This is a genomic window from Pseudonocardia sediminis, from assembly GCF_004217185.1.
Taxonomy (GTDB): domain Bacteria; phylum Actinomycetota; class Actinomycetes; order Mycobacteriales; family Pseudonocardiaceae; genus Pseudonocardia; species Pseudonocardia sediminis.
Genome location: NZ_SHKL01000001.1, coordinates 1,740,687 through 1,797,011, shown reverse-complemented (window position 1 = coordinate 1,797,011; position 56,325 = coordinate 1,740,687). Strand labels below are relative to the sequence as shown.

53 protein-coding genes (2 of these 53 running past the window's edge) are annotated in these 56,325 nt (G+C 73.0%); 20 read left to right on the top strand and 33 right to left on the bottom strand.

Translation table 11 applies throughout. The features are described 5' to 3' along the window. Positions 1 to 545 carry the 5' portion of a tRNA (N6-isopentenyl adenosine(37)-C2)-methylthiotransferase MiaB gene (miaB, locus tag EV383_RS08550; RefSeq protein ID WP_207223467.1) on the bottom strand. It extends 991 nt beyond the left edge of the window, so 545 of the gene's 1,536 nt are visible here — the first part of the coding sequence; the start codon lies at positions 543 to 545; the stop codon falls past the left edge of the window. Positions 546 to 644: 99 nt separating this feature from the next. On the opposite strand from miaB, the gene EV383_RS08545 reads away from it, so the two are divergent. Beyond that, on the top strand, positions 645 to 1,628 hold the full coding sequence (locus tag EV383_RS08545) for a TAXI family TRAP transporter solute-binding subunit (RefSeq protein WP_130289413.1): 984 nt from the start codon (positions 645 to 647) through the stop codon (positions 1,626 to 1,628). On the opposite strand, the gene EV383_RS08540 is transcribed toward EV383_RS08545, so the two are convergent. Further along, the gene (locus tag EV383_RS08540; RefSeq protein ID WP_130289412.1) at positions 1,622 to 3,022 is read right to left on the bottom strand and encodes a sensor histidine kinase; all 1,401 of its coding nucleotides are present in this window, start codon (positions 3,020 to 3,022) and stop codon (positions 1,622 to 1,624) included. The two genes, EV383_RS08545 and EV383_RS08540, sit on opposite strands and share 7 nt — an antisense overlap. Before the next feature lie 7 nt (positions 3,023 to 3,029). Then, positions 3,030 to 3,710 (bottom strand): response regulator transcription factor, encoded by a 681-nt coding sequence (locus tag EV383_RS08535; protein ID WP_130289411.1) that lies wholly within the window; start codon positions 3,708 to 3,710, stop codon positions 3,030 to 3,032. A 176-nt stretch (positions 3,711 to 3,886) separates the two neighbouring features. Between EV383_RS08535 and EV383_RS08530 the strand changes: the two genes are divergently transcribed. The 4 genes from EV383_RS08530 (at position 3,887) to EV383_RS08515 (ending at position 7,146) form a co-directional block, all read left to right on the top strand. Then, complete coding sequence (locus EV383_RS08530) at positions 3,887 to 4,615, top strand: amino acid ABC transporter ATP-binding protein (protein ID WP_130294107.1); 729 nt, start codon at positions 3,887 to 3,889, stop codon at positions 4,613 to 4,615. A gap of 37 nt (positions 4,616 to 4,652) precedes the next feature. Further along, a complete protein-coding gene (locus EV383_RS08525; RefSeq protein ID WP_130289410.1) occupies positions 4,653 to 5,555 on the top strand; it encodes a glutamate ABC transporter substrate-binding protein in 903 nt (300 codons plus the stop codon). Positions 5,556 to 5,632: 77 nt separating this feature from the next. Continuing rightward, a complete protein-coding gene (locus tag EV383_RS08520) occupies positions 5,633 to 6,280 on the top strand; it encodes an amino acid ABC transporter permease (RefSeq protein WP_130289409.1) in 648 nt (215 codons plus the stop codon). Further along, positions 6,277 to 7,146 (top strand): amino acid ABC transporter permease, encoded by an 870-nt coding sequence (locus EV383_RS08515; protein ID WP_130289408.1) that lies wholly within the window; start codon positions 6,277 to 6,279, stop codon positions 7,144 to 7,146. The genes EV383_RS08520 and EV383_RS08515 overlap by 4 nt, the downstream gene beginning before the upstream one ends. Positions 7,147 to 7,243: 97 nt before the next feature. Here EV383_RS08515 and EV383_RS08510 read toward each other — a convergent pair whose 3' ends face one another. The 8 genes from EV383_RS08510 to EV383_RS08480 form a co-directional block, all read right to left on the bottom strand. Next, positions 7,244 to 9,226, bottom strand: a complete 1,983-nt coding sequence (locus tag EV383_RS08510; protein ID WP_242622971.1) for a dipeptidyl-peptidase 5 — start codon at positions 9,224 to 9,226, stop codon at positions 7,244 to 7,246. 115 nt (positions 9,227 to 9,341) lie between these two features. Next, a complete protein-coding gene (locus tag EV383_RS08505; protein ID WP_130289406.1) occupies positions 9,342 to 9,677 on the bottom strand; it encodes a hypothetical protein in 336 nt (111 codons plus the stop codon). Between the two features lie 233 nt (positions 9,678 to 9,910). Continuing rightward, positions 9,911 to 10,372, bottom strand: coding sequence for a hypothetical protein (locus tag EV383_RS08500; RefSeq protein ID WP_130289405.1), 462 nt, complete (start codon positions 10,370 to 10,372; stop codon positions 9,911 to 9,913). A gap of 105 nt (positions 10,373 to 10,477) precedes the next feature. Then, the gene (locus EV383_RS08495) at positions 10,478 to 10,684 is read right to left on the bottom strand and encodes a hypothetical protein (protein WP_130289404.1); all 207 of its coding nucleotides are present in this window, start codon (positions 10,682 to 10,684) and stop codon (positions 10,478 to 10,480) included. Beyond that, positions 10,684 to 11,238 (bottom strand): hypothetical protein, encoded by a 555-nt coding sequence (locus EV383_RS08490; RefSeq protein ID WP_130289403.1) that lies wholly within the window; start codon positions 11,236 to 11,238, stop codon positions 10,684 to 10,686. Before EV383_RS08490 ends, EV383_RS08495 begins: the two co-directional genes overlap by 1 nt. Further along, positions 11,235 to 11,753: a hypothetical protein gene (locus EV383_RS08485; protein WP_130289402.1), complete on the bottom strand. Its 519-nt coding sequence runs from the start codon at positions 11,751 to 11,753 to the stop codon at positions 11,235 to 11,237. Before EV383_RS08485 ends, EV383_RS08490 begins: the two co-directional genes overlap by 4 nt. A gap of 7 nt (positions 11,754 to 11,760) precedes the next feature. Then, positions 11,761 to 12,522: a hypothetical protein gene (locus EV383_RS31090; RefSeq protein ID WP_165438279.1), complete on the bottom strand. Its 762-nt coding sequence runs from the start codon at positions 12,520 to 12,522 to the stop codon at positions 11,761 to 11,763. Between the two features lie 186 nt (positions 12,523 to 12,708). After that, positions 12,709 to 13,404, bottom strand: a complete 696-nt coding sequence (locus tag EV383_RS08480; RefSeq protein ID WP_130289401.1) for an alpha/beta fold hydrolase — start codon at positions 13,402 to 13,404, stop codon at positions 12,709 to 12,711. A gap of 88 nt (positions 13,405 to 13,492) precedes the next feature. On the opposite strand from EV383_RS08480, the gene EV383_RS08475 reads away from it, so the two are divergent. Beyond that, the gene (locus EV383_RS08475; protein WP_130289400.1) at positions 13,493 to 13,822 is read left to right on the top strand and encodes a hypothetical protein; all 330 of its coding nucleotides are present in this window, start codon (positions 13,493 to 13,495) and stop codon (positions 13,820 to 13,822) included. 94 nt (positions 13,823 to 13,916) lie between these two features. Here EV383_RS08475 and EV383_RS08470 read toward each other — a convergent pair whose 3' ends face one another. The 9 genes from EV383_RS08470 to EV383_RS08430 form a co-directional block, all read right to left on the bottom strand. After that, complete coding sequence (locus tag EV383_RS08470; RefSeq protein ID WP_130289399.1) at positions 13,917 to 14,687, bottom strand: succinate dehydrogenase/fumarate reductase iron-sulfur subunit; 771 nt, start codon at positions 14,685 to 14,687, stop codon at positions 13,917 to 13,919. Next, the gene (locus EV383_RS08465) at positions 14,687 to 16,654 is read right to left on the bottom strand and encodes a fumarate reductase/succinate dehydrogenase flavoprotein subunit (protein ID WP_130289398.1); all 1,968 of its coding nucleotides are present in this window, start codon (positions 16,652 to 16,654) and stop codon (positions 14,687 to 14,689) included. The genes EV383_RS08470 and EV383_RS08465 overlap by 1 nt, the downstream gene beginning before the upstream one ends. A 5-nt stretch (positions 16,655 to 16,659) precedes the next feature. Beyond that, on the bottom strand, positions 16,660 to 17,460 hold the full coding sequence (locus EV383_RS08460) for a hypothetical protein (RefSeq protein WP_130289397.1): 801 nt from the start codon (positions 17,458 to 17,460) through the stop codon (positions 16,660 to 16,662). A 195-nt stretch (positions 17,461 to 17,655) separates the two neighbouring features. Then, positions 17,656 to 18,318 carry an alpha-ketoglutarate-dependent dioxygenase AlkB family protein gene (locus EV383_RS08455; RefSeq protein WP_130289396.1) on the bottom strand — a complete coding sequence of 221 codons (663 nt, stop codon included), beginning with the start codon at positions 18,316 to 18,318 and terminating at the stop codon, positions 17,656 to 17,658. Between the two features lie 236 nt (positions 18,319 to 18,554). Further along, the gene (locus tag EV383_RS08450) at positions 18,555 to 19,430 is read right to left on the bottom strand and encodes a methylated-DNA--[protein]-cysteine S-methyltransferase (protein WP_242622970.1); all 876 of its coding nucleotides are present in this window, start codon (positions 19,428 to 19,430) and stop codon (positions 18,555 to 18,557) included. Next, entirely contained in the window at positions 19,427 to 20,095 is a 669-nt protein-coding gene (locus tag EV383_RS08445; protein ID WP_242622969.1) for an RNA polymerase sigma factor, read from the bottom strand. The genes EV383_RS08450 and EV383_RS08445 overlap by 4 nt, the downstream gene beginning before the upstream one ends. Before the next feature lie 248 nt (positions 20,096 to 20,343). After that, positions 20,344 to 21,099 carry a succinate dehydrogenase/fumarate reductase iron-sulfur subunit gene (locus EV383_RS08440; RefSeq protein WP_130289394.1) on the bottom strand — a complete coding sequence of 252 codons (756 nt, stop codon included), beginning with the start codon at positions 21,097 to 21,099 and terminating at the stop codon, positions 20,344 to 20,346. A gap of 37 nt (positions 21,100 to 21,136) precedes the next feature. Beyond that, positions 21,137 to 23,107, bottom strand: coding sequence for a fumarate reductase/succinate dehydrogenase flavoprotein subunit (locus tag EV383_RS08435; protein ID WP_130289393.1), 1,971 nt, complete (start codon positions 23,105 to 23,107; stop codon positions 21,137 to 21,139). A gap of 4 nt (positions 23,108 to 23,111) precedes the next feature. Beyond that, positions 23,112 to 23,762, bottom strand: a complete 651-nt coding sequence (locus EV383_RS08430; protein WP_341273710.1) for a succinate dehydrogenase cytochrome b subunit — start codon at positions 23,760 to 23,762, stop codon at positions 23,112 to 23,114. A 161-nt stretch (positions 23,763 to 23,923) separates the two neighbouring features. On the opposite strand from EV383_RS08430, the gene EV383_RS08425 reads away from it, so the two are divergent. Next, positions 23,924 to 24,880, top strand: a complete 957-nt coding sequence (locus tag EV383_RS08425) for a LysR family transcriptional regulator (RefSeq protein ID WP_130289392.1) — start codon at positions 23,924 to 23,926, stop codon at positions 24,878 to 24,880. 8 nt (positions 24,881 to 24,888) lie between these two features. Here EV383_RS08425 and EV383_RS08420 read toward each other — a convergent pair whose 3' ends face one another. Next, positions 24,889 to 25,641: a hypothetical protein gene (locus tag EV383_RS08420; RefSeq protein ID WP_130289391.1), complete on the bottom strand. Its 753-nt coding sequence runs from the start codon at positions 25,639 to 25,641 to the stop codon at positions 24,889 to 24,891. 98 nt (positions 25,642 to 25,739) lie between these two features. On the opposite strand from EV383_RS08420, the gene EV383_RS08415 reads away from it, so the two are divergent. Continuing rightward, positions 25,740 to 26,462 (top strand): mycothiol-dependent nitroreductase Rv2466c family protein, encoded by a 723-nt coding sequence (locus EV383_RS08415; RefSeq protein WP_130289390.1) that lies wholly within the window; start codon positions 25,740 to 25,742, stop codon positions 26,460 to 26,462. A 6-nt stretch (positions 26,463 to 26,468) separates the two neighbouring features. Here the strand turns inward: EV383_RS08415 and EV383_RS08410 are convergent, their stop codons facing one another. Beyond that, positions 26,469 to 27,053 (bottom strand): helix-turn-helix domain-containing protein, encoded by a 585-nt coding sequence (locus EV383_RS08410; RefSeq protein ID WP_130289389.1) that lies wholly within the window; start codon positions 27,051 to 27,053, stop codon positions 26,469 to 26,471. 113 nt (positions 27,054 to 27,166) lie between these two features. Here EV383_RS08410 and EV383_RS08405 point away from each other — a divergent pair, with 113 nt between their 5' ends. Continuing rightward, entirely contained in the window at positions 27,167 to 27,802 is a 636-nt protein-coding gene (locus tag EV383_RS08405) for an SAM-dependent methyltransferase (RefSeq protein ID WP_130289388.1), read from the top strand. 30 nt (positions 27,803 to 27,832) lie between these two features. Then, positions 27,833 to 28,342 (top strand): DinB family protein, encoded by a 510-nt coding sequence (locus tag EV383_RS08400; protein WP_130289387.1) that lies wholly within the window; start codon positions 27,833 to 27,835, stop codon positions 28,340 to 28,342. 43 nt (positions 28,343 to 28,385) lie between these two features. Here the strand turns inward: EV383_RS08400 and EV383_RS32860 are convergent, their stop codons facing one another. From EV383_RS32860 to EV383_RS31085, 3 genes are all read right to left on the bottom strand, one after another. Continuing rightward, a complete protein-coding gene (locus EV383_RS32860; RefSeq protein ID WP_130289386.1) occupies positions 28,386 to 29,672 on the bottom strand; it encodes a RecX family transcriptional regulator in 1,287 nt (428 codons plus the stop codon). A gap of 2 nt (positions 29,673 to 29,674) precedes the next feature. After that, positions 29,675 to 30,739, bottom strand: coding sequence for a recombinase RecA (recA, locus tag EV383_RS08390; protein ID WP_130289385.1), 1,065 nt, complete (start codon positions 30,737 to 30,739; stop codon positions 29,675 to 29,677). 292 nt (positions 30,740 to 31,031) lie between these two features. Continuing rightward, the gene (locus EV383_RS31085) at positions 31,032 to 31,226 is read right to left on the bottom strand and encodes a DUF3046 domain-containing protein (protein ID WP_165438278.1); all 195 of its coding nucleotides are present in this window, start codon (positions 31,224 to 31,226) and stop codon (positions 31,032 to 31,034) included. A gap of 45 nt (positions 31,227 to 31,271) precedes the next feature. Between EV383_RS31085 and EV383_RS08385 the strand changes: the two genes are divergently transcribed. The 4 genes from EV383_RS08385 (at position 31,272) to EV383_RS08375 (ending at position 38,378) form a co-directional block, all read left to right on the top strand. Continuing rightward, the gene (locus EV383_RS08385; protein ID WP_165438277.1) at positions 31,272 to 32,624 is read left to right on the top strand and encodes a CoA transferase; all 1,353 of its coding nucleotides are present in this window, start codon (positions 31,272 to 31,274) and stop codon (positions 32,622 to 32,624) included. Between the two features lie 10 nt (positions 32,625 to 32,634). Then, positions 32,635 to 32,772, top strand: a complete 138-nt coding sequence (locus EV383_RS31080) for a hypothetical protein (RefSeq protein ID WP_165438276.1) — start codon at positions 32,635 to 32,637, stop codon at positions 32,770 to 32,772. A gap of 54 nt (positions 32,773 to 32,826) precedes the next feature. Further along, positions 32,827 to 33,327 (top strand): hypothetical protein, encoded by a 501-nt coding sequence (locus tag EV383_RS08380; protein WP_130289383.1) that lies wholly within the window; start codon positions 32,827 to 32,829, stop codon positions 33,325 to 33,327. A gap of 65 nt (positions 33,328 to 33,392) precedes the next feature. Continuing rightward, positions 33,393 to 38,378 carry an ATP-dependent helicase gene (locus tag EV383_RS08375; protein ID WP_242623427.1) on the top strand — a complete coding sequence of 1,662 codons (4,986 nt, stop codon included), beginning with the start codon at positions 33,393 to 33,395 and terminating at the stop codon, positions 38,376 to 38,378. Positions 38,379 to 39,225: 847 nt separating this feature from the next. Here the strand turns inward: EV383_RS08375 and EV383_RS08370 are convergent. From EV383_RS08370 to EV383_RS08355, 4 genes are all read right to left on the bottom strand, one after another. After that, entirely contained in the window at positions 39,226 to 39,963 is a 738-nt protein-coding gene (locus tag EV383_RS08370; protein ID WP_130294100.1) for an ankyrin repeat domain-containing protein, read from the bottom strand. A 44-nt stretch (positions 39,964 to 40,007) separates the two neighbouring features. Continuing rightward, a complete protein-coding gene (locus EV383_RS08365; RefSeq protein ID WP_278044817.1) occupies positions 40,008 to 40,658 on the bottom strand; it encodes a TetR/AcrR family transcriptional regulator in 651 nt (216 codons plus the stop codon). Between the two features lie 69 nt (positions 40,659 to 40,727). Then, the gene (locus EV383_RS08360) at positions 40,728 to 42,356 is read right to left on the bottom strand and encodes a class I adenylate-forming enzyme family protein (protein ID WP_130289381.1); all 1,629 of its coding nucleotides are present in this window, start codon (positions 42,354 to 42,356) and stop codon (positions 40,728 to 40,730) included. 2 nt (positions 42,357 to 42,358) lie between these two features. Then, positions 42,359 to 43,027, bottom strand: a complete 669-nt coding sequence (locus tag EV383_RS08355) for a nitroreductase family protein (protein ID WP_130289380.1) — start codon at positions 43,025 to 43,027, stop codon at positions 42,359 to 42,361. A 130-nt stretch (positions 43,028 to 43,157) separates the two neighbouring features. Between EV383_RS08355 and EV383_RS08350 the strand changes: the two genes are divergently transcribed. Beyond that, positions 43,158 to 45,035, top strand: a complete 1,878-nt coding sequence (locus EV383_RS08350; protein ID WP_130289379.1) for a flavin-containing monooxygenase — start codon at positions 43,158 to 43,160, stop codon at positions 45,033 to 45,035. 27 nt (positions 45,036 to 45,062) lie between these two features. Here the strand turns inward: EV383_RS08350 and EV383_RS08345 are convergent, their stop codons facing one another. Then, the gene (locus EV383_RS08345; protein ID WP_242622968.1) at positions 45,063 to 46,175 is read right to left on the bottom strand and encodes a cytochrome P450; all 1,113 of its coding nucleotides are present in this window, start codon (positions 46,173 to 46,175) and stop codon (positions 45,063 to 45,065) included. Positions 46,176 to 46,315: 140 nt separating this feature from the next. Here EV383_RS08345 and EV383_RS08340 point away from each other — a divergent pair, with 140 nt between their 5' ends. From EV383_RS08340 to EV383_RS08330, 3 genes are read left to right on the top strand one after another with little or no spacing between them, the layout of a single operon-like run. Beyond that, positions 46,316 to 46,771, top strand: coding sequence for a MarR family winged helix-turn-helix transcriptional regulator (locus EV383_RS08340; protein ID WP_242622967.1), 456 nt, complete (start codon positions 46,316 to 46,318; stop codon positions 46,769 to 46,771). A gap of 47 nt (positions 46,772 to 46,818) precedes the next feature. Further along, a complete protein-coding gene (locus EV383_RS08335) occupies positions 46,819 to 47,232 on the top strand; it encodes a DoxX family protein (RefSeq protein WP_130289378.1) in 414 nt (137 codons plus the stop codon). Positions 47,233 to 47,271: 39 nt separating this feature from the next. Then, entirely contained in the window at positions 47,272 to 50,454 is a 3,183-nt protein-coding gene (locus EV383_RS08330; protein ID WP_130289377.1) for an ATP-binding protein, read from the top strand. Positions 50,455 to 50,585: 131 nt separating this feature from the next. Here the strand turns inward: EV383_RS08330 and EV383_RS08325 are convergent, their stop codons facing one another. From EV383_RS08325 to EV383_RS08315, 3 genes are all read right to left on the bottom strand, one after another. After that, positions 50,586 to 51,413 carry an ABC transporter permease gene (locus EV383_RS08325; RefSeq protein ID WP_130289376.1) on the bottom strand — a complete coding sequence of 276 codons (828 nt, stop codon included), beginning with the start codon at positions 51,411 to 51,413 and terminating at the stop codon, positions 50,586 to 50,588. Continuing rightward, positions 51,413 to 52,360, bottom strand: coding sequence for an ATP-binding cassette domain-containing protein (locus tag EV383_RS08320; protein WP_130289375.1), 948 nt, complete (start codon positions 52,358 to 52,360; stop codon positions 51,413 to 51,415). The genes EV383_RS08325 and EV383_RS08320 overlap by 1 nt, the downstream gene beginning before the upstream one ends. Positions 52,361 to 52,479: 119 nt before the next feature. Beyond that, a complete protein-coding gene (locus tag EV383_RS08315; protein WP_130289374.1) occupies positions 52,480 to 53,691 on the bottom strand; it encodes a L,D-transpeptidase in 1,212 nt (403 codons plus the stop codon). Between the two features lie 216 nt (positions 53,692 to 53,907). Here EV383_RS08315 and EV383_RS08310 point away from each other — a divergent pair, with 216 nt between their 5' ends. Together EV383_RS08310 and EV383_RS08305 are read left to right on the top strand one after the other, a co-directional pair. After that, positions 53,908 to 55,887, top strand: coding sequence for an acetoacetate--CoA ligase (locus tag EV383_RS08310; RefSeq protein WP_130289373.1), 1,980 nt, complete (start codon positions 53,908 to 53,910; stop codon positions 55,885 to 55,887). A gap of 144 nt (positions 55,888 to 56,031) precedes the next feature. Then, a protein-coding gene (locus tag EV383_RS08305; protein ID WP_130289372.1) for a glycosyltransferase family 39 protein crosses the window boundary here: on the top strand, positions 56,032 to 56,325 show its 5' portion. The gene runs 1,167 nt beyond the window's last position; 294 of the gene's 1,461 nt are visible here — the first part of the coding sequence; its start codon is at positions 56,032 to 56,034; its stop codon lies off the right edge, out of view.

Sequence of the window (56,325 nt, the reverse complement as noted above, 5' to 3'; positions counted from 1 at the left end):
GCCAGCACGTCGCCGGGACGGCGGTCCTTCTCCTTGCCGCGCAGCGCGGGCACGATGCAGAACGTGCAGGTGTTGTTGCAGCCCACCGAGATCGACACCCAGCCGGCGTAGGCGGACTCGCGCCGCGCGGGCAGCGTCGAGGGGAACACCTCGAGCGACTCGACGATCTCGACCTCGGCGCGGGCGTTGTGCCGGGCGCGTTCGAGCAGCACCGGCAGCGCGTGCACGTTGTGCGTGCCGAACACGACGTCCACCCACGGTGCACGCTTCACGATCGTGTCGCGGTCCTTCTGGGCCAGGCACCCGCCGACCGCGATCTGCATGTCCGGGCGCTCGCGCTTGATCGGCGCCAGGTGGCTGAGGTTGCCGTAGAGCTTGTTGTCCGCGTTCTCGCGCACCGCGCACGTGTTGAACACGACGACGTCGGCGGAGTCGGGCTCGCCCGCCCGGGAGTACCCGGCGGCCTCGAGCAGCCCGGCCATCCGCTCGGAGTCGTGCACGTTCATCTGGCACCCGTAGGTGCGCACGGCGTAACTGCGGCTCACAGCCACCGAGGGTAGGCGCCGGGACTGCCGGCCCGTCGCACCACCCGTGTCCCTGCTCCGGACTCGACCGCGAGGGGCCCGCACCGCCACAATGCGCGCGTGCAGCCGGGGGGATCACCGCAGCTACGACGGCGCGTCGTGCTGCGCGCCGCCGGCGTCGCCGGGCTGGGCCTCGCCCTGCCCGGTGTCGCGGCCTGCACCGGCTCCGCACCGGCGCGGGAGCTGGTGTTCGCCGGCGGGGTCCGGCCCGGCGTCTACCTGAGCCTGGCCCAGACCTTGGCCGGCATCTGGGCCCGGCGCCTCGAGCTCGACCCCGCCCCGCGGGTGCTGTCCACGGCCGGGTCCGGGCAGAACATGGAGCTCCTCGGCGACGGCACCGCGCAGGTCGCGATCAGCCAGATCGACGTGGCCGAGGTGTTCGCGAACCGGATCGACGCCGCGGCGCCGCTCGCCCCGCGGGCGCTGGCCCGGCTCTACGACGACGCCACGCACGTCGTCGTCCGCCGCGAGTCGCGCCTCACCCGTCTCACCGACCTGCGCGACGCCCGGGTGTCGATCGGGCCGTCGGGCAGCGGCTACCAGCCGATCGCGATCCGGCTGCTCGACGTCGCCGGCATCGGGGTCGCCGGACTCGGCACGCGCGCCGAGCTGGGCCTGGCCGACGCGACGGCCGCCCTGCGGGAGGGCCGGATCGACGCGTTCTTCTGGTCCGGCGGCATCCCCACCGAGGGCATCCAGGCACTCGCGCGGGAGCTGCCGATCCGGCTGCTCGACCTCGGGGACGTACTCCCCCGGCTGCGCGAGCGCTTCCCGGTCTACTCGGTGGGCACCGTCCCGGCCGACACGTACGGCCTGCCCGGTCCGATCAGCACGCTGACCGTGCGCAACGCCCTGCTCGTCACCGCGTCGATGGGCATCGAGGAGGCGCGGAACCTGATCGACGCGGCGTTCCGGGAGCAGCCACTCCTGGCCGCGGCGAGCCCCGCCGCGGTCACCGTCGACTCCCGCTCCGCGATCGGCACCCAGCCGATCCCGCTGCACCCGGGGGCGCAGGAGTTCTACCGGTCGACGAAGGGCTACTGACCCGTCGCCCGCAGCAGCGCGGTCACCACGAGCCCACCGCCCGCATCGGACCCGAGCCGGAACTCCCCGCCCGCGAGCTCGACCGTGCGCTCGGCGATGGCCAGCCCCAGCCCGCTGCCCTCCACATTGGTCTGCCCCGGGGCCCGCCAGAACCGGTCGGTCGCCCGCGCCATCGCCTCGGCGTCCATCCCCGGACCGCCGTCGGCCACCGCGACGCCGACCCGGTCGCCGGCGCGCAGGGTCCGGACCCGGATCTCGGCGCCGGAGGGCGTGTACTTCAACGCGTTGTCCAGCACGGCGTCCAGGACGGTCTCGATCCCGCCGGGCGCGATCCGCGCGCGCAGCCCGCGCGGCCCGGTCCGGCGCAGCGTCACCCCCTGGTGCTCGGCGAGCGGGCGCCACGCCTCCAGCCGGTCGTCGACGGCGGCATCCACATCGGACTCCCCGTCGCCGTCGGGGACGCGTTCGGCACGCGCCAGGGCGAGCAGGCCGTCCAGCACGCGGGACAGGCGTTCGGCCTCCTCCAGCGCGGCGACGTGGTCGTCCGCGGCGTCCGGGTCCACCTGGCCATCGAGATTGGACAGACGCAGGTGCAGGGCGGTCAGCGGGTTGCGCAGCTGGTGGCTGGCGTCGGCGACGAACGCACGCTGGGTGGTCATGGCCTGGGTGACGGTCTCGGTCATCCGGTCGAACGACGTCGAGAGCCGCCGCAGCTCCGGCGGCCCGGCGCGCTCGGCGACCGGCTCGGCGTCGCCCCCGGCCAGCACCGACGACGCGACCCGCCCCATCCCCTCGTCGAGGCGACGGACCGGGCGCAGGATCCAGGCCACCACCGGCAGCGCCACCAGGACGCCGAGCAGCAGCGCCAGCAGCACTGCGCCGGCCACCACGCCCCAGGTGCGCAGCTCGCCGTCGCGCAGGGCGTCGGTCGGCGAGACGGTGACCGCCGCCCCGACCACCTCGCCGTCGACGAGCACCGGCTCGGCCAGGACGATCGGGCGGTCGTCCCAGGGCATCAGCAGGTCGTAGGCCGTGGAGCGCCGCCCGGCCAGCGCCACCCGCAGGCGCTGCTGCGCGTCCGCGGAGAGCTGCGGGGGCTGCTCGCGGGACGAGGCGACGACCTGCCCGGCCCGGTCGTAGACGAGCACCGCCACGCCGTAGACCTGGTCGTAGCGGGCGATCTCGGCGGCGAACGCGACCGTCGAGGACCGGCCGCCGTCGGACTCGATGAGCGGGCGTTGCGCGCCGGAGGCGAAGGAGATCGTGTCGGTGAGCCGGTCGGTGAACACCTCCTCCTGGCTGCGCTGGGCGTCGATCATGCCCAGCGGGACGCCCAGGCCGACCGCGAGCAGCCCCACCAGGGCCAGCACGATCACCAGCAACCGGCTGCGCATCCCCTCGTCACCCGTCGACGGCGAAGCGGTAGCCGACGCCGCGCACGGTCTGCACCAGCTCTGCGCGGCCGAGCTTCGTGCGCAGCGTGGCCACATGCACGTCGAGCGTCCGGTTCGCGCCGGGCCAGCTCTTGCCCCACACCTCGGCGACGATCTGGCTGCGTGTGCAGACCGCACCGTCGGCGCGGGCGAGCATGGCCAGGACCTGGAACTCCTTGCGGGTGAGCGTGACGTTCTCCCCGGCCACGACGACCAGGTGCCGGTCGAGGTCGACCCGCACGTCGCCGATCTCGACGGTGTCCTCCACGGCCCCGTCCGAGCCGGACCCGGCCGGCACCCGCCGTCGCCGGTGGACCGCGTGCACCCGCGCCACCAGCTCGCCGATGTCGTAGGGCTTGACCAGGTAGTCGTCGGCCCCGGAGTGCAGGCCGAGGATCCGGTCGTCGACCTCGCCGCGGGCGGTCACCACGAGCACCGGCACCTCGCTGACCTCGCGGATCGCGCGGCAGACGTCCATCCCGTCGATGTCGGGCAGGCCCAGGTCGAGCAGGACGACGTCGACGCCGTCGAGGCTGTCGACGGCCCCGCGGCCGCGGTCGAGACGAGTGGTGGTCATGCCGTGGCGGTGCAGGGCGGGGCGAAGTGCGGCGGCCACCCGGTCGTCGTCCTCGATCAGCAGGATGTGCACCGCTCCCCTTTCGGCTCCGTCGCCGGGAATGTCGTTATCCCAGCGAAACCCTAAGCGTTGCTCAAGGTGGTGGACTGCTGTGTCCGTTCCGCCCAGGCTTCGGCCCATGCCCGGAGGCCACTATGACCGCTGACACATCGTCGACGTCGTCGGCCCGCTCGTCGAGCGGGACCCCGATGATCAGGATGACCGGAGTCGACAAGCACTTCGGTGATCTCCACGTGCTGCGCGACATCGACCTGGAGGTCGCCCGCGGGCAGGTCGTGGTCGTGCTGGGCCCGTCCGGCTCGGGCAAGTCCACGCTGTGCCGCACGATCAACCGCCTGGAGCCGATCGACTCCGGCGAGATCGCCATCGACGGCACGCCGCTGCCGGCCGAGGGCAAGGCCCTGGCCGGGCTACGCGCCGACGTCGGCATGGTGTTCCAGAGCTTCAACCTCTTCGCGCACAAGACGATCCTCGAGAACGTCACGCTCGCCCCGCAGAAGGTGCGCGGCACCAGGCGGGAGGACGCGGAGAAGGCCGGCATGGTCCTGCTGGAGCGCGTCGGCATCGCGAACCAGAAGGACAAGTACCCCGCACAGCTCTCCGGCGGGCAGCAGCAGCGCGCCGCGATCGCCCGCGCCCTGGCCATGACGCCCAAGGTCATGCTCTTCGACGAGCCGACCTCGGCCCTGGACCCGGAGATGGTCCAGGAGGTCCTGGACACGATGACCGGCCTGGCCTCGGACGGGATGACGATGCTCGTGGTCACCCACGAGATGGGCTTCGCCCGCCGCGCCGCGCACCGCGTGGTGTTCATGTCCGACGGCGAGATCGCCGAGGACTCCACCCCGGAGGCGTTCTTCTCGAAGCCGAAGACGGACCGGGCGCGCGACTTCCTCGGCAAGATCCTCACCCACTGACGGTGCTCCACCCTTCGACCCCGATCGGAGATCGACCATGAAGAAGACACGGATCCTGGTCGCCGGCCTGCTGGCCGGCGTCCTCGCCCTGTCCGCCTGCGGGCGGGAGGGCGGCCCCGCCGGCGCCGAGGCCTCGACGTTCACGCCGACCGTCGCCCAGGGCGTGCAGGTGGCGGGCTCGCCGACGTTCGCCGCGATGCAGCAGCGCGGCCGCGTCGTCATCGGCGTGAAGGACGACCAGCCGGGCCTGGGCTTCAAGGACGCGACGACGAACCAGTACTCCGGGTTCGACATCGACATCGCACGCCAGGTGGCCGCACAGCTCGGCTTCTCCCCGGACAAGATCGACTTCAAGCCGGTCCCGTCGGCCGCGCGCGAGAACGCCATCGCCCGGGGCGAGGTCGACTACTACGTCGGCACCTACTCGATCACCGACAAGCGCAAGGCGCAGATCGCCTTCGCCGGTCCGTACTTCGTCACCGGCCAGGGCCTGCTGGTCCGCTCGGACGAGAACACGATCACCGGCCCGCAGACGCTCAAGGGCAAGAAGGTCTGCTCGGTGACCGGGTCCACCCCGATCCAGCGGGTGCGCGACCAGAGCCTGACCGAGCCCGCGAACATCGTGGAGTTCCAGACCTACACCCAGTGCGTGGACCAGCTGCGCAACCGTCAGGTCGACGTCGTGACCACCGACGAGGCGATCCTCAAGGGCTACGCGGCGCAGGCCCCGGACCAGCTCAAGATCGTCGGCCAGCCCTTCCCGACCCCCGACACCGAGAAGTACGGCATCGGTCTGAAGAAGGACGACACCGCGATCCGCGGCAAGGTCAACGACGTCCTCGAGGCCTCGTTCACCGACGGCACCTGGCAGAAGATCTACGACGGGACGCTGGGCAAGTCCGGCACCCCCGCCTCGCCGCCGGCGCTGAACCGCTACTGACCTCGCTCCGGCCCGGGGTGGGCGGTACGCCGCCCACCCCGGCCCGACCGGCGTGACCGTGCGCGAAAGGGGCAGCGGTGGACGTCCTGTTCGACAACCTCGATCTCTACGGCGTGGCCTTCCTCGGCACGATCGAGCTCTTCGTGGTGGCCGGGATCGGCTCGCTGATCCTGGGCCTGCTGATCGCCGCGCTGCGGGTCAGCCCGGTACCGGCGCTGCGCGCGTTCGGCACCGTCTACGTCAACATCCTGCGCAACACCCCGTTGACGCTGGTGCTGTTCTTCTTCGCCTTCGCCTACCCGCGGCTGGGGCTGGTCGACCTCTCGTTCTTCGCCCTCGCCGCGACCGGGCTCACGCTCTACACCGCCGCGTTCGTCTGCGAGGTGATCCGCTCCGGGGTCAACACCGTCCCGGTCGGGCAGGCCGAGGCGTCGCGGGCGCTGGGCTTCACCTTCACCCAGACGCTGTCGCAGGTGGTGCTCCCCCAGGCCGTCCGCGCCGTCGTCCCGCCGATGACCAACATCCAGATCGCGCTGCTGAAGAACACCACGATCGCGGCCGGGTTCTCCGTCGTCGAGGCCGGCGGCATCTACGCGAACCTGTCCGAGCGCGGCTACAACGTGCTGGTCGGGCTGCTGTGGGTGGCGCTGGGCTTCCTGATCCTGGTGGTCCCGCTGACGCTGCTGCAGCGCCGGCTCGACGCCCGTTGGAGCGTGTCCCGATGAGCAGCGTCCTCTACGACGTCCCCGGCCCGGCGGCGCGGCGGCGCAACACCCTGATCGGTGTCGTCGGCACCCTGGCGGTCGTCGCGATCCTCGGGTTCGTGATCTACCGCTTCTTCGCCGCGGGACAGTTCTCGCCACGGCTGTGGGAGTGGATCCTCTACGTCAACATCCAGTACCTGCTGCTCGACGCGCTGCTGGCGACGCTGAGCGCGTTCGCCGTCGCCGCACTGCTCTCGCTGGTGTTCGGGGCGGTGTTCGCCGGTGGGCGGCTGTCGGACCACCGCTGGGTCCGCGGACCGGCGACGGCGGTGGTGGAGTTCTTCCGCGCCATCCCGCTGCTGGTCCTGATCTTCATCCTGTACTACGGCGTCTCCCGCGGCCTGGGCATCGACATCTCCGCGTTCTGGGCGCTCGTGGCCGGCCTGATGCTCTACAACGGGTCGGTCCTGGCCGAGGTGTTCCGTTCCGGCGTGCGGTCGCTGCCGCGCGGGCAGAGCGAGGCCGCCTACGCGCTGGGGATGCGCAAGACCCAGGTGATGACGACGGTGCTTCTCCCGCAGGCGCTGCGGGCGATGCTGCCGACGATCCTGAGCCAGCTCGTGGTGGTCCTCAAGGACACCGCGCTCGGGTTCATCATCCTGTACCCGGAGCTGCTCTACCAGGCGCGCTTCCTGGGCAGCCAGACCCAGCTCGGGGCGCCGATCCTGCCGGTCGCACTCGTCATCGCGGCGATCTACATCGCGATGTGCCTGCTGCTCTCGGGCCTGTCCAAGCTCCTGGAACGACGGTTGTCGCGCGGCCCGAAGGCCGGCGCGGTCGCCCCGAAGGACCCCGAGCTGGAGCTCGTCGGCGGCGGGGTGCGCTGACCCCCGTGCGCTGACCCCCGTGCGCTGACGACGATGCACTGACGCGCCCGTGCGCGGATATCGCTGCCCTGGCAGCGATATCCGCGCACGACCGTTCTCAGCTCAGGTTCTCCACGGTCACCGGCTCGATGCCCTCCTCGGACGGCAGGTCGAAGCCGAAGACCTGGGCGTAGAAGCTCAGCTCCGAGTCCAGGGCCCGGCGGATGTTCTCCGCCTTGCGGAACCCGTGCTGCTCGCCCTCGAAGAGCAGGTACGCGACCGGCACCTCCCGCGCGCGCAACGCGTCGACGATCATCTCCGACTGGTTCGGCGGGACGATCGCGTCCTCGTCGCCCTGCAGCACGATCAGCGGCTTCGAGAACAGCTCGACGTGGTTGATGGGCGAGCGCGCCCGGTAGACCTCGCGCTCGGCCGGGTACGGCCCGACCAGGCCGTCGAGGTAGCGGGACTCGAACTTGTGGGTGTCCGCGGCGAGGGCCTCCAGGTCGGCGACGCCGAAGTGGTCGGCGCCGGCCGCGAACGGGGTGTCGGCCCGCGCGAGCGCCGCCAGCACGGTGAAGCCACCGGCCGACCCGCCGCGGATCGCGAGCCGGTCGGGGTCGACCCGGCCCTGCCCGGCCAGGAAGCTCGCCGCGGCCAGGCAGTCGGCGACGTCGACGAGGCCCCACGCGCCCTTGAGCTGCTCGCGGTACTCGCGGCCGTAGCCGGTGGACCCGCCGTAGTTCACGTCGACGACGCCGAACCCGCGCGTCGTCCAGTACTGCACGTTCACCGACAGCACCGGCGCCGCGGACGCCGTCGGTCCGCCGTGGATGATCACCAGCAGCGGCGGCAGTTCCCCCTCGACGGGGTCGTGCGCGGCCGTCGGCGGGTAGTAGAGGCCGTGCGCGGTGCGGGGCTCGCCGTGCCCGTCGTCGGACGGGAACGAGATCGGCTCCGGCTCGGAGATCAGCTCCGGGTCGAGGCCGAGGTCGCGCGGGGCGCGCAGGGTCTCGGTGCGGGGGCCGTCGGCCGTGAGCGTCACGCGGTGCACGCCGGGCTCGGCCCTCGGGCTGCCGGCGACGAGCACGACCGCGTCCGGGCCGCACGCGTGCACCGAGGCGATCACCGAGAACGGCAGGTCGAGCGCGGTCAGCTCGCCGTCGGTCCCGCGCACGGCGAGGGCGTCGAACCCGTCGCGGGAGCGGGCGAACACGACGCGGCCGTCGTCGAGCAGGGCGTAGCGCGAACCGCCCAGCGCCCAGGACGGCGTACCGATCTCGGCGTCGATCCGGACGAGGGTCTCGATGTCGCTGCCGGGCAGCCAGCGGTAGAGGTTCCACCAGCCGGTGCGGTCGGACAGGAACGTCAGCGACCCGTCACGCTGCCATCGCGGCTCGGTCACCGACTCCCCGCGCCCGCCGGCGACGACGGTCTCCTCGCCGGACTCCAGGTCGCGGACGGTGAGCAAGGTGTCGTCCCACGGCATCGACGGGTGGTCCCAGGACAGCCAGGCCAGCGAGTCGCCGTCCGGGGAGATCCGCGGCGCGGCGACGAAGTCCGGCCCGGTGACCAGCACCTGCGGCTCCGACGGCTCGCGGGCGTCGAGGCGGACGATCTCGTTGACCACCTCGGTCGCCGGGGCGCCCGCCGACGGGTGGTGCTCGCGGATCGCGACCAGCCACGTGCCGTCCGGAGCGACGTCGCCGTCGGCCCAGCGGTCCCCGCGCGGGACGTCCGGCTCGGGGGTGAGCGCCACCGGCGCGCCGTCCGGGTCGAGCCGGTAGAGCCGCTGGTCGGTCCATTCGACGAACCACACCGGGCCCGGCCCGTTGCCGTGGTGGCCGTCGTGGACCCACCACGCGCCGCCGCCGTACTCGTGCACACCGGTGCGGGCGTCGCCGCCCTCGGGCAGCAGGTCGACGGGCTCGCCGTCGGGGCCGCGCCGGACGAGCTGGGTGCGCCCGCCGTCGGACGGCCGGCCCTCCGACCAGACCACGTCGTCGCCGTCGGGGTGCACCCCACCGAGGCGCACCGCGGCGGCCACCACGAGCTCCGACGTCACGGGCGTCGACCAGGATCCGTAGCCAGAGATCGTCACGGACCCCACGCTAATTCACCCGCCCGATCCCCGTCCCGGGCGACACTTGTGCGTCACAACGATCGCGGCGCGCACGTCGTGGCTCACGAGTGCCCGCCGCGACGGTCGGCCGCGGTCAGCGGCGGGCCTTGAGGGCCGTCCGGAGCAGGGTGACGGCCGTCGGCAGCGCTCCGGGACGCAGGACCGGGGTGATGCCGACGACCCCGCGCAGGCCCGTCCACCAGCGCACGGAGCCGTCGGTGCGCACGACGCCGATCCCGGGCGTCGCGCACCGGGTGATCGCCGGGTACCGCCGCAGGTTCGGGTAGATGTCGGGCAGGGCCGGGTCCTGGCAGGACCGCACCCGGACCCGGACGGTCACGCAGTCCGGCAGCTCCCGCGCGATCCGCGAGCAGTGCGCACACCCGACGTCGTAGACGACGACCAGCTCCCGGACCCGCACACGACTCACCCACCCAGCATGGCAAACCCACCACCAGGTCCTCACCGACCCGTCCACACCGATCCCCGAGCTGCACGAGAGCTCCGTTCGTCCAGCGGAGGTGTGCGAGCGGAGCTCTCGTGCAACGGAGCCCACGCTCCCGGCGGTGGCCCCGGTGGGCAGGTGCCTCAACGTCCGTCGGGCGAGAGCTCCGTTCGTCCATCCCTGCTGCGCGACCGGAGCTCTCGTTCAACCTGGCCGGGTCACCAGAGGAGGACGGCTACCGCCAGGGCTGCGGTCGTCGTGACGGCCAGGAGGGGGCGGACCGTCTTCTCCACGCCGGACCAGACCTCCGTCCAGGCGCCGTCGTCGCTCCAGGCGTTGGACAGCACCGGCATGGCCAGGCGCCCCGCGGCGAAGCCGACGGCCAGGGCGAACGCGCCGGGGAACGGCAGGACCAGGACGACCGCGGCCAGGCACAGGTGCGGCAGCGCCGACGGGGAGTAGGTCCGCATCCCGGTACCCATCTCGAACCCGAACTGCGCCGCGCCCCACTCCCGCAGGTGCTGCACGCGTTCGGGCACCAGACGGCGGTTCTCCGGCACCCGGAAGTGCCACCACCCGGCCTCGCGGCCCAGCACGGCCAGGGCAAGGACCCCGAACAACACGCGCAGGACGACCACCGGCAGGAGCGCCTGCGGGATCGCCCCGAGCACCCCCGCCACGAACGCGACGACGACGGCGCCGGCCAGCAGGCCGGAACCGAAGTACCGCAGGACCGGTGCACCGCGCCAGACCGACGCGCTCAGCAGGAACGCCGAGTTGTGGCTTCAGACGGACCCGGAGTTGGCGAACCCGGCGCCCGCCCCGGCGAGGGTGATCAGCAACAGGCCCACCGCCACCGGCGGCACTCCGGTGCCGAGCAGCCCGGCGACGGCCAGTGCCGCGACGAGCCCGGCCAGCAGGAGCGCGGACGTCAGCGGGTGCAGCCACCAGCGCCCGGGGCGGATCCCCGCGGGCGGGACGGCGTCACCCATCAGCTCTCCGGCAGCGAGCAGGCCGCGATCGTGACGGCGCTGTACTCGGCACCGTCGGCGAACGTCGCGACGGTCCAGGCGTCGGAGCAGCGGTAGCCCTTCCAGCGCCAGGCGTTGCGGCCCTCGCAGTCGTTCGCGATCCGCGTGGAGTGGTAGGTCTCGCCCTTCGAGGAGTAGCGGCCCTCGCGGTGGTAGCCGGTGTCGTCACACGGGAAGCTGCCGCGCCGCCAGCCGCCGAAGCACACCGCGGCCGGGCTGGTGGCGGTCCACCAGTTGTTGGCCTCCTCGTCGTAGCTCTCCGGAGCGCACTTCTTGTACTCCGAGGTCGCGCCCGGCTCGAGATCCTGGTCCTCGACCCCGCCCGACGCCGACGCCCGCTGCTTGGAGACCAGCCAGTCGATCGGCACCAGCGCACCGGCGGCCGCCGCGACGATCAGCGAGCGGACCACGACCCGCCGGTTGGGGCGCATCGCCCGGATCTGCGCGACGACGCCGCTGGGCCGCGCGTCCGGGCCCGGCGCCGAGGTGGAGGGGATGTCGTCGAGGCGGGTCATGACCGGGGTCCTTTGACGAGGTCGAGGAGCAGTGCCCGGACGTCGGTGTCCGGGTAGACGAAGCTGCGGTGGCTGACGGTGCCGCTCGCGTCGACGGCGAGCAGGGTGGGCGCGTAGCCCTCGAACAGGTCGGCGCGCACGGTGACGTCGGCGAGCAGCTCGGCGTGCGGGCCGGTCGCGGCACCGGCCAGGTCGGTGCTGCGGTCGACGAGACCGACGTAGCGCGCGGCCGTCTCGGTCCCGGCGAGCTCGGCGGCCACCTCGTTGACGGTGGCCCAGAGCGTGAGACAGGACGCGCACGAGGTGTCCAGCACGGCGACGATCGCGACCCGCTCCCCCGCCCGTGGCGCGACGGCGGCCGGGGCCGGGCGTCCGACCAGGGCGGCGTAGCCGGAGAGGTCGGTCCCGCGACCGGCCTCGAGCGCCTTCACCCGTGCGTAGACCGCGACCAGCGCGGTGAGGGCGAACAGCGCGACCAGCAGGGCCAGCAGCGCGACGGCCAGCGACAGCGACACCCCGGCCTCAGCTCCCCCAGCTCGCGCCGAGCGCGGACAGCGCGCCGACGACGCCGTCGTCGCTCAGTCCGGTCACCGGCCGGCCGGACTCCGGGCCGAGGAGCACCACGTTCATGACCGCCGTGGGCGTCGCGACGACGTAGCGCCACTGGTGCGGGGTGCCCGAGACGGCGGCCTCCTGACCGGGTTCCAGGCGACGCTTCGCCTTCCAGAGCTCTCCACCGGGCAGGACCATGCCGGCGTGGTCGGGCAGCGAGGGCAGCGCCTCGGTACCGCGCCGCACCATGATCATCGCCTCGGCGCTGCGGCCGACCACGGTGACGTCGGGCTGCTGGACGAGGTCGCGGGCGGCCGGGGACAGCGTGGCCCCGCGCTCGGAGTCGACGAACTGCAGCGTCGAGAGCAGAGCGTTGATCCCGGAGATGTCCGGGGCGGGCCCGCCGAACCAGGTCGTGGCCTCGTTGTACGGCCCGGCGAGCACGAGCGCGGCGTCCGAGCGGTCCGGTGCCTCGTGCAGCACCGCGTCGAAGCCGCGGAAGCTCCGGGTGCTGGTCCGCGCGCCCGGCATGATCGTCGTCGGGATGACGCGGTGCTGCCCGGCGGGGGCGAACGAGAACTGCCGCGACATCTGCCGGCCGGCGAAGCGGGTGGAGCCGTACCAGTCCTGACGGCCGAGCGCGGCCGGGAGGCCGAGGCGGACCGGGTCGCCGGTCGGGGCCACCCGGGAGATCTCGGTGACCTCGGCGGGGTCGGTGACCGGTGCCGTCATCGCAGGCCAGCTCCTCGACGTCGTCGGTGCGCCGCGGGCGGCGCGTCTGCACCGTCAACGACGGTTCTCACGACGGGTCACGGCGCCGCCACCCCGTCACCGCAACGGAGTAGCAGCGCGCGGCCCCGGAACGGGAAAGGCCACCGAAACCGGGCGAATCACCGACGACCCACCACGATCAGGTGATCATGAGCCGCCCAGCGCGGCGAAGGCGACGAGCCGGTCGGCCAGCTCCCCCGGACGCGAGAGCATCACGTGGTGGCCGCCGTTGATCTCGTCGGGGACGAGACCCAGCCGGTCGGCGACCATCGACCGGACGAACGCGGCCGGGAACAGCCGGTCGTCGCGGCAGAGGAGGTAGGACGTCGGGACGTCCGGCCAGGCCTTCCCCGGCCACACGGCGTCGTAGGGGGTGCTGGACTGGCCACGGCCGTGCTCCAGCGCCGTCGCCGCGGCGTCGGCGGGCACGTCGTGCAGGTAGCGCGCGATCTCGTCGTCCGGGTCGATGCCCTGCTCCTCGTCCTGGGCCCGCATCGCCGCGTCCTGCCCGGTCGCCTCCCACCACTGCGCCGGGGCCTCCCCCGGTACCGGCACCATCGCGGTGAGCATCACGATCCGCCGGACCGGGACCCGGTCGGCGACCAGCGGCGCGGTGAACCCGCCGAACGAGTGCGCGACGACCACCAGGTCGTCGTCGGCCGCACCGGCGGCGCGCACGTCGGCGACGACGGCGTCGGCGTAGTCACCGAAGCCCGCCGCGTCGTCCTCGACGGGCATCTCGGCGGCGACGGCACGGTGCCCGCGCTCGCGCAGCGCGGCCTGCAGGGGTCCCCAGTACCAGGTGTCGGTCCCGGCGCCGGAGATCAGGGCGAAGGTGGTCATGCTCGGGTGGACTCGCCCGGGCGTCGGATCTCATCGGTCCGGCTACCGTGGGCCGGGCACGTGCCGACCGGCTGCGAGAGGACCCGCGATGCCCGACCCCGCCAGTGGAGAGCCCGAGCCCGCCGCGACGGAGCCCGAGGACCACAGCCACGACCTCCCGCCGGCGAGTCCGGCGCAGGAGCTCACGCCCGCGGACCTCACCCCACCGGACGCGACCCCGGCGCCGGACTACGACGAGCACGGCACCCCGAGCCTGGACTACGTCCGGGACAAGATCGAGGGCCGCTACGCCACCTCGCTCGGCGCGGGTGAGCTGGCGGAGGACACCGACCGCGTCCGCGACCAGGAGGAGCAGGTGGCCGAGCGCGACCGCAAGGCCGCCGACCGTCTCGCCGAGATCCGCCGCTCGCTGGGCTGAGACCTCCCCGGCGGTCAACGGACGGCACCCTCGTCGGAAAAGTTCCGACGAGGGTGCCGCTCGTTGGTCGGGACAGGCCCGGAGAGGGTGAGCCTCAGGCGCCGGAGCGCTTGAAGATCTTGCTTCCGAGCCAGACCAGCGGGTCGTACTTCTTGTCGACCGCGCGCTCCTTCATCGGGATCAGCGCGTTGTCCGTGATCTTGATGTGCTCCGGGCACACCTCGGTGCAGCACTTGGTGATGTTGCAGAACCCGAGGCCGTGCTCCTCCTGCGCCTCGACCGCCCGGTTCGGGTGCGCGTCGAGGGGGTGCATGTCGAGCTCCGCCATCCGCATCAGGTAGCGCGGGCCGGCGAAGGCCTCCTTGTTCTCCTCGTGGTCACGCACCACGTGGCAGGTGTTCTGGCACAGGTAGCACTCGATGCACTTGCGGAACTCCTGCGAGCGCTCCACGTCGACCTGCTGCATCCGGTACTCGCCCGGCTCCAGGCCCTCCGGCGGGGTGAAGCTCGGGATCTCGCGGGCCTTCGTGTAGTTGAACGACACGTCGGTCACCAGGTCCCGGATCACCGGGAACGTGCGCAGCGGCGTCACCGTCACCGGCTCGTCCTCGGCGAAGGTGTTCATCCGGGTCATGCACAGCAGGCTCGGACGGCCGTTGATCTCCGCCGAGCAGGACCCGCACTTGCCGGCCTTGCAGTTCCAGCGGACGGCGAGGTCGTTGGCCTCGGTGGCCTGCAGCCGGTGGATGATGTCGAGGACGACCTCGCCCTCGTTCACCTCCACCGGGTAGTCGACGATCTCGCCCTTCTCGTCGTCGCCGCGCCAGACGCGGAAGTGGTGCAGGTGGCTCTTCGACTCGGCCATCAGGACTGTCCTTCCCCGGCGCGGTGTCCGCCCAGTTCCTCGCCGGTGTAGTACTTCTTCAGCTCGTCGAGCTCGAACAGGTCGAACAGCTCCGGGCGCATCGCGAGCTGCTCCTTGCGGGTCAGCTCCACGTTGTCCTCGCCGAGTGCGGAACAGACCAGCAGCAGGTGCCGCCAGTCGGAGTCCATCACCGGGTAGTCGTCGCGGGTGTGCCCGCCGCGGCTCTCCTGGCGCTCCAGCGCGGCCTTCCCGACGCAGAGCGAGACGAGCAGCATGTTCCGCAGGTCCAGGGCCAGGTGCCAGCCGGGGTTGAACTCCCGGTGGCCCGACACCGAGACGGTGCGGGTGCGGGTGGCGATGTCCTCGAGCTTCTTGAGGGCCATCTCCATCTCGTCTTCCTTGCGGATGATGCCGACGAGCTCGTGCATCGTCTTCTGCAGCTCCTGCTGCACCTGGAACGGGTTCTCCCCGCCGTCGGTGGAGGTGGAGAACGGCAGCAGCGCGCGGTCGAGGGCCTCGTTCACGTCCTCGGTGGCGACCGCCGGCTTCGTGCCGAGCGCGTCGACGTACTCCGACGCGCCCTTGCCCGAGCGACGCCCGAACACCAGCAGGTCGGACAGCGAGTTGCCGCCGAGCCGGTTGGAGCCGTGCATGCCGCCGGCCACCTCACCCGCGGCGAACAGGCCGGGCACGATCGACATCGCGGTGTCCGGGTCGACCTCGACGCCGCCCATCACGTAGTGACAGGTCGGGCCGACCTCCATCGGCTCCTTGGTGATGTCGACGTCGGCCAGCTCCTTGAACTGGTGGTGCATCGACGGCAGGCGCTTGAGGATCTGCTCGGGCTTGAGCCGCGAGGCGATGTCGAGGTAGACGCCACCATGCGGACTCCCGCGGCCGGCCTTGACCTCGGAGTTGATCGCGCGGGCGACCTCGTCGCGGGGCAGCAGCTCCGGGGGACGGCGGTTGTTGTCCGCGTCCTCGTACCAGCGGTCGCCCTCCTCCTCGGTGGTCGCGTACTGCTCCTTGAACACGTCCGGCACGTAGTCGAACATGAACCGCTTGCCGTCGGAGTTCTTCAGGACGCCGCCGTCACCGCGGACCGACTCGGTGACGAGGATGCCCTTCACCGACGGCGGCCAGACCATGCCGGTCGGGTGGAACTGCAGGAACTCCATGTTGATCAGCGTCGCGCCGGCGCGCAGGGCCAGCGCGTGGCCGTCGCCGGTGTACTCCCAGGAGTTCGACGTGACCGAGTAGCTCTTGCCGACGCCGCCGGTGGCCAGCACGATCGCCGGCGCGTCGAAGCGCACGAACCGGCCGTCGTTGCGGAAGTAGCCGAAGCAGCCGGAGATCTTGCCGTCGGTCTTGAACAGCTCGGTGATCGTGCACTCGTGGAAGACCCGGATGTGCGACTCGTAGTCGCCGGTGGCCTTGAAGTCCTCCTGCTGCAGCGACACGATCTTCTGCTGCAGGGTGCGGATCAGCTCCAGGCCGGTGCGGTCACCGACGTGGGCCAGCCGCGGGTAGGTGTGGCCACCGAAGTTGCGCTGGCTGATGGTGCCGTCGGGCAGCCGGTCGAACAGCGCGCCGTAGGTCTCGAGCTCCCAGACCCGGTCCGGGGCCTCCTTGGCGTGCAGCTCGGCCATCCGCCAGTTGTTGAGGAACTTCCCGCCGCGCATGGTGTCGCGGTAGTGGACCTGCCAGTTGTCGTTGGAGTTCGCGTTGCCCATCGACGCCGCGCAGCCGCCCTCGGCCATCACCGTGTGGGCCTTGCCGAACAGCGACTTGGAGATGATCGCGGTCCGCTTGCCCTGCAGGCGCGCCTCGATCGCCGCGCGCAGCCCGGCTCCGCCGGCCCCGATCACGACGACGTCGTAGTCGTGCTGCTCGATCTTCTCGTCGGCGTGCCCTCCGGCGTCGCCCGAAGCGACGTCCGCGCGCACGGATCCCGTGCTCTCGGTCATGTCGTTCACCCCACGATCCGCAGGTCGGTGATCCATCCGGCCGAGACGGCCATGATGTAGAAGTCGGTGACGGCCAGGCTCACCAGCGTCGCCCAGGCGAACTGCATGTGCCGGGTGTTGAGCTTCGTGACGAAGGTCCACATCTTGTAGCGCACCGGGTGCTTGGAGAAGTGGTTGATCCGCCCGCCGACGCCGCTGCGGCAGGAGTGGCACGACAGCGTGTAGGCGAACAGCAGCACCACGTTGACCAGCAGGATGATGTTGCCCAGCCCGAGGCCGAACCCGCCGCCCGGCTTGAAGAACGCCTCGATCGCGTCGTAGAGGTTGATCAGCGTGATCAGGCCGGCGATGTAGAAGAAGTAGCGGTGCAGGTTCTGCATGATGAGCGGGAAGCGCGTCTCACCGGTGTAGCGCTTGTGCGGCTCGGCCACGGCGCAGGCCGGCGGCGACAGCCAGAAGGCCCGGTAGTAGGCCTTGCGGTAGTAGTAGCAGGTGAGACGGAACAGCAGCAGGAACGGCAGCGAGATCGCCGCGTAGGGCAGCCACCAGACGTCGGGGAGGATCTGCCCGAAGTGCGAGGCCTCCGGCACACAACCGGTCGAGACGCAGGGCGAGTAGAACGGCGTCAGGTACCCGTACTCGGGCACGTAGTAGTAGTCCTGCATGAACGCACGCACGGTCGCGTAGATGACCCAGGCCGCGAGACCGGCCGCGTTGGCCACCGGCGGTAACCACCAGCGATCCGTGCGTAACGTCCGTGCCGCGATCTGCGCCCTGCCGGTGGACGCGTCAGTGGTGGATGACACGCGGAGGAGCTCCTCTGTGTTCGCCGACGTCGATGTCGCCGTTCGGGCACGACGTCGTGTCCCTGCTGGTTCCCGAGTCACACTGTGTTCCGCGCGACAAGTCGGGGAAGCGTACGACGGACATCACATGTGAGTCCGGCCAGGTTCGCCTATAAATCCCTGCAAGAGACGCGGGTCACAGGAATACGGAGATCATCACGGCATGCCGTCGGCGATCCCGGACATCCGCAGGGTCAGGTTCAGCCGCCCGGACCTGAGACCGATCGCCGGCACCTCGGCGTCCGGCAGCAGACGTGGCACCCCGTGGTAGGCGAACCGGCTCGGCCCGCCGAACACGACGAGGTCACCGGAGAGCAGGTCGACGTCGGTGTACGGCTTCCCGCGGCTCTCCGGGTTGCCGAACCGGAACACGCACCCCTCCCCCAGTGACAGCGACACGACCGGTGCGTCGGACCGTTCCTCGACGTCGCGGTGCTGGCCCATCCGGGCGTCGCCGTCGTAGAAGTTGACCAGCGCGACGTCGGGCGCATAGTCCTGCGCCGGGGTGTCGTAGGCCGCGGCGACGGCCTCCCGGCCGAGGTCGGCGAGCCAGCCCGGGAACGGGGTGACCGGGGATCCGTCCTGGTCGTCACGGGTGCGCGAGTAGCGATAGGGGATCCAGTGCCAGCCCAGGCACACGGTGCGCACCGACATCGTGGCGCCGCTCGGCAGCGTCGCCGCCCGGATGCCGGGCCCCTCCGAGGCCCACTCCCGGCAGGCGACGACGAGCTCCCGTTGACGGTCGAGGTCCAGCCACCCCGGGACGTGCACCGCCCCCGGCGCGAGCGTCCGCCGGGGACGCGGGATCAGCTCGTACACGCTCTCCACCCTCCAGCACCCGCCATGTCCCGCCCACCCGGGCCAGGTCGCCGATCGACCGGACCCCGAGCGGGGCCTCACGGCTCCCGGCTCATGATCGAACAGCCCTGACGCCCCGCTCGGCGAGCCGACGGGACCTGGCGCCGCCGCCCCGTGCGGCCCGGTCACGCCACCGAACGGCACGTGGGTGCTGTTCGATCACGGACCGGCAGCAGTGTCGTGCCGCTCGGCGGCGCTCAGGCCGGGACGGCGGGGCGGCAGTCGCGGCAGGGGCGGTAGCCCTGGGCCAGGGCCGCCTCGACCCTGGTGAACGGCCTGCGGTGGGCGTCGGTGATCCGGCGGGCGTGGTGACAGGTCGGGAAGCAGACGATCCCGGTGGTGTCGCTGCCCAGGTAGTGCACGCCGCGGTCGGTGAACCCGGCCTGGCGGTCGAGGTCGAGGTCCTCGTCGCGCAGCAGGGCCCGTTTGTGGTCGGGGCCGAACATGTACTCCCCCGGCGCGCCGTCGCTGCGCACCACGCGGTGGCACGGGATCAGCAACGGCACCGGGTTGCGGCCCAGCACCGACCCGACCGCCCGCACCGCCTTCGGACGCCCCGCCTCGCGAGCCACCCAGGAGTACGGACGCACCTGACCGGCCGGGATGCGCCGGGTGGCGTCGAGGACGTCGTGCTCGAACTCGGAGAGTCCGCGCAGGTCCAGACGGGGCCCGGGCCCGCCGAAGGCGTCGCGCGGGCCGGGCCCGCCGAAGGCGTCGCGCGGGCCGGGCCCGTCGGCGGCGTCGCGCGGTCCGGGGTCCGGCGGCGCCGTGCCGCGGGACCGGTGTCCCGGCACCGGTGCGGTCAGAGCCCGGGCCAGCCCCGCCGGGCCACGGTCGGCCGGGCGCAGGGGCCGTCCGAACCGGTCGCGGTAGGCCTCGGCGAAGGCCGACGGGTCCGACCCGACCGACTCCGCGGACCGTACGAACTGCACGCCGTCGCCGGTGAACGCCACGTACACCTCGCCCATCCGGCTCGGCGCGGTCAGCCAGCCGGTGAACACCCTGTCCTCCAGCCCGGACGGCGCGTCGCCGGCCAGTCCGGCCAGTGCCTGCTCGATCGTCTGTCCCGTCATGGGGTCCTCCCCTCCTCGCGGAGCCCGGACCGGTTCGCGGCCGCCGGGCGCAGTCGTTCCTCAGCCAGCGGCCGCAGCCGTGCCAGTCCCCGGGACACGTGCGACTTCGCCGTTCCCTCGGGGCATCCCAGTACCTCCGCCACCTCGGCGGTCCCCAGCCCGACCACGTGCCGCAGCACGACGGCCGTGCGCTGCACCTCCGGCAGCTGCGCGAGCAGTGCGCCCAGCTCGCGCTGGACGTCGGCCGACTCGGCCTCCTGCTCGACGCTCGCGCCGTCGGCGGGCTCCTCGGCCGTCTCGAACGCCGGCGGCGGGTCCGGGCGGCGCGCCCGGTCCCGGGCGGCGTTGCGGGCCGTGTTGCGCAGGATCGTCAGCAGCCACGGCCGCAGACGCAGCGAGTCGAGCCGCCCGGCGTCGTAGCCCCGCAACGCCCGGTAGGCGCGCAGGAACGCCTCCGCGGCGAGGTCCTCGGCGTCGGAGCGGTCGCGGGAGAACTGCCGCGCGACCGAGTGGACGACCCGCTGGTGCTCACGGACCAGCGCGGCGAACCCGGCGTCGAGGTCCGACGCCAGGTGGGCGCGCAGCCGCCGCTCGGCCTCGTCCGAGGCCGGGCCGGGTTCCGGGCCCGCGGCGGACCGCGGCTCCGGTCCCGCCCTCTGGCTCACGTCGTCGACGATCCCACCCATCACAGGGAGCTGAACCCCGGATCGCCCCTCCCGGTTGCACGACCACCTCACGATCGACTCCTGTGGTGCGATCCGGGCCATGAGCGGCCCGGACATGACCACAGGAATCGATCATGGTCGACGGACCCGCCCCGGTCCCGGCGCCGAGGGGCCGGGCCCGGCACGCCGAACGGCCCGGCCGCACCATCAGGGGTGCGGCCGGGCCGTCGTGTGGCCGTGCGTCGGGGTCAGCCCTTGTTGCGCCGCCCCGCGACCGTCGCCTTGAGGTAGTCGCGGTTGAGCTGGGAGATCACGTCGAGCGGAATCTCCTTCGGGCACGCCGTCGCGCACGCGCCCGTGTTCGTGCAGCCGCCGAAGCCGGCGTCGTCGTGCGTCTCGACCATGTTCACGACGCGCTCGTAGCGCTCCGGCTGACCCTGCGGCATCTCGCCGAGGTGGGTCAGCTTGGCGCCCAGGAACAGCGACGCCGACCCGTTCGGGCAGGCCGCCACGCACGCACCGCAGCCGATGCAGTTGGCCGCGGCGAACGAGCGGTCCGCCGCCACCTTCGACACCGGGGTGGCATGCGCGTCCGGCGCCGAGCCGGTGTTGACCGAGACGTACCCGCCGGCCTGGATGACCTTGTCGAACGCGCCGCGGTCGACGACCAGGTCCTTGATCACCGGGAACGCACCGGCGCGGAACGGCTCGATGACGATCGAGTCGCCGTCGGCGTAGTGGCGCATGTGCAGCTGGCAGGTGGTGGTCGCCTTCTGCGGGCCGTGCGGCTGGCCGTCGATGACCATGCTGCAGGAACCGCAGATGCCCTCACGGCAGTCGTGGTCGAACGCGACCGGCTCGTCCCCGGAGAGGATGAGCTTCTCGTTGAGGACGTCGAGCATCTCGAGGAACGACATGTCCTCGTCCGCCTCGACGTCGTAGTTCACCATCCGGCCCTTGTCGACCGAGTCCTTCTGACGCCAGACCTTGAGCTTGAGCTTCATACGTAGGCCCCCTGGTCTACTCGTAGCTGCACCGCGATCACTTGTAACTGCGTTGGGTCGGGTGCACGTACTCGAACTCGAGCGCTTCCTTGTGCAGGACCGGCGCCTGGCCGCGTCCGGTGAACTCCCAGGCCGCGGCGTAGGCGTAGTTCTCGTCGTCGCGCTCGGCCTCGCCCTCCTCGGTCTGGCTCTCGGCGCGGAAGTGCCCGCCGCAGGACTCGTTGCGGGCCAGCGCGTCCAGGCACATCAGCTCGGCCAGCTCGAAGAAGTCGGCCACCCGGTTCGCCTTCTCCAGGCTCTGGTTGAGCTCGGCGCCGGTGCCGGGCACCTTGACGTTGTTCCAGAACTCGCGGCGCAGCTCCGGGATCAGGTCGAGCGCCTTGCGCAGCCCGTCCTCGGTGCGCTCCATGCCGCAGTAGTCCCACATGATCTGGCCGAGCTCGCGGTGGAACGAGTCGACGGTGCGGGTGCCGTTGATCGACAGGAGCGTCTCGACGCGGTCGTCGACGCTCTTGCGCGCCTCGAGCACCTCGGGTGCGTCGTCCGGGACCGGATCGAGGTTGTTCTTCGCGATGTAGTCGCCGATGGTGTTCGGCAGCACGAAGTAGCCGTCGGCCAGGCCCTGCATCAGCGCCGAGGCGCCGAGCCGGTTCGCGCCGTGGTCGGAGAAGTTCGCCTCGCCGGCTACGTAGAGACCCGGGATCGTCGACTGCAGGTCGTAGTCGACCCACAGCCCGCCCATCGTGTAGTGCACGGCCGGGAAGATCCGCATCGGGACCTCGTAGGGGTTCTCCCCGGTGATCCGCTCGTACATCTCGAACAGGTTGCCGTACTTGGCCTCGACGGCCGGGCGGCCGAGCCGCTGGATGGCGTCGTCGAAGTCGAGGTAGACACCCAGCCCGGACGGGCCGACGCCGCGCTTCTCGTCGCAGACCTCCTTGGCGGCCCGGCTCGCGATGTCACGCGGGACCAGGTTGCCGAAGGCGGGGTACTTGCGCTCGAGGAAGTAGTCGCGCTCCTCGTGCGGGATCTCGTTCGGCCCGCGGTCGTCGCCGAGGGTCTTCGGGACCCAGACGCGGCCGTCGTTGCGCAGCGACTCCGACATCAGGGTCAGCTTCGACTGGTGGTCGCCGGAGACCGGGATGCAGGTCGGGTGGATCTGGGTGAAGCACGGGTTGGCGAACAGGGCGCCCTTGCGGTGCGCGCGCCACGTGGCGGTGACGTTGCAGCCCTTGGCGTTCGTCGACAGGTAGAACACGTTGCCGTAGCCGCCCGAGGCGAGCACGACGGCGTCGGCCAGGTGGGTCTCGACCTCGCCGGAGATCATGTCGCGGGTGACGATGCCGCGCGCCCGGCCGTCGACGACGATCAGCTCCAGCATCTCGTGGCGCGGGTACATGGTCACGGTGCCGGCGTGGATCTGGCGCTCCAGGGCCTGGTAGGCGCCGAGCAGCAGCTGCTGGCCGGTCTGGCCGCGGGCGTAGAACGTCCGCGAGACCTGCACGCCGCCGAAGCTCCGGGTGTCGAGGAGGCCGCCGTACTCGCGGGCGAACGGGACGCCCTGGGCGACGCACTGGTCGATGATGTTGCGGCTGATCTCGGCCAGGCGGTGCACGTTCGACTCCCGGGCGCGGAAGTCGCCGCCCTTCACGGTGTCGTAGAACAGCCGGTAGACGCTGTCGCCGTCGTTGCGGTAGTTCTTCGCGGCGTTGATCCCGCCCTGGGCGGCGATCGAGTGCGCGCGGCGCGGGCTGTCCTGGTAGCAGAACGTGCTGACCTGGTAGCCGGCCTCGCCCAGCGTGGCGCTCGCGGCGCCGCCGGCCAGGCCGGAGCCGACGACGATGATCTTCTTGGAACGCTTGTTGGCCGGGTTGACGAGCTTGACGCCGAACTGGCGCCGTTCCCAGCGGGTCTCGATCGGGCCGGACGGACCGGCCTTGTCGACGACCGGCTCCCCGGTCTCGTAGTCGCTGTAACCGACGTGGTGGTGGGTTGCGTCAGTGCTCATGCGGTCAGACCACTCCGAACGTGACGGCGATGGGGACGGCCAGGAAGCCGAGGGTCAGCACGACCGCGAACGCGGTCGAGACGATCTTCAACGGGCGCTCGCGGCGGTTGTTCGACACACCGAGCGTCTGCAGCCCGGACCACAGCCCGTGCCGGACGTGCAGCCCGACGGCGACGACGGCCAGGACGTAGAACAGCGTCACGTACCAGCGCGACGGCGCGAAGTCCGCGGCGACGTTGTTGTAGACCTCGAGGTGTACACCGTTGGGGTTCAGCGTGCCGGCGGTCAGGTCGAGCAGGTGGTAGACCACGAACAGGGCGATGATCACCCCGCCCCAGCGCATGGTGCGGGCCGCGTAGCTGCCCTTCACCTTGTGGTTGCCACCGGCGTACTTGACCGGGCGCGCCTTGTTCGCGCGCAACGTCAGCAGCACCGCGGACCAGATGTGCGCGAGCACCGACACCAGGAGCACGACGCGGACGATCCAGAGCATGCCCTCGTAGGGCAGCGCGGGCTCGAGGAGCGTGCGCAGCCAGGCGGCGTACCCGTCGAGCGCGGCGCCACCGAAGAAGATCTTCAGGTTCCCGATCATGTGCAGGACGAGGTACAGCAGTAGGAACGCACCGCTGACCGCCATCACGAACTTGAGGAGCACGCCGGGGATGCGGTGTTTCCGGCGTGCCGGAACGGACGGGGTGTTGTCACCCCGCCGGGATTTCTGGGACGTCACTGTGGCCACGGGGTCAGTGCACATATCGGGGTGCGTGCACGTCCAATGCATCGGTCGGCACCGACCGATAGCCGTAGGCTATACACGTGACACTTCAGCAGCTCCTGTACTTCGTCGCCGTGGCAAACGTGCGGAGCTTCACTCGTGCGGCCGACCAGGCGGGTGTGTCCCAGCCGACACTGAGCCGGGCCCTGCGGGCGCTCGAGACCGAGCTGGGCTCCCCGTTGGTCAACCGTGGCACGACGGTCACGCTGACGCCCGCCGGCGAGGCGGTGCTCCCGCTGGCGCGCCGGATGCTCGCCGACGCCGAGATGGCCCGCACCACCGTCGCCGAGCTCGTCGGCCTGCAGCGTGGCCGGGTGCGGATCGGGGCGACGCCGTCGCTGTGCATCGGTGTGCTGGCCGACGTGCTGCGCGTGTTCCACCAGCGCCACCCCGAGATCCACGTGGAGCTGGCCGAGGACGGCTCGCAGCCGCTGGTCACCGACCTGGTCCGCGGTGACCTCGACATCGCGCTGGTGATCGTCCCGCCGGACGGCGTCGACCCGGCCCTGCACACCGCCCCCCTGATCCGGGAGCGTCTCTCGGTCGCCTCGCCCCGCGGACGGCGCCCGCTCACCACCCGCGGCTCGATGACCGTCGCCGAGCTGTCGCGGCACAACCTGGTGATGGTGCGCCAGGGCTACGACCTGCGGGAGGTGACGCTGCGGGCCTACGCCGTCGCCGGGGTGACGCCGCGGATCGCGGTCGAGGGCGGGCAGATGGACGCGGTGCTGCGGATGGTCGAGGCCGGGACCGGGGTCGCGGTGGTGCCGGACCTGGTGTTCGCCGGACGTCCGCGTCTGCGCCGCACGGTGCTGACCCCGGCGCTGCACCGGACGGTGGCCCTGGCGCGACGCGCCGACATCACGCCCAGCCCGGCGGTGACGGCGTTCGCGGACACGCTGCTCGAACACCTGTCGGAGACGTCGGTGCGCGACGGCATCGCAACCGACGTCCAGGTCCTGCCCCGGCACCGCACCGGCCGGGAGCTGCTGGGATGAGCCCGCGCTCAGAGAACGGTCGGGATCTTGTCCCGGTTCGTTCGGAACCGGACCCGGTCCGGGTCCAGCAGGTCGACGAGATCGATCAACGCGTGCTGGACCTCGACCAGGCGGGCGACGTCCGGGCCGGTCAGGTCGGCGACCCGCGCCTCGATCCGGTCCAGCCAGCGCGACATCGGAGGCTCGGTACGCCGCTCCACGAACGCGGCGTAGCCCAGGCACGTCGAGCGCAGACCCGACTGCAAGGGGTCGGCCAGTTCGACGATCATCAGCTCCCCGATCGCGCGCTGCTGACCGCGGTAGACGTAGAAGTGGTCCTGCCGGCGCCGCGACGTCGACGCGAACGTGCCCTGGACCCGGTCCAGTGCGTCCTTGAGCGCCGCGGTCCGCTGCTCGACCTCGAGATCGAGGAACTGCATCTCCCGGCGCACGATCTCCATCCAGCCGAAGAACTCGGCGATCACGTAGACCGTGTTCGACGTGAAGTACTCGCCCTCCCCCTGCCGGCCCCGGAAACCCCGGTGGATGTTGAAGATCCGGCTCTGCAGGTCGTAGGCGCAGCGCAGGACCGGGTTCTGGTAGGCGCGGACGAGCTCGGCGAGCTGGGCGTTGCGACTGCGAGCCTCGCGGTCGAGGGCCAGCTCGTGCTTGACGCGCTCCAGCCCGTCGTTCGCACGGCGGCGGATCACCTCGACCGTCACCGCCGAGATCAGGGCGACGACCGCCGAGATCACCGCCACGACGATGGCCACGGTCGTCATATCGGCGGTCTCCCTCGTGCGTCCCGGCGGTCGACCGACCGCGGCTGCGAGGGTAGCGAGCGCTGCTCCGCCGGTGGTCCGGACCTAGGCTCACCCGCATGACCGACCTGCGCTTCTACTTCGACCCGGTGTGCCCGTTCGCGTGGATGACCAGCAAGTGGGTGCGGATGGTCGCCGCGCAGCGCGACTACTCCGTCGACTGGCGGTTCATCTCGTTGCGGCTGCTCAACGCCCACATCGACTACGACGCGCACTTCCCGCCGGAGTACGAGGCCGGACACACGGCCGGCCTGCGACTGCTGCGGATGTGCGCCGCGACCCGGGAGGCCCACGGGCGTGAGGCGGTCGACGGCCTCTACGCCGCGCTCGGGGCGGCGGTCTTCGACCGGGAGCCGGTGCCCGACGAGGCGGAGTTCCACGCCCGGCGCGGCACGTTGGAGTTCGTCGCGCCGATCCTGGAGGGGCTGGGTCTGCCCGCGGACCTCGCCGACGCGCTGGAGGACACCTCCCGCGACGCCGTCGTCCAGGCCGAGACGGACGAGGCACTGGCCCTGACCGGCAAGGACGTCGGGACGCCGATCCTGCACTTCGAGCCGCCGGAGGGCGTCGCGTTCTTCGGTCCCGTCATCAGCAGGCTGCCCTCGGAGTCGGAGGCCGTCGCGTTGTGGGAGCACGTCGTCGGGCTGGCCCGCTTCGGCGGGTTCGCCGAGCTCAAGCGCAGCCTGCGCGAGCTCCCGCAGCTGCGTGCGCTGGGGGTGTCGACCGACGAGGTCGGGGTGACCCAGGACTGGCACGGCGGGAGCCGGCGACAGAAGAAGTAGCGCGACTCAGTGGTGCGGGTGGGTCGCCGTCAGGTGGGCCCGCTCGCCCTGGATGCCGAACATCGCGAGCGTCTCCGCCGGCTCGTCGCCCGCGCTGCCGATCCAGTGCGGCTCGCGGGTGTCGAACTCCGCGGCCTCACCGGCGCCGAGTTCGAGCTCTCTGTCGCCGAGCACGAACCGCACCCGGCCGTTCAGGACATAGAACCACTCGTAGCCCTCGTGGGTCTGCAGGCTCGTCGTCGAGGCCCGGTCCGCGGGCGGGTAGATCACCTTGAACGCTTGCACGCCGCCTGCGCGACGGGTGAGCGGGACGAACACCAGCCCGTGCCGGCGCACCGGGCGCAGGTGGATGCGCGGGTCGCCGGTGGGCGGGGCCTCGACCAGGTCGTCGAGCGGGACCCCGTGCGCCCGCGCCAGCGGCAGCAGCTGCTCCAGCGTCGGGCGCAACCGTCCGTTCTCCAGCCGGGACAGCGTGCTCGACGTCAGGCCGGTCTCCTGCGCCAGGTCGGCCAGGGTCGCGCCGCGGCCCTTCCGCAGCGTCCGCAGCCGTGACCCCACCCCGGCCAGCACGTCCTGCTCGGTTCCACTCATGCCTCGATCATGCAGATCGGCAAGATTTCTTGCAAGAACTTCCTGACGGCGCCGATGCTGGCGGCAGCGGTGGCGACCACCGCGGACCGGCACCCCCCGAAGGAGCACCTGACGTGGACACCACCCGCACGGAGACCGACCCCGCCGCGTTCTGGGAGGAGATCTACCGGGCCCGGACGACGTGGGGCGAGCGCGCCAACCCCCTCCTCGCCGAGACCGCCGGCCCGCTGCGGCCCGGTGCCGCGCTCGACCTGGGCTGCGGTTCCGGCGGCGACACGATCTGGCTCGCCCGGCAGGGGTGGCACGTCACGGCCGTCGACATCTCGGCCACGGCGGTCGACGCGGTCCGCGACCACGCGACCGCGCTCGGCGTCGCGGACCGGGTCACCACCGAACGGCACGACCTCGCCCGGACGTTCCCCCGCGGTGAGTTCGACCTGGTCTCGGCGCAGTACTTCCACACGCCGTTCGCGATGCCGCGCCACCGGGTCCTGCGCACCGCCGCGGAGGCGCTGCGCCCGGGCGGCCTGCTCCTCGTCGTCGACCACGGCTCGATCGCGCCCTGGTCCTGGAACCAGGACCCGGAGACGCACTTCCCGACGCCCACCGAGATCGCCGACGAGATGGACCTCGACCCGGCGCGATGGACCGTCCTGCGTGCCGACACCCCGTCGCGGCCCGCCACGGGGCCCGGCGGGGAGACCGCCACGGTCGTGGACACCGTGCTCGTCGTGCAGCGCATCGCCTGAGAGCCCCGATCCACCGAACGGAGTCACACCATGCCGCCCGAGATCACGTCCGCACGCCGGGCGCGTCGCACGGACACCAAGCCTCCGCAGACCGCCGGCGACGAGAAGTCGGTCCTGCTCGGGTTCCTGGACTACCTGCGCGACGCCGTCGCGGCCAAGGCGGAGGGAGCGCCGGACCCGCAGGTACGCACACCCGGCGTCCCTTCCGGCACCAGCGTTCTGGGGCTGGTCAAGCACCTGACCGCGGTCGAGGGCTCCTACTTCCTGGGGGTCGACGTCCGGAACTGGGCCGCGACCCATCGCCCCGCTCCCGGCGAGACGCCCGAGGAGCTTTTCGCCGCCTACCGGGACGTGGTGCGTCGCGCGAACGAGGTCATCGCGACCTACGACGACCTGGCGCTGCCCGCGCCCCTGCCGCCCCGGAAGACGTCGGCCCCGTCGATGCGGTGGCTGCTGGTGCACATGATCGAGGAGACCGGCCGGCACGCCGGGCACGCCGACATCCTGCGCGAGCAGATCGACGGGGCGACCGGGCGCTGAGCCCGCCTGCCCGCGACACCGGCCACCACCCTCGTCGCCGGGCTCAGTCGTCGACGGGGCCCTCGCCCAGCTCGTCGGGGTCGGCGCCGTGCTCGGCGATGGCCTCCTTGACGACCCGGTAGGCGATGTTGCCGCCGTAGCCCTTGCGGGCGAGCATGCCGACCAGACGGCGGGCCGCGGTCACGCGCTGCTCCTTCGTGCCGATCGGTACGGTACGGAGCTTGCGGTCGACGAGCTCGCGGGCCCGGGCCTCCTCGGACTCGGCGTCGATCTCGGTCAGTGCCTCGTCCGCGATCTCCTTGGCCACGCCCTTGCGGTGCAGCTCGGCGGCGATGGCGCGCTTGCCGAGGCCGCGCTGCTTGTGCCGGGAACGGACCCACTGCCCGGCGAACGCCTCGTCGTCGACCAGGCCGACCTCGTCGAAGCGCTCCAGGACCTTCTGCGCCACCTCGTCGGGGATCTCCTTGCGGCGCAACGCCTGGGAGAGCTCCTGCACGGTACGGGCCCGGTCGGTGAGCAGCCGGAGACAGACCTCCTTCGCCCGCGCCTCGTCGTCCTGCGGGCTGAACGAGAGCCCTCCCCCGCCACGACCGCCGCGCGACGATCCGCCGTCACGCTTCGTCCGCCCGCCACCGCGTCCGCCGAATCCGGACCCGCCCGATCGCGCCGACCGGCCCGAGCGCCCGGACTCTCCGCCGTCCGGTTCGGCCGCGGCATCGTCCGGTGCGCGGACGCCTGCGACCGCGCCGTCCGAGACCCGCCCGTCCGGGACCGGACCATCCGAGACCCCGCGGCCCGAGGCCGCACCACGCGTCGTCGACGTGCGGCGGGCCGTGGCCCGGGAACGGTCCGATCCCGAGCGGGGCGATCGACCCGAACGCGGCCGCCGGCCGTCGAAACTCGCCACGCGGACGCCGGCTGCGCCGTCGCCACCGCTCTGGTCGTCCTCGTCGTCCCCACTCCCGGACAGGTCGTCCAGGCTCGCGGTGCGAACCCCCACCGGACCGCCGGACTTCCCGGCCCCGTCGGCGGACGTCTGGTCGACGAACGTCTCGTCGGCGAACGCCTCGTCGGGGCCGCCGAACGACGCCATGTCCTGCGTGTCGTGGTCGTGTGTGTCGCCGTCGGCGTCCTCACGGCCCAGCAGGTCCGGGCGGACCGACGTCGCGGTGCCGGGCTCGCCGAGGTCGTCGAACGTGGCGACCGAGGCGGCCCTGCCCTCGTCGGGGTCCAGACCGGTGAAGTCCGCGAACGCCGGAGGACCGTCCCGACGCGTCCTCTCGACGAGTGCGTCGGGCTCGGCCTCCGGCACCGCGTCCGGAGGTGTCACGCTCAGAAGTCGACCGGGGCCGGCAGGGGCTCGGCCTGGGCAGCGGCAGCGACGGTGGGATCGGCGTCGAGCACCGGCCCGATGCCGAGCTTCTCCTTGATCCGCTTCTCGACCTCGGCCGAGACGTCCGGGTTCTCCTTCAGGAACTTGCGGGCGTTCTCCTTGCCCTGCCCCATCTGGTCGCCCTCGTAGGTGTACCAGGCACCGGACTTGCGGATGATCCCGTGCTCGACGCCGACGTCGATCAGCGAGCCCTCTCGGCTGATGCCGACGCCGTAGAGCACGTCGAACTCCGCCTGCTTGAACGGCGGCGCGACCTTGTTCTTGACGACCTTGACCCGGGTCCGGCTGCCGACCATGTCGGTGCCGTCCTTGAGGGTCTCGATCCGCCGGATGTCCAGGCGCACCGAGGCGTAGAACTTCAGCGCCTTGCCGCCGGTCGTGGTCTCCGGGGACCCGAACATCACGCCGATCTTCTCGCGCAGCTGGTTGATGAAGATCATCGTGGTGCCCGAGGTGCTCAGCGCACCGGTGATCTTCCGCAGGGCCTGGCTCATCAGCCGGGCCTGCAGGCCGACGTGGCTGTCGCCCATCTCGCCCTCGATCTCGGCACGGGGCACCAGCGCGGCGACCGAGTCGATCACGATGATGTCCAGCGCACCGGAGCGGATCAGCATGTCCGCGATCTCCAGCGCCTGCTCACCGGTGTCGGGCTGGGAGACCAGCAGGTCGTCGGTGTTCACCCCGAGCGCCTTGGCGTACTCCGGGTCGAGCGCGTGCTCGGCGTCGATGAACGCGGCGATCCCGCCTGCGGCCTGGGCACTGGCCACCGCGTGCAGCGCGACCGTGGTCTTACCGCTGGACTCCGGGCCGTAGATCTCGATGACGCGGCCGCGGGGCAGGCCGCCCACGCCGAGCGCGACGTCGAGGGCGATGGAGCCGGTCGGGATGGCGCTGACGGGCGGACGGTTGTCGTCACCCAGGCGCATCACCGAGCCCTTGCCGTGGTTCTTCTCGATCTGGGCGAGGGCGAGTTCCAGCGCCTTCTCGCGGTCCGGAGTGCTCATCTCTTGCCACCTCGCTGATCTGCCATCGGATGCTCTGGTCTGCCGTGCTGGTGTCTGCTGTGCCGGCGATGCCGCCGTCTTGCGGGGAGCCACGGGACAACCGTATGGGGTCGCACCGACAGTTCCGCCGGTCGGATCACGGTCTGTGGATGGCCGCATCACGTTGTGGACAACACGCTATACGAACGCACGTTCGAGATGTCACGCCGACACGCCGATCGGACACCCGGTCGCGCCGAGCGGTCCGCGGGTCCACCTGCAGGCGCCGACCCGGCGCCGTGACCGGCCGGGCTCAGCGCCGGGCGGGCGGCACGTCGTAGGCGTCGCAGACCGCGCGCCAGATCCGGCGCAGGTCGGTCCCGGACTCGATGGCCTCGTCCACGGTCTGCCCGTCGAGGGCGGAGAAGACGTGGTCACGGGCCAGCGAGCCGGCCCGCAGGGCGCCGAACTCGTCCTCCATCAGTCCCCGGAACTGGCTCATTCGCACGCATCGAGGGTAACCACCGGCTCCGGGCCCGGGCAGACTGACGCCGTGCGCGATCAGCTCCTGGCCTCGGTCTGGGACGCCCTCGGCGGCGACCCGGACGACCTGCGCCGGATCACCCTGACCGGCCCGGACCACGCGTTGCGCTCCCGGTTCCCGGTGACCGGCGCCGCGGTCGCCGCCACCGGCGCGGCACTGCTGGCCTGCACCGCGGACACACGGCCGGACGTCGAGCTGGACAGCCGCCACGCCGCGACGGCGGTGCGCAGCGAACGCCTGCTCCGGATCGACGGCAGCTCCCCCGGCGATCCGTTCGACCCGCTCTCGGCGTTCCACCGCACCGCCGACGGCTGGCTGCGGCTGCACGCCAACTACCCGTGGCACCGCGCGGCGGCCCGGCACGTCCTCGACCTCTCCGCCGACACCGGACCCGACGAGATCCGCGATCAGATCTCCGCACGCACCGGCGAGGAGCTGGAGGCGGCACTGCACGGAGCCGGAGGGGTGGCGGCCGCCGTCCGCGACGAGGGGACCTGGCGGACCCACCCGGCCGGCGTGGCCGCGGCGGCGTCGCCCCTGGTCGAACGGCGCGACCTCGGACCGGCCGCACCCCGGCCGTCGCGGCGGGCGCGGGTACTGGACCTGACCCGGGTGATCGCCGGGCCGGTCGCGACCCGGACGCTCGCCGCGCACGGTGCGGACGTGCTCCGCCTGGACCCGCCGGACCGCCCGGAGATCCCGCTGCAGGTCTGGGACATGCTGCCCGGCAAACGCAGCGCGCTGCTCGACCTCGCCCGCTCCGGGGACCGGCTCACGACGCTGCTGGCCGGTGCGGACGTGGTCGTCACCGGATACCGGCCCGGCGCACTGGACCGGTTCGGGCTCGCCCCGGAGACGCTCGCCGAGCGGTTTCCCGGGCTCGTCGTGGTGACGCTGTCCGCATGGGGCCACCGCGGGCCGTGGGCGCATCGGCGCGGGTTCGACAGCCTGGTCCAGGCCGCGTGCGGGATCGGCGAGACCGAGCGCGCCGATTCCGACCCGGACACCCCGCCCGGTGCGCTGCCCGCCCAGCTCCTCGACCACGCGACCGGTCACCTGGCCGCGGCCGGTGCGGCGCTCGCGCTGACGTCGCAGCGACACCACGGCGGTACCCCGCACGTCCGGCTGTCGCTGGCCGCGACGGCGGCGTGGCTGCAGTCGCTGCCCCGCACGGGGGAACCGAGCCCGGTCACCGACCCCGGTCCGGCAGCGTTCACCGAGCGGGTCGACGCCCCCGACGGCGGCCTCACCCTGGTCTCCCCGCCGGGGCGGGTCGGCGGCCGCGACCTGCACTGGCCGGCTCCACCGCCGTCCTACGGCACCGCCGACGCGTCCTGGCCGGACACCGGCGACCCCGCGTAGCGTGGGTGATATGTCCGATCTCCTGCTGTTCGCACAGGCTGATCCCACCGGGCTGAGCTCGCCGCTCGGACGGATCGTGATCGTCGTGGCGCTGCTCGCCTCGCTCGCGGGCCTGATACGTCTCTGGATGCAGTACCGCAAGCGCTGAACGGCCTGGCTAGGCTCGCCCGCCGGAGAGGCACCAGCACCGAGGAGGCCGTCGATGGCACGCACGAGCAGAGCCGACCGGCAGGACGACCCCGCCCTGCTCAACGCCTACGCGATCGTCGCGGACGAGCTCGAGCAGGCCGTCCGGGACACGCTGTCGAGCCACGAGCCGGACCCGGCGCGTCTCGCCCTGCGCAAGCTCACCGCGATCGACGCCGACTTCGCCGACTCCGAGGCCCCTCCCGGCTGGTCGCTGGCCTTCCTCGTGCTGGCCGACTGGATCGACGCCGCGCGGGTGGCGCTGGAGTCCGAGACCGACCGGGTCGACCGCGCGCTGGACTGGATCGGCACGAACATGGGTCCCCGCTACCGCTCCCGTGCCCGCTACACGATCCCGCCGCTGCAGTCCCTCGACGGTGCGCAGGAGACCTCGCACTACATCGACGCCCTCGGCGACGACTTCCTGGCCAGCCTGGTCTGGACCGTCGCCGCGCTCAGCGCGCTCTACGGGGACGACGACACCGGCTGGGCCCGCGCGCTGCACGACGGCACCTGAGCCCTTCCACGGAACCGCCCGCCGCGGAGGCGGCCGGCGGGAAACTGTCGGACCCCCGGCGCATGATGGGGACCGTGAGTGCACTCGAGGGCTTCTCCCCCGCCACCCGTCAGTGGTTCGAGGGGGCCTTCGCCGCGCCCACCGCCGCTCAGGAGGGCGCCTGGACCGCCGCCCAGGCCGGGCGCAACGCCCTGGTCGTCGCGCCGACCGGGTCCGGCAAGACGCTCGCCGCGTTCCTCTGGGCGCTCGACCGCCTCGCCTCCGAGCCGGTGCCCGACGAGCCGAAGCACCGCTGCCGCGTCCTCTACGTCTCCCCGCTCAAGGCGCTAGCGGTGGACGTGCAGCGCAACCTGCGCTCCCCGCTGACCGGGATCCGGCAGGCCGCGCAGCGCCTCGGCGAGCCCGTCCCGGACATCACGGTCGGCCAGCGCACCGGCGACACCCCGGCCGACGAGCGCCGCCAGTTCGCGCGCACCCCTCCGGACGTGCTGGTCACGACGCCGGAGTCGCTGTTCCTGCTGCTCACCTCCGCCGCGCGGGAGTCGTTGCGCGGGGTGCGGACGATCATCGTCGACGAGGTGCACGCGGTGGCCGGCACCAAACGCGGCGCGCACCTGGCGCTGTCGCTGGAACGGCTCGAGGAGATCGTCGAGACGACGCCGCAGCGGATCGGGCTCTCGGCCACGGTCCGCCCGGTGGACGAGGTGTCGACGTTCCTCTCCGGCACCCGCCCGGTGGAGATCGTCCAGCCGAAGACGGCCAAGACCATCAACGTCGCGGTGCAGGTCCCGGTGCCGGACCTGGCCGCGCTCGACGAGCGTCCCGCGCCCGGCAGCACCGACGAGGAGGTCGTCGGCTCCGCGGCCGGGACCGCGCAGAAGCCCTCGATCTGGCCCGCGGTCGAGCAGCGCCTGCTCGAACTGGTCCGCGCGCACCGCTCGACGATCGTGTTCTCCAACTCCCGGCGTCTGGCCGAACGCCTGACCTCGCGACTCAACGAGCTCGCCGCCGAGGAGGCCGAGCAGCAGCAGGAGCCCACCGACCTCGACGCGTCCGTGCCGCCGCCCGCGTTCCCTGCCGAGGCTGTCGGGCAGGCCGGCGTCGGCGGCGGGGCGCCGCCCACGGTGGCCAAGGCACACCACGGGTCGATGTCGCGCGACCAGCGCACGATGGTCGAGGAGGAGCTCAAGTCCGGGGTTCTGCCGTGCGTGGTCGCCACGTCCAGCCTGGAGCTGGGCATCGACATGGGCGCGGTCGACCTGGTGGTGCAGATCGAGGCGCCGCCGAGCGTCGCGTCCGGGCTGCAGCGGGTCGGCCGGGCCGGTCACCAGGTGGGTGCGGTCTCCGAGGGAGTGGTGTTCCCGAAGTTCCGGGGCGACCTCGTGTCCTGCGCCGTCGTCGCCGAGCGGATGGGGTCCGGCTCGATCGAGTCGCTGCGCTACCCCCGCAACCCGCTCGACGTGCTGGCCCAGCAGATCGTGGCGATGGTCGCGCTGGAGCCGTGGTCGCTCTCGGCACTGTCGGCGCTCGTGCGGCGCGCGGCGCCGTTCGCGGCGCTGCCGGACTCGGCGCTGCACTCGGTACTCGACATGCTGGCCGGGCGCTACCCGTCCGAGGAGTTCGGCGAGCTGCGGGCCCGGATCACGTGGGACCGGGTCACCGACGAGCTGGCGGGACGCCCCGGCGCGCAGCGGCTCGCGGTCACCTCCGGCGGCACGATCCCCGACCGCGGGCTGTTCACGGTGATGACGCCCGGCGGCGCCGACGGCGCGGGCTCGCGGGTCGGTGAGCTGGACGAGGAGATGGTCTACGAGTCCCGGGTCGGGGACACGTTCCTGCTCGGCACGTCGAGCTGGCGGGTCGAGGACATCACCCACGACCGCGTGATCGTCACCCCGGCGCCCGGGGTGCCGGCGCGGATGCCGTTCTGGAAGGGCGAGTCGATCGGCCGCCCGCTGGAGTTGGGCCGCGCGATCGGGGCGTTCGTCCGTGAGATGTCCGGTCTCGGTGACGCCGACGCGCGCGAACGGGCCGCGAAGGCCGGTCTCGACGAGTGGGCGTGCGACAACCTGCTCGCCTACCTGCGCGAGCAGCGCGAGGCCACCCGGCACGTGCCCAGCGACCGCACGATCCTCGTCGAGCGTTTTCGCGACGAGCTCGGCGACTGGCGCCTGGTCGTGCACTCCCCGTTCGGCGCGCAGGTCAACGGCCCGTGGGCGCTGGCGATCGCGGCCCGGATGCGGGAGAAGCGCGGCGTCGAGGTGAGCGCGTCCGGCGCCGACGACGGGATCGTCCTGCGGCTGCCCGACGCCGTCGACGACGCCGGGAACGAGGTGATGCCGACCGCCGAGGACGTGCTGCTCGAACCGGCCGAGATCGAGCAGATCGTGGTCTCCGAGTTGGGCGGGTCGGCGCTGTTCGCCTCCCGGTTCCGCGAGTGCGCGGCGCGGGCGCTGCTGCTGCCCCGGCGCGACCCGAAGCGCCGCAGCCCGCTGTGGCAGCAGCGGCAGAAGTCGGCGCAGCTGCTGTCCGTGGCCGGGAAGTACGAGCAGTTCCCGATCACGCTCGAGGCGATGCGCGAGTGCGTGCAGGACGTCTACGACCTGCCCGGTCTGCGTGAGCTGATGAGCGACGTGGCCTCGCGCAAGGTGAAGGTCGCCGAGGTCGAGTCGCCGTCACCGTCACCGTTCGCGCGCAGCCTGCTGTTCGGCTACGTCGGGATGTTCCTCTACGAGGCCGACGCGCCGCTGGCCGAGCGCCGCGCCGCCGCCCTGTCGCTGGACTCGACGCTGCTCTCCGAGCTGCTCGGCTCGGAGGCGATCCGGGAGCTGCTCGACCCCGAGGTCCTCACCGAGGTCGAGGAGGCCCTGCAGCGCACCGCGGCCGACCGGCACGCCCGCGACGCCGAGGGCCTCGCCGACCTGCTGCGCTTCGTCGGCGACCTGTCCCTCGACGAGGGCCGGGCCCGTGGTGCGGCGCCGGAGTGGTTCACCCAGCTCGAGACCGCGCGACGCGCCCTGAAGGTGCGGATCGCCGGCGAGCAGCGCTGGATCGCGATCGAGGACGCTGGCAAGATCCGCGACGCGCTCGGCGCGGCACTGCCGGTCGGCGTCCCGGAGGCGTTCACCGAGCCGGTCGCCGACCCTCTCGGGGACCTGATCCTGCGCTACGCCCGCACCCACGGTCCGTTCACCGCCGCGGAGTGCGCGGCGCGGTTCGGGCTCGGCGTCGCCGTCGTGTCCGGCGTGCTGGACCGGATGACCGGCAGCGGCCGCCTGGCCCGCGGCGAGCTGCGCCCGCAGGCGTCGCAGCCGGCGGGGGGCGGACCGTCGGAGATCGAGTTCTGCGACGCCGAGGTGCTGCGACGGCTGCGGCGTGCGTCGCTGGCCCGGCTGCGCTCCGAGGTCGAGCCGGTCGAGCAGCGTGCGCTGGGCCGGTTCCTGCCGGCCTGGCAGGGCGTGCAGGTCCGCTCCGGTGGGGAGAAGCGCGGGCGGTTCCGGCGCGCCCCGGGCCCCGAGGACGTGCTCGGCGTGGTGGAGCAGCTGGCCGGCGCGCCGTTGCCGGCCAGCGCCGTGGAGTCGCTCATCCTGCCCGCACGGCTGCCCGGGTACTCCCCCGCGCTGCTCGACGAGCTCACCGCCGCCGGCGAGGTCACGTGGTCGGGCTGCGGTGCGCTGTCGGGGCAGGACGGCTGGCTCGCGCTGGCCCCGGCCGACGTCGCCGACCTCCTGCTGCCCGAGGCCGACCTGGACACCGCCGGATCGCCGATCCACCGCGCCGTCCTGGCCGCCCTCGGGGTGTCGGACCCCGACCAGCTCACCGATCCGGAGTCCGAGGCCGCCACCGGTGGGGGCGCGCTGTTCTTCCGCGAGCTCGCCACCCGGGCCGGGCAGATCCTGCGCGAGCAGGAGGAGCCCTCGGCCGGCGACGAGGACATGGTCGCCGCGATCTGGGACCTGGTCTGGGCCGGTGCGCTGACCAACGACACGCTCGGACCCCTGCGTGCGCGGCTCGGGGCGTCGGGGAGCAAGCGCGGCGGTGGTGCGCACAAGACCGCGCGCCGTCCGTCGCGGGGGCGCTATGCGCAGATGCGGGCGGGTCGGCCGTCGATGCCGAGCCGGACCGGTCCGCCGTCGGTCGGCGGGCGCTGGTCGGTCGCGGTGGTCCGGGAGCCGGACGCGACCCGGCGCGCGCACGCCAAGGCCGAGGCGTTCCTGGAACGGCACGGGGTGCTGACCCGGGGTGCGCTGGGCACCGAGAGGGTCTCCGGCGGGTTCGCCGCCGTGTACCGGGTGCTACGTGCGATGGAGGAGTCCGGCCGCTGCCGCCGCGGCTACATCGTGGAGGGGCTCGGCGCGGCGCAGTTCGCGGTGCCGGGCGCGATCGACCGGGTCCGCGCGATGGCCGACTCCGCCGGGCCGTCGGCCCGCGCGAGCGCCGCGGGCAGCGGCTCCGGTGGCCGGGGCGGCCCGACCGGTCCGGTCGTCCCCGGCGCTGCGTCCCCGGACTCCCTCGACCCGGACTCTCTCGACCCGGACGGGGGCGGCGTGGACCCGGACGACGTGCCCGACGACCTCGCCGGGGTGAGCCCGTTCGGCGGCAGTCACGGCCGCTTCGACGAGTTCGACGACGGTGCCGGGTTCGGGGCGCCGGCACGCAGTCCGCAGGAGGCATGGCGGTCCCGGACCCGGGTGGTCCTCGCCGCCGCCGACCCGGCGCAGCCCTACGGCGCGGCGCTGCCGTGGCCGGACAAGATCGGCGAGGTCAAGCACCGTCCGGGCCGCAAGGCGGGCGCGCTCGTCGTCCTGGTCGAGGGCGCTCCGGCGCTCTACGTGGAGCGGGGCGGCAAGTCGCTGCTGTCGTTCACCGACGACCACGACGACCTGCGTGCCGGCGCCGACGCCCTCGCCGGGGCCGTGCACGAGGGATGGCTCGGATCGCTCGCCGTCGAGCGGGCGGACGGGGAGAACTCGCTCGGGTCGGACCTGGCCGACGTCCTCACCGAGGCCGGCTTCCGGGTCACCCCGAAGGGACTGCGCCTACGGGCCTGAGCACCGGTCGCCGATGGCGGCACCGGACAGCCACGGCTCCAGGACGCCCCAGCTCCGGGACGCCTCAGGCCCCGGATACGCCTCAGACCCCGGGACGACGCGACGGATGAGAACGGGTTCGGGCGGGCCGGCCTCGTCCATGCCCCATCGGCGCGCCTGTATGCGGGGGCCAGCGGGTATGGCGCCTGCGGTCGGGGCACCCGACGCCGGGGCACCTGACGTCGGAGCAGCCGTTGTCGCAGCACCCGCCGTCGCAGCACCCGCCGTCGGGGGGCGTCTGCCGTCGGGGCGTCTGCGGGCACGTGCCGTCGCCCTGTCGGTCGCGGCCCGGTCCGGGGACGGACCCGCACCGATGATCCCCGGTTCGCGCGGGAAACCGGTGAACGCGCGCGTCCGGATGCGCGCGGATACCGGATCCGCGCGCGAACTCCGGATCACCGCGCGTTCACGAAGAGGGGGCACGACCGGCGGCGGGCCGGCATCGGGCACTCCGGACGACCGTCGGCAGCGACATCGCCGATCGAGCGTCACGTTCCGGCGACGCGCACGACCATGTCGTGACGCCCGATCGCCGACCCCGGGCCGAACGTCACGTACTGGCGATCCGCGCAGCCGATTCGTGACGCCCGATCCGATCCCCGGGCCGGGCGGCACACGGTGGCAACTCGCACGACCCGGTTTCGCCGGCGCCGGCGCCGCTCCCGGCCCGAGCGTCACGTTCCGGCGACTCGCGTGACCGTTCCGTGACGCTCGATCGGCACAGCCAGTGCGTGACGCCCGACCCCCGGCCGAGCGTCACGTTCCGGCGGTTCGCGCAACCACGTCGTGACGCTCGATCACGGCGTGTCTACGGGCCGGCCGGGATGTCGGTCGCGCTGAGGGCGCCCTGCTCACGCAGCCAGGTCACGAGGTCCTCGGACTCGTCGCGGACGGCGGCGTCGAGTGCCGTGGTCCGTTCCCACGGCGGGAGCCAGTTCGGGTCGGCGCCCCGGGCGAGCAGGTACTGCGCGCTCTCGCGGCGCCCACCGTGGCAGGCGCCCCAGAACGCGGCCGTCACCTCGTCGGCGCCGGGAGCCGGGTCGGACTCGCACACCGTCCTGACCCGGTCGGTCAGCCCGAGCGTCGCGGCGTCGAACAGCGACGTCCGCGCCCCGCGCTCGATCAGCCGGTGTGCGGCCTTCCACTGCTTGAACCCGCACGCGTCGGCCAGCGGCGACCCGCCGCCGAGGATCGCCCCGGAGATCTCGATGTCGGCGCCGGCGTCGAGCAGGGCGTCGATCACGTCGACGTCGTCGCAGCTCGCGGCCCAGTGCAGGGGTGTCTCGGAGTGCGCGCCGCGGAACCGGACGTCGACGACCGACCCCGCCTCGACCAGCGCGGCGACCGTCTCGGCACCGCGCGGGCAGTGCCCGGGCCAGTCGGTGAGGACGTGCAGCAGTGAGCGGGCGGTGCCGGTCGGCTCGTCGTCGTCGATCCACACGTTCGCCAGCCACGGACACTCCTCGAGCAGCGCGCGCAGCTCCTCGACGTCACCGTCGCGGATGGCCGTGACGACCTCGATGGTGAGCTCGTCCTCGACGTTCATGGTCACCACGGGCGGTCCTCCTCAGGCGACGGCGGCACGAACAATCATGGTCGTGGGGCCTGTGGGGAAGCGCAATGGGCGGCGCCGAGCATCCGCACCACGACCAGGTCGACGTAGCCGGAGACGACGGCGTCGAGATCGAGGTCGCGGTCCGGGCGGAACCAGTTGCTCAGCCCGTTGAGCATGTCCAGCACCGCGAACGCGGCCAGCCGGGCGTCCGGGACCGTGAACTCCCCGGACCGCATCCCGGCGGTGATCACGTCCCGGACGCGGCGTTGGTAGTAGCGCCGGTAGCCGTCGATCTCGGTCCGGTGCCCGGGTGTCAGCGCGGCCAGCTCGTGCAGTCCGACGACGTGCTCGGTGCGGCGGCGGTGCAGGTGGCGCAGGTGCCCGTCGACGAGGGCGGCGAGCCGCTGCGACGGGGTGCCGGCGGCGTCGAGCAGCGGCAGGTTCTCCTCGTTCGGCTCCCGGGTCACGGTCAGGCAGACCGCGTAGAGGATCTCCTCCTTGGACGCGAAGTGGTGGTAGAGGCTCGCCCCGCGCACCCCGACGGCGTCGGCGATCTCGCGCATCCCGACCGCGGCGTAGCCCTGCTCGGCGAACGTCCGCGCGGCCGCGGCGACGATCTCCTCACGCCGCTGCCGCGTCCGCGCGCCCCGGGTCATCGGCACGGCGGCGCCGTCCGCCTCACCCACGACGGGCCCCTACCCGAACACGCCACGCACTGCCGAACGCCACCGCACAGCCGTCGGTACGGAGGGCCGTCACGGTGCCGCCGCCGGGCCGGGCGCGCCCTGCCGTCGCAGCTCCCGCTTGAGGATCTTGCCCTGCGGGTCCACCGGCAGCTCCTCGACGACGTGCACCGCCTTGGGCACCTTGAAGACCGCGAGCTGCTCGCGGCAGAACGCGATCACCTCGTCCGGGTCCGGGGACTCCCCCGGCCGCGGCACCAGGAACGCCGTCACGGCCTCGGACCAGTACGCGTCGGGCATCCCGACCACCGCCGCCCGCAGCACGCCGGGGTGGGTGTGCAGCACCCGCTCGACCTCCTGCGACGACACGTTCATGCCGCCGGACTTGATCATGTCCTTGAGCCGGTCGTGGAAGAACAGGTTCCCGTCGGCGTCGACGCGCACCATGTCCCCGGTGCGCACCCAGCCGTCACGGAAGACCGCCGCCGTCCGCTCGGGGTCGCCGAGGTAGCCCAGCATCACCGACGGCGAGCGGCAGATCAGCTCGCCGACCTCGGCGTCGTGGTCCTCGGCGTCGACGACGCGGGTCTCCAGGTGTGTGACCGGCTTCCCGATCCACGACGGGTCGCCGCCCGGGATGTCGTCGAGCGTGCGGAACCAGCCGACGGTGCCCAGCTGCGAGAGTTCCGACTGCCCCCAGTAGGTGCCCCAGACGACCTCCGGCGCGGCCGCGGCCCAGGCGTCGACGGCGTGCGGGGCGACCTGCCCGCCGTAGGTCATGGCGCGCCGGACCTGCCCGACCGAGTCCGGCCCGAACCCGGGCTGCGCGGTCAGGGCCAGGTAGAACGTCGGCGTCTGGGCGATCACGGTGACGCGGTCGCGGGCGATCATCTCCAGCGCCGGGCCGGGCTCCACCGTGGACGGCAGCACCAGCGTCGCGCCCATCATCGTCAGCGTCGTCATCGAGCCGAGCCCGGCGATGGTGTGGAACGGCATCACGAACAGCCACGTGTCGTCCGGGCCGGTGTTCACGCCCCAGCTCCAGGCGGGCGCGGTGGAGATCAGGTAGTTGCGGTGCGGGATCAGCACGCCCTTGGGCGCGGCCTCGGTCCCGGAGGTGTAGACGACCATCGCGACGCACGACTCGTCGACGTCGGCGTCCGGCTCGGTCGCCGGCTCCCCGGCCAGCGCGGCGTCGGCGTCGTCGCCGTAGGTCAGCCGCAGCGTTCCGGCCGGTGCGGCGGCCGCGACGACCCCGGCGAACGCCGGGTCGGACAGCACCACGACCGGCTCGGCGTGGCCGAGCTGGTGGGCGACCTCGCGTTCCCGGTAGAGCCCGTTGACGCCGGTGAACGCGGCCCCGAGCTTGAGCGTGCCGTAGTAGGCCGCGATCACCTCGACCGAGTTGCGCGCCATCGACGCGACGCGGTCGCCGCGGGCGACGCCGAGCCGCCGCAGCAGGTGGGCCCACCTGTTGGCGCGGGCGTCCAGCTCGGCGTAGGTGGTCTCGGTGCGGGTCCCGTCGGGGCCGTAGCCGACGACGGCGACCTTGTCCGGGCGGGTGCGGGCGTGGCGTCGCAGCTGGTCGCCGAGAGTGGCCCGGCCGATCGCGGCACGGTGCTGGGCGGCCAGGCCGGACGTGTGCGCCGCGGCGTCGGGGGGCGGGCCGCCCGGCGCGGCGGGGTCGCGGACGTCGGACATCCTCAGCTCCGGAACAGCGGCGTGCCGAACGTCTCCGACGACACCGCCTCGGCGACGGGGGTGCGGGTCAGCCTCGTCGGGAACGGCTTCTCCGGGTACCCGACGGCGACGTGCGCGGCGGTGATGAACTCGTCCGGGATCTCCAGCAGCTCCCGGACCGCGGGCTCGTGGTGGCACAGCAGCGTGGTCACCGCCGAGGCGACGCCCTGGGCCCGCAGCGACAGGCAGAAGTTCTGCATCACCGGGTAGATAGACGCCCCGCCGACGACCGAGAGCCGTCCGAGCTCGTGGTCGGTCGGGTGCAGCCCGGAGAGCTCCGCGCAGACGACGACGATCGCGGGGGCGTCGGCCAGGTGCTCGGCGAAGTGGTCGGCGTCGGCGACCGTGCGGGGCAGCGCCTTGGCCTCGACGGTGCCACCGGTGACGGCCTCGAGGTAGCCCTTCCACATCGGCAGGTAGAGGTCGGCGAGGGCCTGCTTGCGCTCGGCCGAGCGGACGACGATCCAGCGCACGGGCTGGCGGTTGCCGCCCTGCGGGCCGAAGCGGGCGTCGTCGAACGCGGAGTGCAGCACCTCGTCCGGGACCGGGTCGGGCCGGAAGTAGCGGCACGTGCCGGTGGTGCGCATGGCCGTCGCCAGGTCCGATGTGGATGCTTGCGTCAGTGCCGCCATCTGTCGTCTCCTCGTCGAACCGACTACCGGCCGTCAGGTATGAATCGGGAGCCTGTCGGCACGGGGCTTGCCCGTCAAGAGCTGTTCGGAGCAGACTCACCTAACCGCTGTTAGACGAGAAGAGGACCCGATGGCCGGCACCGACCGGGAGACCCTGGCCGCCGCGCTGGAGTACGCGAACCTACCCTCGCTCGTGCCGGTGCTCGTCCAGCTCACCGGGGACCGCCGCTGGCTCGCCGACCCCTACCGCCCGACCCGCAGCCGCGGCATGGAGGACAACGACGGCGGCGGGTTCGCCCCCGAGGTGGCCGCCGAGATCCGCGCGGCGGTCTGCGACGCCGTCCTGGCCGGCGGCGAGCCCGCCCTGCCCGCCCCCACCGGCGACGAGCTCGTCGAGCTGATGACCCTCGCCGTCGGCGAGCCGGTGACGCCCGAGTACGGCGAGATGGCCGCGCGGGACATGGGCTTCGTCGACGAGCCGGTGCGCAGGGTCGAGCCCGGCACCGGGCCGTCGGTGATCGTGATCGGGGCCGGGGTCTCCGGGATGCTGGCCGCGATCGAGCTGGACCGGGCGGGCATCGAGCACGTGGTGCTGGAGAAGAACGACGACGTCGGCGGCACCTGGCTGGAGAACGCCTACCCCGGCGCCGGCGTGGACACCCCCAGCTACCTGTACTCGTACTCGTTCGCCCCGCGCGCCTGGTCGACGCACTTCGGCAAGCGCGACGAGGTGATCACCTACCTGCGCGACGTCGCCGACGAGCACGCGCTGCGGTCACGGATCCGGTTCGGCACCGAGGTCGCCTCCGCCGTCTACGACGAGGACGCCCAGCACTGGACGGTCCGCACCAGCGCCGGGGACGCGCTCGTCGCCGACGTCGTGATCACCGCGACCGGACAGCTCAACAAGCCGAAGGTGCCGGCGATCCCGGGCCTGGACACGTTCGCCGGGCCGATCTTCCACACCGCGCGGTGGCCGCAGGACCTGGACCTGGCGGGCAAGCGGGTCGCGGTCGTCGGCAGCGGGGCGAGCGCGATGCAGGTGGTGCCCGCGATCGCCGACGACGTCGAGCACCTGACGATCTTCCAGCGCTCCCCGCAGTGGGTGGCGCCGAACGACGTCTACTTCTCCGGCGTACCGGAGGGCATGCACCACCTGATGGAGCATGTGCCGTTCTACCGTCTCTGGTACCGCACCCGGCTGAGCTGGAACACCGGCGACCGCGTGCACCCGTCGCTGCAGGTGGACCCGGAGTGGGAGCACCCGGAGCGGTCGGTGAACGCGATGAACGACGCGCACCGGCGTGTGTTCACCCGGTACCTGGAGTCCGAACTGGACGGCCGCCCGGACCTGCGGGAGAAGGCGCTTCCGGACTACCCGCCGTTCGGCAAGCGGATGCTGCTCGACAACGGGTGGTTCGCCGCGCTGCGGCGGGAGAACGTGGACCTCGTGCCCGAGCCGGTCGCCGCGATCACCCCGCGCGGGCTGCGCGGCGCCGACGGCACCGAGGTCGCCGCCGACGTCGTCGTCCTGGCCACCGGGTTCCACACGCACAAGGTGCTGCACCCGATGGACGTGTTCGGCCGCGACGGGTGCACCACCGCACAGGTCTGGGGCGACGACGACGCCACCGCGCACCTGGGCATCGCGACGGCCGGGTTCCCGAACCTGTTCCTGACCTGCGGGCCGGGCACCGTCCTCGGGCACGGCGGGTCCTACATCACGATCGCCGAGTGCCAGGTCCGCTACATCGTCGACCTGCTGGTGCAGATGGCGCAGCGCAGGATCGGCGCGGCCGAGGTGCGCGAGGAGACCGAGGCCGACTACGTCGCCCGCCACGACGACGCCCACGACCGGATGATCTGGACCCACCCCGGGATGGGCAACTGGTACCGCAACGACGCCGGCCGCGTCGTCTCCGCGCTGCCGTGGCGGATCGTGGACTACTGGGAGATGACCCGCACCGCCGACCTGGCCGACTTCGACGTCGAGCCCGCCCGGGGCTGAGACGGCCACGACGGACCCGTAGAGGGCTCAGCGCAGGATCACCGGGAGTGCGGCGAGCCGGCTCCCGCCGATCCCGGCGGGCGACACCGCACGCAGCTCGGAGCGGGACACGGCCAGCCGCGCGTCCGGGTGGTCGGTGCGCAGCACCTCGACCAGGGCCTGCAGCTCGTAGCGGGCGAGCTGCGCCCCGGCGCAGTAGTGGTGGCCCCCGCCGAAGCTGAGGTCCTGCTCGCCGGGGGTGATGTGGCCGTTGATCCCCTCGATGTCGACGAGCAGCGGCGCACCGGCGGGCAGCCGGGTACCGGCGAGCTCGATCTCGGTCGCGGTGAACCGCCACAGGCTGAACGGCGCCGGCGGATGCTCGCGCAACGTCTCGCGGACGAGTTCCTCGGGCTCGCCCGGCTCGGCGAGCGCCCGCGCGACCAGGAACCCGACGGCCGGGTCGGTCGTGAGCTGACCGGCGAACAGCAGGGCGAAGAGCTGGTAGTGCAGGTCGTCGCCGGTCGTCCCGGACGGCATCCGGCCGGCCAGCTCCGCCGCGATCCCGTCCCCGCTGCGCACCGCCGCCGCGGCGAGGTCGGCGAAGGCGCCCATCGCCGCGCCCACCAGGGCCGGGTCGTCGGAGTACATCCCCCGGCAGGCGGCGATCGCGTCGTCGACGCGGTCGCGTGGCACGCCGAGCACGTCGCAGACGACGGTCAGCGGGTAGCGGGTGCTGAAGTCCTCGGTCAGGTCGACGGGTCCGTCGCCGAGCGCGCCGAGCAGCTCGCGGGCGATGGCCATCATCTGGTCGTAGCCGGCGAGCATCCGCCGTGCGGCGAGCAGCGGCGCATGGGCCCGCCGCAGTGCCGCGTGGGCCTCCCCCTCCAGCGTCGTCAGCGCCGGCTGCTGTGCCGCCGGCGGCTCCAGCCCTGCGACCCGCGGGTCCCAGGACGGCGGTGCGAGGGCGGGATCCTTGCTGATCCGCGGGTCGGCGAACACGGCCCGGGCCAGCTCGGCGTCGGTCACGATCCACACCGGGCCGCCCGCGGGGGCCTGCGCCTCGACGAGCGGCCCGGACCGGCGCAGTGCGGGCCGGACCGGGTCCGGCTCGTCGAGACCCCGCGTGGACGGGGCGAAGGGGCAGGTCACGTCGGACACGGGGCCTCCTGGCCGTCGGTGCGCGACATGCCACCGTCCTCCACCGGGAAACGACGCGCCGCGCAGTATCTGTGTCACACATTTACTGCGTCACGCAGATACTGCGTGGGACAGTAGAATGGGCGGATGCGGGTGTCAACGTGAGCGGGCCGGACCGCGACGAGCTGGAGGGCCGGGTGCTCCTGGCCCTGGCCGGATGGCAGATACCGATCATCCAGCTCAACGGCATGATCGCCGACCGGCTCGGCGTCACCTGGACCGACCTGCAGGCCCTCTACGTGCTGGCCAACCACGGTCCCGCCACCCCCGGTGAGCTGGCCAAGCGGGTCAACCTCACGACCGGGTCGGCGTCGCGCATGATCGATCGGCTGGACGCTGCCGGGTTCGTGCGCCGGGTGCCCGACCCCGCCGACCGCCGCCGGGTCCTCGTCGAGCCGGTCCCCGAGGGCCTGGACCGCGTCGCCGCCTTCTACGACCCGCTCGTCGAACGCCACCGCGCCGACCTGGCCGACCTCGGACCCGCCGAGCTGGCGACGCTGCTGCGGTTCATGGAGAGGGCCGAGTCGAGCACCGAGGCCCGGATCCGCGACCTGTGATCCACGACCTCCCCCGCCGTCGTCGCGGGACTGGGACGATCGGGGCCATGACGACCCGGCAGGTGTGGGCGGCCCGGTTCCTGGCCGCGTTCCTCGGGGTCGCCGGGGTCGCGCACTTCGTGGTTCCCGACCCGTTCGACGCGATGATCCCGGGCCCGCTGCCCGGCGACCCCCGGTTCTGGACGTACCTCTCCGGCGTCGCGGAGCTGACCGTGGCCGGGCTGATCGCCGTGCCGCGCACCCGGCGGGTCGGCGGGTACGCCGCGGTCGCCCTGTTCGTGGCCGTGTTCCCGGCCAACATCGCGATGGCGATCGACTGGTCGGACCGCTCGGCGGGCCAGCAGGCCATCGCCTACGGGCGCCTGCCGCTGCAGATCCCGCTGATCTGGTGGGCGTGGCGGGTCGCCCGTCCGCGTGTGCGGGGCCGGGTGTCCGACGGACCGGGACGGGTGACTGCGTAACTCGGCGGACGACCACCGCCCGGTCGCTACGCTCGCCGCGTGAGTCGCGCGGAGGGGGACCGCACGTCCGGCGGGAGCGCGGGCGAGCCGGGGGTCGAGCTGCGGCTGCTGTCCGGGGTGTCGTACCGCGGGCGCGAGGTGAGCGGTACCCGGTTGCGGGAGCTGCTCGCGCTGCTGGCGGCCGAGCCGCGGTCGGGATCGAGCGCCGCCCGCCTGATCGCCGACCTCTGGCGTGACGACCGCCCGGATCACCCGGGCAAGGCGTTGCAGGTCCTGGTCTCGCGGGCCCGTTCCCGGCTCGGGGACGGCGTCGTCGCCAGCACCCCGGCCGGGTACCGGCTGGCGGTGCCCGAGGAGAGCATCGACGTCACGGCGCTGCGGGCGTACGCACGCGCCTGCGCCTATCACGACGCCGACCCCGCCGCGGTGCTGGCCGCGGCCGAGGCGGGGCTCGGGCTGTGGGACGGCACCGTCGGCGACGGTGGGGAGGACGCCGGGGACGATCCGCTGACCGTCCTGCGCGTCGCGTCCCTGGCCGACCACCGCGCGGTGCGCCGGGGACGGGCGCTCGCGCTGGCCGGCCTGGCCCGCCACGCCGAGGCGCTCCCCGCACTGGCCGACGCCGCCGGTCGGACCCCCCGCGACGAGGAGGTGCTGCTGGCCCTGCTGCGCACCGAGGCCGCCGTGACCGGCCCGGCCGCCGCGCTGGCCCGCTACGACGCCCACCGGCGGGCGCTGCGCGACGAGCTCGGCGCCGATCCCGGCCCGGCGCTGCAGGACCTGCACCGCGAGCTGCTCGAGGCCGGATCCCCCGCCGTGCGGCACGGCGTCGCGCACGAGCCGAACCCGCTGCTCGGCCGCGACGACGACGTCGCCGCGGTCCTGGCGATGCTGCGCGGGTCCCGGGTCGTCTCGGTGGTCGGGCCCGGCGGGCTGGGCAAGACCCGGCTCGCGCACGCGGTGGCCGGCCGCGCCGAGCAGCGGACGGTGCACGTCGTGGGGCTCGCCGGCGTGTCCGGCGACGGCGACGTCGCCGGAGAGGTGGCGTCGGCGCTCGGGGCCGGGGACACGCTGCGCACCCCGACCGCCGCGTCGGCGTCCGGCACGCTCACCGGGATCGTCGACGCCCTGGGCCGCGGCCCGGTGCTGCTGGTCCTGGACAACTGCGAGCACGTCGTCGACGGCGCCGCCGACCTGGTCTCGGCCCTGGTCGCGCGCAGCGCCGGGCTCCGGGTGCTGACCACGTCGCGGGCACCGCTCGGGCTGTCCTCGGAGTCGGTCCACCCGCTCCCGGAGCTGACGCTGCCGACGGTGGTGGAGCTGTTCGGCCGGCGCGCCCGCGCCGCCCGGCCCGGCGTCGAGCTGCCCGCCGACGCCGTCACCGAGCTGTGCCGGCACCTCGACGGGCTGCCGCTGGCCGTCGAGCTCGCCGCGGCTCGGGTGCGGGCCCTCTCGGTCGGGGAGATCGCGCAGCGCCTCGACGACCGGTTCGCGCTGCTGCGCGGCGGGTCCCGGGACGCCCCGGCGCGGCACCGCACGCTGCACGCCGTCGTCGACTGGAGCTGGACGCTGCTCGACCCCGGCGCACGGGCGGCGCTGCGGACGCTGTCGGTGTTCCCCGGCGGCTTCACCACCGACGCCGCCGGCCACGTCCTGGACGCCGACGCGCTCCCGGTCCTGGAGCACCTGGTCGACCAGTCGCTGCTCGGTGTCTCCGACGCCGCCGGCGGTGCGCGGTTCCGGATGCTGGAGACGGTCCGGGAGTTCTGCTCGGCGCACCGCGAGTCCGCCGGCGAGACCGACGCCGCGACGTCACGGTTCCTGGCCTGGGCACGCGCGTTCGGGGCCGGCCACCACGACGCACCGTTCGGTCCGGCGCCGCGCCCGGCGATGGAACGGATCCGGGACGAGCAGGACAACCTGCTCGCCGCGCTGCGCCACGGCCTGGCCCGCGACGACGGCGACACCGTCGCCGCGACGGCGGCCGCGCTCGGTGCGATGTGGACGGCCGAGACGAACGTCGTCCGGGTCGCCGGGCTGGCCGCGGAGACCGGACCGCTGCTCTCGCACCACCGCCCGGGGCCGGGGTTCGTCGAGGTGACCCGGACCGCGGCCACCCTGTGCGCGGCCGGGGTGTTCACGCTCGAGGGTCCGCGAGCGACGCGGTCGCTGGTCACCCTGCACCGGCTCCCGCCCGCCCCTGGCGACACCGCGGTCCGGGCCGTCGCGGCCGTCCTGGTCGCGATGACCGGCGGGCCGTCGGCGCTGCACGAGCTCTGGGAGGGGCGGCTGCCGCTCGCGACCGGGGCCGCGTACGAGCTGGCCAGCTACGTGCGCGAGTACGAGGGCGACCTCGACGGCGCGCTGACGTGCGCGCAGGCCGCCCTGGACGCGTTCGACGAGGCGGCCACACCGTGGATGCACGTGATCGCCCGCAACCGGATGAGCGACGTGTGCCTGCAGCTCGAACGGGGCGAGCAGGCGCGGCGCCACTCGCAGGAGGCGATTCGCGTGCTGGGGTCGCACGGCACCGTCTTCGACCCGGCGAACCTGCAGTGGGGGCTGATGCTGGCCCATCTGGCCTGCGGGTCCGTCGAGGACGCCGGGCAGATTTACGACCGGTTCGCCCAGGTCATCGCCGAGCTGGAGAGCTCCGACGGCGGCACCGCCGGCTACCTGCGCGGGCTCCACGCAGAGATCGCGCTGTCGCTGGGCGACGTCGCCACCGGCCTGGCCCGCTGGCGGGAGGCGTCGGCCCTGATGGACCTCGACACCTCCTACGTCGTCGCCGGGACGACGGCGGGCACCCTCGAGGTCCTGGCCGCGACGCTGGCCGCGCACGAGCGGCACGGCCGCCTCGACCTCGTCCCCGACGTGGCCGCCGCCCTACCGAGCCTGCTCGAACGGGTCCTCGCCGACCCGGCCGTGCCGGTGCCGTCGTTCCGGTTCGGCTTCCCCTGGTGCGGGGCGGCCGTGCTGGGACTCGCCGTCGTCGACGCCGGCCGCGATCCCACGGCGGCCGCCCGCCTCGTCGCACTCGCCCAGCGCCTGCACTTCGCCCGCAACTTCGCCGCGACGATGTCGAGCGCCGGCGCCCGCCACGTCGCCGAGGAGGCCGACCCCGACGCCTACGCCGAGGCCGTGGCGGCGTACGCCTCGCTCGGCCCGGACGAGCTACGGGCCGCCACCCTCGCCGCCGTGCGCGAGCACCTCCGTCGCTGAACCACCCCAGCCCTCGCGCGAGAGCTGCTCCCGTCCACCCCCGCCGGACGGGAGGAGCTCTCGTTCATCGGGTCAGGGGGTCCAGGTGACCGGCAGCTCGTGATCGCGGTGATGTCCATCGCCGGTCCTCCTCAGCTCGCGCGGTCGCGGTTGTAGAGCCGCAGCGACCAGGCGTAGGAACCGATACCGATGACTGCGCACCAGGCCACGGCCAGGCCGGCGCTGCCGTCGACCGGGGTCCCGTCCAGCAGGGCGCGCAGGGTCTCGATCACCGGCGTGAGCGGCTGGTACTCGGCGACGACGCGCAGACCGGCCGGCATCGACGCGGCGGGCACGAAAGCGCTGGACAGGAACGGCAGCAGGGTCAGGAACATCGGCAGGTTGCTGGCCGTCTCGACGCTCTTGGACACCATGCCGAGGGCGACCGAGAGCCACGTCAGCGCCAGCGCCAGCAGCGTGACGACCCCGAGCACCCCGAGCCACCCCAGCGGCCCGGCCGAGGGCCGGTAGCCGATGGCCAGCGCGACCCCGAGCGGGACCAGGACGCACAGCAGGGCCTGCGCGACGCTGCCGACGACGTGCCCGGTCAGCACGGACGCCCGCGAGATCGACATCGTCCGGAACCGGGCGACGATCCCCTCGGTCATGTCGGTGGCGACCGTGATCGCCGTGCCCTGGGCCGCGGACGTCACGGCGACGAGCAGGATCCCCGGGGTCAGGTAGGCGAGGTAGGCGTCGCGACCGCCCGCTCCCCCGGGCAGCCCGGCGCCGAGGGTGCCGCCGAACACGAAGACGAACAGCAGCAGGAACACGACCGGCATCGCGACCAGCAGCACGGTGAGCGACGGGTAACGGACGATGTGGCGCAGGCTGCGCCGGGTCATGGTGGCCGCGTCGGCCAGAGCGCGGGACGGGCGCCGGGCGGTGACCCTGGTCCCGGATACGACGGCGGTGCTCATCACACGGTCTCCTTCGCGGTGCGGGTGCCGGTCAGGGCCAGGAAGACGTCGTCCAGGTCGGGGGTGTGCACGGTCAGGTCCGCGACCTCGACCGCGGCGGAGTCGAGCCGGTCGAGCAGGGCGCGCAGCGAGGCGACACCGCCGTCGCCGGGGACGTCGAGGGTGAGCGCGTCGTCGTCACGGCGTAGCGCGTCGAACGCCCCGGCCGCACGGCCCAGGTCGACGGGATCGGCGAACCGCAGCCGCACGTGCCCGCCGGGAGCGCGCCGCTTGAGCTCGTCGGGCGTCCCCTGCGCGACCAGGACGCCGTGGTCGAGGACGGCGACCCGGTCGGCGAGCTGGTCGGCCTCCTCCAGGTACTGGGTCGTCAGGAAGATCGTGACCCCGGCCGCGACGAGCTCGCGGACCGCCGCCCACACCGCACGGCGGCTGCGCGGGTCCAGGCCGGTCGTCGGCTCGTCGAGGAAGATGATCCGCGGGTCGCCGACGAGCGTCATCGCCAGGTCCAGGCGGCGGCGCATGCCGCCGGAGTACGTCGACGCCGGCTTCCCGGCGGCCTCGACGAGGTCGAAGCGCTCCAGCAGCTCGTCGGCCCGCCGGCGTCCCTCGACCCGGCCGAGGTGGCGCAGGTCGGCCATCAGGATCAGGTTCTCGCGGCCGGTGAGCAGGCCGTCGACGGCGGAGAACTGCCCGGTGACGCCGATCGCGGCGCGCACGCCGTCCGGCTCGGTGTCCGGGTCGTGCCCGGCGACCGCGACCTCTCCGGCGTCGCGGGCGATCAGCGTGGACAGGATCTGCACGGTGGTGGTCTTGCCGGCGCCGTTCGGGCCGAGCAGCGCGAAGATCGTGCCGGCGGCGACGTCGAGGTCGACGCCGTCGAGCACCGTCTTCCCGCCGTAGGACTTCCGCAGCCCGGTGACCCGGATCGCGGGTGGGGAGTCGGTCATGGCCCCTCGTCTCGTCACGGTGGCCCGTGTGGCCACCTGCGGGACGAAGGTTCTCCGGGCCCGGCTTCACCGCGGTGTCGTCGCGGTGTCACCGGCCCCGGGGGGTGTGAAACCGGGTTCTACAGCGCCGACCCCTGCTGCCACTGCGACCAGGGCAGCTCCCAGTCGCCGTAGGTGTCGTAGACCGGCAGCGGCGGCCCGCCCGAGTTCGTGATCTCCACGACGTCCCCGACGCCGAAGTGGTCGAAGAAGAACTGCGCGTCGGCCGGGGCGAGGTTGACGCAGCCGTGCGAGACGTTGGAGCTGCCCTGCTGCCCGACCGACCACGGCGCGGCGTGCACGAACTCGCCGTCGTTGGAGATCCGCTCGTCGAGGTCGACCTTCTCCTTGTAGTACCCGGGCTGACCGGCGCAGACGCCGTAGGTGCAGGAGTCCATCGTGATCGTCGGCTGCTTGTCGGAGATGACGTGCGGGCCGGTGTGCGACGGGAAGCCCGGCGAGCCGAGGCTGATCTTCATCGTCGTGACCAGCCTGCCGTTGTCGAAGAGCTGCATCTGCTCGGACTTTCCGTCGGCCTTGGCCACCCACGCGTCGTGGATCTTCACCGTCTCGGTCCGGTCGGTGGCGCCGTAGGTGCCCCCGCCCAGGTCGACGCCGTAGAGGTCGGTGTTCACCGTCAGCGTGCTGCCGGCCTTCCAGTAGACCTGCGGGCGGTAGTGCACCTCGTCGTCGGAGAGCCAGTACCAGCTGCCCTCCTGCTTCTTGTCCGACGTCACGTGCAGGTGCTTCTCCGTCGTCGCCCGGTCGGTCACCGGGTGGTCGAAGCGGACCACGATCGGCTGCCCCACCCCGACCGACGGCGACGACGGCGCGGGGATCAGCGACGGGTACGCCTGCTGCGTCGGCGAGACCGTGTCGACCGTGCCGTCCCGGTGACCGGGGCTGCCGCCGTCACCGGTGGTGTCCACCGACACCGCGTAGGTGCTCGCGTAGCCGAGGTCGCCGGTGGAGGTCCAGGTGTGCCCGTCCGGGGAGAGCGTGCCGGCGACGGCCTTGCCGGTCCCGGAGTTCGTGACGTGCACGGCGCGGGCGACGCCACCGACCGTCGTCACGGTGATCGGGTCCGACGGGTCCATCTCGGTCCCCGACGCCGGGGAGATCGTCACCGTGGCGGGGGCCGGTGGGGCCGCGGCGACCGCCGATCCCATGCCCGGGAGCGCCTCGGCGGCGGCGTCCGGATCGGTCGCCACAGTCACGCCGAGCCCGATCGAGGCCAGTACCGCCACCCCCAGACACAGCGAGACCCAGCTCTTCCTCTGCGGGCGGGACATGTCCGGCACTCCTGTCTCCACGCTCGTTCCCGGACCGTCGGACCGGGTCGTGCGAGCGCCATTCTGGACCCGCCGGGGGTGTCTCCGCCGCACCGCCCCGGCACGGATCGGTGTGGTGTTCTCGCAGGTCGGACGGCCCGGGATGATCCGGACAGCGATCCCGACATAACGCCGAGCCTTTCGCCGTCGCGGGGCGAACCGGCATGATCTCCGTCCATGAGCGACGTCGCCCAGACCCCGACCGGCACCGTTCTCCGTCCCGCGGGCTCACCCGAGGGAACCGGCATCGGCGACTACCGCGAGTGGCTCGCGCGGGAGCAGGGCAAGGAGTTCTCCTCCTTCGACGAGATGTGGCGCTGGTCGGTCGCCGAGCCCGAGGAGTACTGGACCTCGATCTGGGACCACTTCGGAGTCCGCGGCGACTACGAGCGGGTGTTCGGCTCGACCGCGATGCCCGGCGCGCAGTGGTTCCCGGGGTCGACGCTGAACTACGCCGAGCACATGGTCGGCAGCCTCGACGACCCCGGCTCCGACGCCGACCGGGTCGCGATCGTCGCCCGCTCCCAGACCCGCGAGCCGATCGAGCTGACGTTCGGCGAGCTGCGCGAGCAGGTCGGAGCGGCCCGGGCCGGGCTCGTGCGGCTCGGGGTCGGGCGCGGGGACCGGGTCGCGGGCTACCTGCCGCACGTGCCGGAGGCGATCGTGGTCTTCCTGGCCGCGGCGAGCCTGGGCGCGATCTGGTCGGCGTGCGCCCCGGAGTTCGGCGCGCGCAGCGTGGTCGACCGGCTCGGGCAGGTCGAGCCGTCGGTGCTGGTCGCGGTCGCGTCCTACCGGTACGGGAACAAGGTCATCGACCAGCGCGAGGAGCTGGCGACGATCACCGCGGGCCTGCCGAGCGTGCGGCACGTCGTCGCGCTGGACTACGGCGACCACCCGGTGACCGACACCGTCGCCGACGCCCTGAGCTGGTCGGACTTCCTCTCCGAGCCCGGACCGCCGACGTTCGACGCGGTCCCGTTCGACCACCCGCTCTACGTGCTGTTTTCCTCCGGCACGACCGGCCTGCCGAAGGCGATCGTGCACGGGCACGGCGGGATCCTGCTCGAACACCTGCGCCTGCACGGCCTCGACCTGGACTCCCGCCCCGGCGACCGCGTCCTGTGGTTCACCACGACCGCGTGGGCGATGTGGAACATCACGATCTCGGCGCTGCTGCGCGGGGCGGCGCTGGTGCTGCTCGACGGCAACCCGCTCCACCCCGACCTGAACGCCCAGTGGGCGCTCGCCGCGGAGACCGGCGCGACGCTGATGGGCGTCAGCCCCGGCTACATCATGTCCTGCCGCAAGGAGGGTGTGGTGCCACAGCGGTGGCCGGAGCTGCGCCAGATCGGCACGACCGGCGCCCCGCTGCCGCCCGAGGCCTTCGACTGGATCTACGAGCACCTGGGCCCGGACGTCCTGCTCAACCCGATCAGCGGCGGCACGGACGTGTGCAGCGGGTTCGTCGGCGGCGGGCCGTGGCGGCCGGTGTACCGCGGCGAGATGTCCGGGCCCGGGCTCGGGCTCGACGTGGCCGCGTTCGACGAGGCCGGGAACCCGGTCGTCGGGCAGCTGGGCGAGCTGGTGGTGCGGGCGCCGCTGCCGTCGATGCCGGTCGGGTTCTGGAACGACACCGACGGCTCCCGCTACCGCGAGGCCTACTTCGACCTCTTCCCGGGCATCTGGCGCCACGGCGACTGGGTGATCTTCACCGAGCGCGGCAGCTGCGTGATCACCGGACGGTCGGACGCGACGCTCAACCGGGGCGGGGTGCGGCTGGGCACCGCGGAGTTCTACTCCGTCGTCGAGGACGTGCCCGAGGTCGCGGACAGCCTGGTTGTGCACATCGAGGACACCGCCGGCGGCGGGTCCGGTGACCTGCTGCTGTTCGTCGCGCTGACGCCGGGCACCGAGCTCGACGACGACCTGCGCTCCCGCATCGCCGGACGTCTGCGGCGCGAGCTGTCCCCGCGCCACGTCCCGGACCTGATCGCCGCGGTGCCCGCGGTGCCGCGCACGCTGACCGGCAAGAAGCTGGAGAAGCCGGTCAAGCAGGTGCTGCAGGGCCGCGCGGCCGACGAGGTGATCAGCGCGGACGCCGTGACCGGGGCGGACGCCGTCGGCGCCTACGTCGAGGCGGTGCGCGCGAGGGGCTGACCTCGCCGGGAGGTCTCCCGGGGACACCGACGAAAGTCGCCACCGCGGCCGACGTCGGTCGGCCCGGCTGCCGACGTCGTCCCGCAGAGATCATCGAGCCGTCCGCGCTGTACTGGGCCGGTCCGAGACGACCTGGGGGAGATCATGACGACGACCATCGGGACCGCTCCGAACGCCGCCACCGGCGCCGTCCCGCGCCTCGCGCGCCTGCCCGTCCTGTCGATCGCCGCCGCCGTGGCGGTCGTGCACCTCGTGGCGTCCGTGCTGGGCGACGGCTACATGTTCGACGAGCTGCAGGTGCTCGCCATCGGCCGTGACCACCTCGACTGGGGGGCCGCCGACGTCCCGCCGGTCAGTCCGCTGCTCGCGGCGCTGATGGACGCGATCGCCCCGGGCTCGATCCTCGCGCTGCGGATCCCGGCGGTGCTGGCCACCGCC

Excerpts from the sequence above, each read along its gene's own strand:
- EV383_RS08440 (WP_130289394.1), bottom strand. The coding sequence starts at position 21,099 with ATGAAGCTCAAGCTCAAGGTCTGGCGTCAGAAGGACTCGGTCGACAAG.
- EV383_RS08480 (WP_130289401.1), bottom strand. The coding sequence starts at position 13,404 with ATGACCACCTTCGCCCTGATCTCCGGCGCCGGGACCGACACCTGGTAC.
- EV383_RS08540 (WP_130289412.1), bottom strand. The coding sequence starts at position 3,022 with ATGCGCAGCCGGTTGCTGGTGATCGTGCTGGCCCTGGTGGGGCTGCTC.
- EV383_RS08470 (WP_130289399.1), bottom strand. The coding sequence starts at position 14,687 with ATGGCCGAGTCGAAGAGCCACCTGCACCACTTCCGCGTCTGGCGCGGC.
- EV383_RS08350 (WP_130289379.1), top strand. The coding sequence starts at position 43,158 with ATGGCCGGCACCGACCGGGAGACCCTGGCCGCCGCGCTGGAGTACGCG.
- EV383_RS08360 (WP_130289381.1), bottom strand. The coding sequence starts at position 42,356 with ATGTCCGACGTCCGCGACCCCGCCGCGCCGGGCGGCCCGCCCCCCGAC.
- EV383_RS08320 (WP_130289375.1), bottom strand. The coding sequence starts at position 52,360 with ATGACCGACTCCCCACCCGCGATCCGGGTCACCGGGCTGCGGAAGTCC.
- EV383_RS08310 (WP_130289373.1), top strand. The coding sequence starts at position 53,908 with ATGAGCGACGTCGCCCAGACCCCGACCGGCACCGTTCTCCGTCCCGCG.
- EV383_RS08315 (WP_130289374.1), bottom strand. The coding sequence starts at position 53,691 with ATGTCCCGCCCGCAGAGGAAGAGCTGGGTCTCGCTGTGTCTGGGGGTG.
- EV383_RS08325 (WP_130289376.1), bottom strand. The coding sequence starts at position 51,413 with ATGAGCACCGCCGTCGTATCCGGGACCAGGGTCACCGCCCGGCGCCCG.
- EV383_RS08435 (WP_130289393.1), bottom strand. The coding sequence starts at position 23,107 with ATGAGCACTGACGCAACCCACCACCACGTCGGTTACAGCGACTACGAG.
- EV383_RS08530 (WP_130294107.1), top strand. The coding sequence starts at position 3,887 with ATGATCAGGATGACCGGAGTCGACAAGCACTTCGGTGATCTCCACGTG.
- EV383_RS08515 (WP_130289408.1), top strand. The coding sequence starts at position 6,277 with ATGAGCAGCGTCCTCTACGACGTCCCCGGCCCGGCGGCGCGGCGGCGC.
- EV383_RS08355 (WP_130289380.1), bottom strand. The coding sequence starts at position 43,027 with ATGGCGGCACTGACGCAAGCATCCACATCGGACCTGGCGACGGCCATG.
- EV383_RS08410 (WP_130289389.1), bottom strand. The coding sequence starts at position 27,053 with ATGAGTGGAACCGAGCAGGACGTGCTGGCCGGGGTGGGGTCACGGCTG.
- EV383_RS08380 (WP_130289383.1), top strand. The coding sequence starts at position 32,827 with ATGGCACGCACGAGCAGAGCCGACCGGCAGGACGACCCCGCCCTGCTC.
- EV383_RS08525 (WP_130289410.1), top strand. The coding sequence starts at position 4,653 with ATGAAGAAGACACGGATCCTGGTCGCCGGCCTGCTGGCCGGCGTCCTC.
- recA (WP_130289385.1), bottom strand. The coding sequence starts at position 30,739 with ATGAGCACTCCGGACCGCGAGAAGGCGCTGGAACTCGCCCTCGCCCAG.
- EV383_RS08465 (WP_130289398.1), bottom strand. The coding sequence starts at position 16,654 with ATGACCGAGAGCACGGGATCCGTGCGCGCGGACGTCGCTTCGGGCGAC.
- EV383_RS08415 (WP_130289390.1), top strand. The coding sequence starts at position 25,740 with ATGACCGACCTGCGCTTCTACTTCGACCCGGTGTGCCCGTTCGCGTGG.
- EV383_RS08420 (WP_130289391.1), bottom strand. The coding sequence starts at position 25,641 with ATGACGACCGTGGCCATCGTCGTGGCGGTGATCTCGGCGGTCGTCGCC.
- EV383_RS31090 (WP_165438279.1), bottom strand. The coding sequence starts at position 12,522 with ATGACGGCACCGGTCACCGACCCCGCCGAGGTCACCGAGATCTCCCGG.
- EV383_RS31080 (WP_165438276.1), top strand. The coding sequence starts at position 32,635 with ATGTCCGATCTCCTGCTGTTCGCACAGGCTGATCCCACCGGGCTGAGC.
- EV383_RS08490 (WP_130289403.1), bottom strand. The coding sequence starts at position 11,238 with ATGACCCGCCTCGACGACATCCCCTCCACCTCGGCGCCGGGCCCGGAC.
- EV383_RS08495 (WP_130289404.1), bottom strand. The coding sequence starts at position 10,684 with ATGGGTGACGCCGTCCCGCCCGCGGGGATCCGCCCCGGGCGCTGGTGG.
- EV383_RS08400 (WP_130289387.1), top strand. The coding sequence starts at position 27,833 with ATGCCGCCCGAGATCACGTCCGCACGCCGGGCGCGTCGCACGGACACC.
- EV383_RS08450 (WP_242622970.1), bottom strand. The coding sequence starts at position 19,430 with ATGACGGGACAGACGATCGAGCAGGCACTGGCCGGACTGGCCGGCGAC.
- EV383_RS08335 (WP_130289378.1), top strand. The coding sequence starts at position 46,819 with ATGACGACCCGGCAGGTGTGGGCGGCCCGGTTCCTGGCCGCGTTCCTC.
- EV383_RS08370 (WP_130294100.1), bottom strand. The coding sequence starts at position 39,963 with ATGAACGTCGAGGACGAGCTCACCATCGAGGTCGTCACGGCCATCCGC.
- EV383_RS08475 (WP_130289400.1), top strand. The coding sequence starts at position 13,493 with ATGCCCGACCCCGCCAGTGGAGAGCCCGAGCCCGCCGCGACGGAGCCC.
- EV383_RS08375 (WP_242623427.1), top strand. The coding sequence starts at position 33,393 with ATGGGGACCGTGAGTGCACTCGAGGGCTTCTCCCCCGCCACCCGTCAG.